Annotated in this window: 56 protein-coding genes, 1 tRNA gene, 1 pseudogene and 1 riboswitch (1 of these 59 running past the window's edge); of the genes and pseudogenes, 19 read left to right on the top strand and 39 right to left on the bottom strand. The window is 40.7% G+C overall.

Annotated features, from left to right (window positions below):
* Positions 1-570 precede the first annotated feature (570 nt).
* Positions 571-1,509 (bottom strand): porin, encoded by a 939-nt coding sequence (locus tag CWB72_RS00005; protein ID WP_138628327.1) that lies wholly within the window; start codon positions 1,507-1,509, stop codon positions 571-573.
* 293 nt (positions 1,510-1,802) lie between these two features.
* Here CWB72_RS00005 and CWB72_RS00010 point away from each other — a divergent pair, with 293 nt between their 5' ends.
* Positions 1,803-3,041 (top strand): response regulator, encoded by a 1,239-nt coding sequence (locus tag CWB72_RS00010; RefSeq protein WP_138628329.1) that lies wholly within the window; start codon positions 1,803-1,805, stop codon positions 3,039-3,041.
* 48 nt (positions 3,042-3,089) lie between these two features.
* On the opposite strand, the gene rarD is transcribed toward CWB72_RS00010, so the two are convergent.
* Positions 3,090-3,974 carry an EamA family transporter RarD gene (gene rarD, locus CWB72_RS00015; protein ID WP_138628331.1) on the bottom strand — a complete coding sequence of 295 codons (885 nt, stop codon included), beginning with the start codon at positions 3,972-3,974 and terminating at the stop codon, positions 3,090-3,092.
* 168 nt (positions 3,975-4,142) lie between these two features.
* Here rarD and recQ point away from each other — a divergent pair, with 168 nt between their 5' ends.
* The 3 genes from recQ (at position 4,143) to CWB72_RS00030 (ending at position 8,037) form a co-directional block, all read left to right on the top strand.
* Positions 4,143-5,960, top strand: coding sequence for a DNA helicase RecQ (recQ, locus tag CWB72_RS00020; RefSeq protein ID WP_138628559.1), 1,818 nt, complete (start codon positions 4,143-4,145; stop codon positions 5,958-5,960).
* 1 nt (position 5,961) lies between these two features.
* Positions 5,962-6,258 carry a DUF3630 family protein gene (locus tag CWB72_RS00025; RefSeq protein WP_130254062.1) on the top strand — a complete coding sequence of 99 codons (297 nt, stop codon included), beginning with the start codon at positions 5,962-5,964 and terminating at the stop codon, positions 6,256-6,258.
* A gap of 105 nt (positions 6,259-6,363) precedes the next feature.
* The gene (locus CWB72_RS00030) at positions 6,364-8,037 is read left to right on the top strand and encodes a hypothetical protein (RefSeq protein WP_436409837.1); all 1,674 of its coding nucleotides are present in this window, start codon (positions 6,364-6,366) and stop codon (positions 8,035-8,037) included.
* Between the two features lie 22 nt (positions 8,038-8,059).
* On the opposite strand, the gene CWB72_RS00035 is transcribed toward CWB72_RS00030, so the two are convergent.
* Positions 8,060-8,134 (bottom strand) — tRNA-Arg (locus tag CWB72_RS00035).
* A 246-nt stretch (positions 8,135-8,380) separates the two neighbouring features.
* On the opposite strand from CWB72_RS00035, the gene CWB72_RS00040 reads away from it, so the two are divergent.
* A complete protein-coding gene (locus tag CWB72_RS00040; protein WP_058031038.1) occupies positions 8,381-8,563 on the top strand; it encodes a hypothetical protein in 183 nt (60 codons plus the stop codon).
* On the opposite strand, the gene CWB72_RS00045 is transcribed toward CWB72_RS00040, so the two are convergent.
* From CWB72_RS00045 to trmJ, 16 genes are all read right to left on the bottom strand, one after another.
* Positions 8,560-9,384, bottom strand: a complete 825-nt coding sequence (locus CWB72_RS00045; protein WP_138628333.1) for a phosphotransferase — start codon at positions 9,382-9,384, stop codon at positions 8,560-8,562. The two genes, CWB72_RS00040 and CWB72_RS00045, sit on opposite strands and share 4 nt — an antisense overlap.
* Positions 9,371-9,994, bottom strand: a complete 624-nt coding sequence (pnuC, locus tag CWB72_RS00050; RefSeq protein WP_138628563.1) for a nicotinamide riboside transporter PnuC — start codon at positions 9,992-9,994, stop codon at positions 9,371-9,373. The genes CWB72_RS00045 and pnuC overlap by 14 nt, the downstream gene beginning before the upstream one ends.
* Positions 9,994-10,245: a YkoF family thiamine/hydroxymethylpyrimidine-binding protein gene (locus CWB72_RS00055; protein ID WP_138628335.1), complete on the bottom strand. Its 252-nt coding sequence runs from the start codon at positions 10,243-10,245 to the stop codon at positions 9,994-9,996. Before CWB72_RS00055 ends, pnuC begins: the two co-directional genes overlap by 1 nt.
* A 50-nt stretch (positions 10,246-10,295) precedes the next feature.
* The gene (locus tag CWB72_RS00060; RefSeq protein WP_138628337.1) at positions 10,296-10,796 is read right to left on the bottom strand and encodes a nuclear transport factor 2 family protein; all 501 of its coding nucleotides are present in this window, start codon (positions 10,794-10,796) and stop codon (positions 10,296-10,298) included.
* A gap of 52 nt (positions 10,797-10,848) precedes the next feature.
* Positions 10,849-12,228: a Gfo/Idh/MocA family protein gene (locus CWB72_RS00065; RefSeq protein WP_138628339.1), complete on the bottom strand. Its 1,380-nt coding sequence runs from the start codon at positions 12,226-12,228 to the stop codon at positions 10,849-10,851.
* A gap of 150 nt (positions 12,229-12,378) precedes the next feature.
* Positions 12,379-13,449, bottom strand: coding sequence for a phosphotransferase enzyme family protein (locus CWB72_RS00070; RefSeq protein ID WP_138628565.1), 1,071 nt, complete (start codon positions 13,447-13,449; stop codon positions 12,379-12,381).
* Positions 13,450-13,489: 40 nt separating this feature from the next.
* Entirely contained in the window at positions 13,490-14,377 is an 888-nt protein-coding gene (locus CWB72_RS00075) for a sugar phosphate nucleotidyltransferase (RefSeq protein WP_138628341.1), read from the bottom strand.
* A 132-nt stretch (positions 14,378-14,509) separates the two neighbouring features.
* Positions 14,510-15,940: an NAD-dependent succinate-semialdehyde dehydrogenase gene (locus tag CWB72_RS00080; RefSeq protein ID WP_138628342.1), complete on the bottom strand. Its 1,431-nt coding sequence runs from the start codon at positions 15,938-15,940 to the stop codon at positions 14,510-14,512.
* 63 nt (positions 15,941-16,003) lie between these two features.
* Complete coding sequence (gene fdx / locus CWB72_RS00085; protein ID WP_058031045.1) at positions 16,004-16,342, bottom strand: ISC system 2Fe-2S type ferredoxin; 339 nt, start codon at positions 16,340-16,342, stop codon at positions 16,004-16,006.
* A gap of 3 nt (positions 16,343-16,345) precedes the next feature.
* Complete coding sequence (gene hscA, locus CWB72_RS00090; RefSeq protein ID WP_138628344.1) at positions 16,346-18,208, bottom strand: Fe-S protein assembly chaperone HscA; 1,863 nt, start codon at positions 18,206-18,208, stop codon at positions 16,346-16,348.
* 165 nt (positions 18,209-18,373) lie between these two features.
* Positions 18,374-18,898, bottom strand: coding sequence for a co-chaperone HscB (gene hscB, locus CWB72_RS00095; protein WP_138628346.1), 525 nt, complete (start codon positions 18,896-18,898; stop codon positions 18,374-18,376).
* Positions 18,899-18,997: 99 nt separating this feature from the next.
* Positions 18,998-19,321: an iron-sulfur cluster assembly protein IscA gene (iscA, locus tag CWB72_RS00100; protein WP_058031048.1), complete on the bottom strand. Its 324-nt coding sequence runs from the start codon at positions 19,319-19,321 to the stop codon at positions 18,998-19,000.
* Positions 19,322-19,332: 11 nt separating this feature from the next.
* Complete coding sequence (gene iscU, locus CWB72_RS00105; RefSeq protein WP_138628348.1) at positions 19,333-19,716, bottom strand: Fe-S cluster assembly scaffold IscU; 384 nt, start codon at positions 19,714-19,716, stop codon at positions 19,333-19,335.
* Positions 19,717-19,759: 43 nt separating this feature from the next.
* Positions 19,760-20,974: an IscS subfamily cysteine desulfurase gene (locus tag CWB72_RS00110; protein WP_058031050.1), complete on the bottom strand. Its 1,215-nt coding sequence runs from the start codon at positions 20,972-20,974 to the stop codon at positions 19,760-19,762.
* Positions 20,975-20,997: 23 nt separating this feature from the next.
* Entirely contained in the window at positions 20,998-21,489 is a 492-nt protein-coding gene (gene iscR / locus CWB72_RS00115) for a Fe-S cluster assembly transcriptional regulator IscR (RefSeq protein ID WP_058031051.1), read from the bottom strand.
* Between the two features lie 182 nt (positions 21,490-21,671).
* Positions 21,672-22,400, bottom strand: coding sequence for a tRNA (cytosine(32)/uridine(32)-2'-O)-methyltransferase TrmJ (gene trmJ / locus CWB72_RS00120; protein WP_138560529.1), 729 nt, complete (start codon positions 22,398-22,400; stop codon positions 21,672-21,674).
* Between the two features lie 244 nt (positions 22,401-22,644).
* Between trmJ and suhB the strand changes: the two genes are divergently transcribed.
* The gene (gene suhB / locus CWB72_RS00125) at positions 22,645-23,448 is read left to right on the top strand and encodes an inositol-1-monophosphatase (protein ID WP_138628350.1); all 804 of its coding nucleotides are present in this window, start codon (positions 22,645-22,647) and stop codon (positions 23,446-23,448) included.
* 97 nt (positions 23,449-23,545) lie between these two features.
* Here the strand turns inward: suhB and thiI are convergent, their stop codons facing one another.
* Positions 23,546-25,003 (bottom strand): tRNA uracil 4-sulfurtransferase ThiI, encoded by a 1,458-nt coding sequence (thiI, locus tag CWB72_RS00130; RefSeq protein ID WP_138628352.1) that lies wholly within the window; start codon positions 25,001-25,003, stop codon positions 23,546-23,548.
* Positions 25,004-25,101: 98 nt separating this feature from the next.
* Complete coding sequence (locus CWB72_RS00135) at positions 25,102-25,758, bottom strand: TetR/AcrR family transcriptional regulator (RefSeq protein WP_138628353.1); 657 nt, start codon at positions 25,756-25,758, stop codon at positions 25,102-25,104.
* A 252-nt stretch (positions 25,759-26,010) separates the two neighbouring features.
* On the opposite strand from CWB72_RS00135, the gene coaD reads away from it, so the two are divergent.
* Complete coding sequence (gene coaD / locus CWB72_RS00140) at positions 26,011-26,493, top strand: pantetheine-phosphate adenylyltransferase (RefSeq protein WP_138628355.1); 483 nt, start codon at positions 26,011-26,013, stop codon at positions 26,491-26,493.
* Positions 26,490-27,854, top strand: a complete 1,365-nt coding sequence (locus CWB72_RS00145) for a capsule assembly Wzi family protein (protein ID WP_138628357.1) — start codon at positions 26,490-26,492, stop codon at positions 27,852-27,854. Before coaD ends, CWB72_RS00145 begins: the two co-directional genes overlap by 4 nt.
* Here CWB72_RS00145 and CWB72_RS00150 read toward each other — a convergent pair whose 3' ends face one another.
* From CWB72_RS00150 to argC, 9 genes and pseudogenes are all read right to left on the bottom strand, one after another.
* Positions 27,855-28,304: a hypothetical protein gene (locus tag CWB72_RS00150; protein WP_138628359.1), complete on the bottom strand. Its 450-nt coding sequence runs from the start codon at positions 28,302-28,304 to the stop codon at positions 27,855-27,857.
* A 236-nt stretch (positions 28,305-28,540) separates the two neighbouring features.
* Complete coding sequence (locus CWB72_RS00155; protein ID WP_138628361.1) at positions 28,541-29,032, bottom strand: hypothetical protein; 492 nt, start codon at positions 29,030-29,032, stop codon at positions 28,541-28,543.
* Between the two features lie 270 nt (positions 29,033-29,302).
* On the bottom strand, positions 29,303-29,776 hold the full coding sequence (locus CWB72_RS00160) for a hypothetical protein (protein WP_138628363.1): 474 nt from the start codon (positions 29,774-29,776) through the stop codon (positions 29,303-29,305).
* 89 nt (positions 29,777-29,865) lie between these two features.
* The gene (locus tag CWB72_RS00165; protein WP_138628365.1) at positions 29,866-30,045 is read right to left on the bottom strand and encodes a hypothetical protein; all 180 of its coding nucleotides are present in this window, start codon (positions 30,043-30,045) and stop codon (positions 29,866-29,868) included.
* A gap of 295 nt (positions 30,046-30,340) precedes the next feature.
* Positions 30,341-31,711, bottom strand: a pseudogene (gene argH, locus CWB72_RS00170) (argininosuccinate lyase); the annotation flags it as partial.
* Positions 31,712-31,734: 23 nt separating this feature from the next.
* Positions 31,735-32,943 carry an argininosuccinate synthase gene (locus CWB72_RS00175; RefSeq protein WP_130254085.1) on the bottom strand — a complete coding sequence of 403 codons (1,209 nt, stop codon included), beginning with the start codon at positions 32,941-32,943 and terminating at the stop codon, positions 31,735-31,737.
* A 10-nt stretch (positions 32,944-32,953) separates the two neighbouring features.
* A complete protein-coding gene (locus CWB72_RS00180; RefSeq protein ID WP_138628369.1) occupies positions 32,954-33,874 on the bottom strand; it encodes an ornithine carbamoyltransferase in 921 nt (306 codons plus the stop codon).
* Between the two features lie 9 nt (positions 33,875-33,883).
* Positions 33,884-34,663, bottom strand: a complete 780-nt coding sequence (gene argB / locus CWB72_RS00185) for an acetylglutamate kinase (RefSeq protein ID WP_138628371.1) — start codon at positions 34,661-34,663, stop codon at positions 33,884-33,886.
* Complete coding sequence (gene argC, locus CWB72_RS00190) at positions 34,660-35,673, bottom strand: N-acetyl-gamma-glutamyl-phosphate reductase (protein WP_171037190.1); 1,014 nt, start codon at positions 35,671-35,673, stop codon at positions 34,660-34,662. Before argC ends, argB begins: the two co-directional genes overlap by 4 nt.
* A gap of 188 nt (positions 35,674-35,861) precedes the next feature.
* On the opposite strand from argC, the gene argE reads away from it, so the two are divergent.
* On the top strand, positions 35,862-37,022 hold the full coding sequence (argE, locus tag CWB72_RS00195) for an acetylornithine deacetylase (protein WP_138628375.1): 1,161 nt from the start codon (positions 35,862-35,864) through the stop codon (positions 37,020-37,022).
* A 59-nt stretch (positions 37,023-37,081) separates the two neighbouring features.
* Here argE and CWB72_RS00200 read toward each other — a convergent pair whose 3' ends face one another.
* Complete coding sequence (locus CWB72_RS00200; protein WP_138628377.1) at positions 37,082-37,897, bottom strand: substrate-binding periplasmic protein; 816 nt, start codon at positions 37,895-37,897, stop codon at positions 37,082-37,084.
* Between the two features lie 66 nt (positions 37,898-37,963).
* Entirely contained in the window at positions 37,964-39,751 is a 1,788-nt protein-coding gene (locus CWB72_RS00205) for a GGDEF domain-containing protein (protein WP_138628379.1), read from the bottom strand.
* A 153-nt stretch (positions 39,752-39,904) separates the two neighbouring features.
* Here CWB72_RS00205 and gmk point away from each other — a divergent pair, with 153 nt between their 5' ends.
* From gmk to CWB72_RS00225, 4 genes are all read left to right on the top strand, one after another.
* Positions 39,905-40,528 carry a guanylate kinase gene (gene gmk / locus CWB72_RS00210; RefSeq protein WP_130254092.1) on the top strand — a complete coding sequence of 208 codons (624 nt, stop codon included), beginning with the start codon at positions 39,905-39,907 and terminating at the stop codon, positions 40,526-40,528.
* Between the two features lie 102 nt (positions 40,529-40,630).
* A complete protein-coding gene (rpoZ, locus tag CWB72_RS00215; RefSeq protein ID WP_058031056.1) occupies positions 40,631-40,906 on the top strand; it encodes a DNA-directed RNA polymerase subunit omega in 276 nt (91 codons plus the stop codon).
* Positions 40,907-41,083: 177 nt separating this feature from the next.
* Positions 41,084-43,204, top strand: a complete 2,121-nt coding sequence (gene spoT / locus CWB72_RS00220) for a bifunctional GTP diphosphokinase/guanosine-3',5'-bis pyrophosphate 3'-pyrophosphohydrolase (RefSeq protein ID WP_138568313.1) — start codon at positions 41,084-41,086, stop codon at positions 43,202-43,204.
* A gap of 7 nt (positions 43,205-43,211) precedes the next feature.
* A complete protein-coding gene (locus CWB72_RS00225) occupies positions 43,212-43,604 on the top strand; it encodes a RidA family protein (protein WP_138568312.1) in 393 nt (130 codons plus the stop codon).
* A 73-nt stretch (positions 43,605-43,677) separates the two neighbouring features.
* On the opposite strand, the gene CWB72_RS00230 is transcribed toward CWB72_RS00225, so the two are convergent.
* Positions 43,678-45,531, bottom strand: coding sequence for a TonB-dependent receptor domain-containing protein (locus CWB72_RS00230; RefSeq protein WP_138628381.1), 1,854 nt, complete (start codon positions 45,529-45,531; stop codon positions 43,678-43,680).
* A gap of 37 nt (positions 45,532-45,568) precedes the next feature.
* A riboswitch (cobalamin riboswitch) is annotated at positions 45,569-45,764 on the bottom strand.
* 82 nt (positions 45,765-45,846) lie between these two features.
* Positions 45,847-46,329 carry a YajQ family cyclic di-GMP-binding protein gene (locus tag CWB72_RS00235; protein WP_130254096.1) on the bottom strand — a complete coding sequence of 161 codons (483 nt, stop codon included), beginning with the start codon at positions 46,327-46,329 and terminating at the stop codon, positions 45,847-45,849.
* A gap of 175 nt (positions 46,330-46,504) precedes the next feature.
* Here CWB72_RS00235 and CWB72_RS00240 point away from each other — a divergent pair, with 175 nt between their 5' ends.
* Together CWB72_RS00240 and CWB72_RS00245 are read left to right on the top strand one after the other, a co-directional pair.
* Positions 46,505-46,855: a VanZ family protein gene (locus CWB72_RS00240; RefSeq protein ID WP_130254097.1), complete on the top strand. Its 351-nt coding sequence runs from the start codon at positions 46,505-46,507 to the stop codon at positions 46,853-46,855.
* Complete coding sequence (locus CWB72_RS00245; protein ID WP_138628383.1) at positions 46,848-47,750, top strand: ketopantoate reductase family protein; 903 nt, start codon at positions 46,848-46,850, stop codon at positions 47,748-47,750. Before CWB72_RS00240 ends, CWB72_RS00245 begins: the two co-directional genes overlap by 8 nt.
* Before the next feature lie 55 nt (positions 47,751-47,805).
* Here CWB72_RS00245 and CWB72_RS00250 read toward each other — a convergent pair whose 3' ends face one another.
* A complete protein-coding gene (locus CWB72_RS00250) occupies positions 47,806-50,232 on the bottom strand; it encodes a zinc-dependent metalloprotease (RefSeq protein ID WP_138628385.1) in 2,427 nt (808 codons plus the stop codon).
* Positions 50,233-50,392: 160 nt separating this feature from the next.
* On the opposite strand from CWB72_RS00250, the gene CWB72_RS00255 reads away from it, so the two are divergent.
* The gene (locus CWB72_RS00255; protein WP_138628387.1) at positions 50,393-51,361 is read left to right on the top strand and encodes a class 1 fructose-bisphosphatase; all 969 of its coding nucleotides are present in this window, start codon (positions 50,393-50,395) and stop codon (positions 51,359-51,361) included.
* Positions 51,362-51,421: 60 nt separating this feature from the next.
* On the opposite strand, the gene CWB72_RS00260 is transcribed toward CWB72_RS00255, so the two are convergent.
* Positions 51,422-51,760, bottom strand: coding sequence for a hypothetical protein (locus CWB72_RS00260; protein WP_138628389.1), 339 nt, complete (start codon positions 51,758-51,760; stop codon positions 51,422-51,424).
* Positions 51,761-51,787: 27 nt separating this feature from the next.
* Between CWB72_RS00260 and CWB72_RS00265 the strand changes: the two genes are divergently transcribed.
* The gene (locus CWB72_RS00265; protein WP_138628390.1) at positions 51,788-52,120 is read left to right on the top strand and encodes a DUF5522 domain-containing protein; all 333 of its coding nucleotides are present in this window, start codon (positions 51,788-51,790) and stop codon (positions 52,118-52,120) included.
* Positions 52,121-52,145: 25 nt separating this feature from the next.
* Here the strand turns inward: CWB72_RS00265 and CWB72_RS00270 are convergent, their stop codons facing one another.
* The gene (locus tag CWB72_RS00270; protein WP_138628392.1) at positions 52,146-52,979 is read right to left on the bottom strand and encodes a sulfurtransferase; all 834 of its coding nucleotides are present in this window, start codon (positions 52,977-52,979) and stop codon (positions 52,146-52,148) included.
* Between the two features lie 72 nt (positions 52,980-53,051).
* Between CWB72_RS00270 and CWB72_RS00275 the strand changes: the two genes are divergently transcribed.
* Together CWB72_RS00275 and CWB72_RS00280 are read left to right on the top strand one after the other, a co-directional pair.
* Positions 53,052-54,131 carry a glycosyltransferase family 9 protein gene (locus CWB72_RS00275; RefSeq protein WP_130254104.1) on the top strand — a complete coding sequence of 360 codons (1,080 nt, stop codon included), beginning with the start codon at positions 53,052-53,054 and terminating at the stop codon, positions 54,129-54,131.
* A 10-nt stretch (positions 54,132-54,141) separates the two neighbouring features.
* Positions 54,142-54,885 (top strand): glycosyltransferase family 25 protein, encoded by a 744-nt coding sequence (locus CWB72_RS00280; protein ID WP_138628394.1) that lies wholly within the window; start codon positions 54,142-54,144, stop codon positions 54,883-54,885.
* A 50-nt stretch (positions 54,886-54,935) separates the two neighbouring features.
* Here CWB72_RS00280 and CWB72_RS00285 read toward each other — a convergent pair whose 3' ends face one another.
* Both CWB72_RS00285 and CWB72_RS00290 read right to left on the bottom strand, forming a co-directional pair.
* Positions 54,936-57,251, bottom strand: coding sequence for a bifunctional diguanylate cyclase/phosphodiesterase (locus CWB72_RS00285; RefSeq protein ID WP_138628396.1), 2,316 nt, complete (start codon positions 57,249-57,251; stop codon positions 54,936-54,938).
* 258 nt (positions 57,252-57,509) lie between these two features.
* Positions 57,510-57,671, bottom strand: the 3' portion of a protein-coding gene (locus tag CWB72_RS00290; RefSeq protein WP_138628398.1) for a phosphoribosylaminoimidazolesuccinocarboxamide synthase. It continues 939 nt past the right edge of the window; the window shows 162 of its 1,101 coding nt (coding positions 940-1,101); the start codon falls outside the window, past its right edge — the gene reads right to left on this strand; it ends in the stop codon at positions 57,510-57,512.

The following is a 57,671-nucleotide window of genomic DNA, read 5'->3' on the forward strand; positions in this document are numbered from 1 at the left end:
ATTAAAAGTTTTTTGAATCCGGAGATTCGTGCTCAATGAATTCTGTATAAATTGACTATATAGTCACTCATAAGAAATTGAGACTCTAAATTTATTGCTCCTGAATCAAGAGCTGTTAGAACTCAATCTGTACGAGTGCCCACACAGATGATTGCTTCATATTTTTAAAGAACATTCCGGTTACCCGGGTGTAACTCTATGAGTTACTGCAGCGTTGCTGCGAAGTGGAGCGAAATAATAACGACTTCACTTTTTGTGTCAACACTTAATTTTAATGTTTTTCTTAAGAGAAAGTTTAAAGCTAAGTTTTATTTGACTCGACATCGTTTTGATTTGCTTTTCAGCGCCTCGCTCCGTGTCAGTGGATGCGCATTATAGGGAGAATTTAAAAGTGCGCAACCTCTTTTTTCAATTAATTTTAAGAAACATGCTCAAATGCTCAAAAAGAAAACAAAAAACACTAGAGACACCGCTTTTTGTTTAAATTTCATACAGAAATTTCTATTTTAGCCCCCAAAAACAAAAAAAGCAGGCCTGGGCCTGCTTTATAAAATATCTAAAGCATGAATATTAGAATTTATATTCAATACCAAGACCTAAGTAATCTTCTTCTGTACCCTTGTCTTCATCAACTGTTGAGTAGAAGCCATATAGTTTGGTTGATTTATTCAGTTTGTGATCAATACCAACACTAAAGCCGTCTACATCTTTTGAACCTACTGCATCAAAGTCGATTGTTTGATATTGCACTTTAAAGGTGTTTTTACCAAAGCCATATGCAGCATTTAATAGGAAGCCCTCAGCAGTGCCTGTACCTTCTACCTTTTCTTGTTTCTGATACATAGCACCTAATTTAAGTGCGTCAGTTGCTTTAAATTGACCTGTTACACGTAAAGCGTCATAACCTTTTACTTCACTATCACCCGCTACAGCAACATAATACTTAGACTTTTTCAGCTTTGAATCACCATACGTGATTGCCCCAGAGTAGCCATTTTCGCCATCTGTTGAGTCTTCAGCAATGAAAGTTGCTAATACTTTGAAGCCATTAAAGCTTGCTGACTTATAAGAAATCGTATCGCCAAGGCGGTTTTCACCTTTAAACAGGTTTTTAACATCAGCTTCTAAATCATTAAACTGGTCTACTTTACCTTGTGAAAGTTTAAAAGCAGTATCGTTACGGCCAATCACTACTTCACCGAAACTGCCTTTTAATCCAACATACTGACTTCTTGCTGTGATATTGTCTTTATCACTTTTTGAATCAGCATCTGACACATCAACTTGGAACTCAAGCTTGTAAACAACTTCTAAACCACCGTCTAGTTTTTCTGACCCTTTAAAACCAAAGCGTGACGCATTGCTTTTGATCTCTGTCGCACTTCCTGCGCCTTCATCACTTGATTGCACTGACACGTTAGCTTTACCGTATACTTTAACATCTGCATGAGCATTTGCAGAAAGCGCACCTAGAACCGCTAAAAGAAGTGTTGATTTAACTAGTTTCATGTAATTTTCCTCAATATCGCAACACATGATAATTCAAAACGACGCTATTTTCTCAGCACTTAATGACAGAAATATTACACACAAAATATTAATATCAAATAACTGAAAAAAAACTGCAGCAAAAAAGTCATAAAGTTATGTTTCGTTGGATAATTATAGAAGAGTAAATGCGTAAATACGTAATTCTATTTAGATATTCTAAGCAATTTTTTAATGTATGTTTCATTGAATTGCTTTTTATTTGAGTTAAGGTTAAATGTTAAAGTAAGAAAAAATTTCTGAGCGAGTATTGAGTGACACGTCGTATCCTTATAGTTGAAGACACCCCCACTATAGCTAGGGTTCAAAAACATATTGCAATATCTGCAGGTTATGAAGCAGATTTAGCTACCTCGTTAGCTGAAACCAAAGCCTTTCTCGCAAATAATACTTACTTTTGTGCAATCGTTGACTTTATATTACCTGATGCGCCAAATGGCGAAGCTATTCATTTTACTGTTAACTCTGATATTCCAACTATCGTAATGACAGGCAACCTCGATAATCAAACCAAAGAAACTGTCGAAAAGTATCCCATTATTGATTATGTCACCAAAGAGAACAAACAAGCTTATCAATACTTGAAAAAACAACTGATTAGACTGCCTAGAAACGAATTTGTTAAAGTATTGGTTGTTGATGATTCAAAGCAAACTCGCAACTACGTTAGCTCACTTTTAGCTAGACACAAATATAACGTTTTAGAAGCATCTGATGGATTAGAAGCATTAGAGGTTTTAAAAGAAAACCCTGATATTTCAGTGATCATTACTGACAACGAAATGCCTAATATGAATGGTGAAGACTTATGTAGTGAAATAAGATTGCAATATTCAAATGATGAAAAAGCCATCATTGGGATTTCTAGCTCAAATGCATTACACCTATCAGCTCGCTTTATTAAAAGAGGTGCAAACGATTACCTCAGAAAGCCCTTCAACGCTGAAGAGTTTTACTGCCGATTAAGTCAAAACGTCGATATGTTAGAGTATATCGCCACAATTAAGCGCCAAGCAAACTCTGACTATCTTACAGGTCTTCCCAATAGGCGTTATTTTTTCGAGTTTACCAATAAATCTTTAATGCGCAAAGCTGCAAGAGAAGCTAAAGCTGGTTTAGCAATGATTGATGTTGATCACTTCAAGTCAATTAATGACAATTATGGACACGATGCTGGAGATGATGTTTTAAAAGCTCTGGCACAAGCGTTTGAGGCTCATTTTGTCGGGCAACTTACAGCAAGACTTGGTGGAGAAGAGTTTGCGATATATTTTGAAAATGAGACTCCTGAAGAGAGCTTAAAACTGTTAGAAAAATTTAGACGCTATCTTGACGAACATAGTGCTGGTTTAACTGAGCACAATATTCACTTCACCGTGTCTATTGGTTTTTGTTTTACCTGTAGTTCAAACGTCGATAGCTTAATAAAAGAAGCAGACATTAAACTCTATGATGCAAAACAATCAGGTAGAAATAAAATAGTCTGCCGTTGATATTTAAATGGCATGCTCCAAGCTCATTGAGCATGCCATTTGGATAAGTTAATTTTTCCTCGCTACTCTCAAGCTATCCCAACTGTATAAAGCAAGCGCACCCCAAATACAGGCAAACGTGATCGCTCTTTCAATTGTAAACCCTTCATCATATAAAGTGACCGCTAAAGTAAACATAATGCTTGGACCTAAATACTGAAATAATCCCAACGTAGAGTAAGGTAAACGCTTCGCTGCGCCAATAAAGCACAGCAAAGGGAGCGTAGTAACAACACCTGCACTGACCAATAAGAGATTCAAAGCTGTTTCATTATTGAACATATCGGTACTGGCTGTTGCAGGTGTGACATACCAATACAAAATCGCAAATGGCATTAAAATCAGAGCTTCAATTAGTAAACCGGGTAATGACTCAACGGGCATTTTCTTACGTAAAAGACCGTAAATAGCAAAAGAGCCAGCCAAAGCGAAGGCTACAACAGGAAAAGAGCCATACGCGGCCACTTGCATTAAAACCCCTAAAGAAGCAATTCCAACTGCAATGATCTGCCATTTTCGTAATCGCTCAGACAGAAAAATAACGCCTAACAAAACATTGAGCAATGGATTGATGTAATAACCTAAACTCGCATCAAGCATATGATCATTATTTACAGCCCAAATAAATAACCCCCAGTTAAAGCCCAATAAAGTAGAGCTCACGCAAAGTAAGCCAAGTAGTTTAGGTTTTTTAACTATGTGCTGTATGTGATGCCATTGTTTTGCTGCAACTAAAATAAGCACTAAAAATAGTACAGACCAAATTATCCGGTGCGTCAGAATTTCTAACGCAGAAATAGTTTCAATTTGCTTAAAATAGATAGGCGCCATGCCCCACATTAAAAATGCTAAGACAGCATACAGATAACCCTGTTGGGTTTGATTTTTTAGCATTAGCACAACTCTGTAAGTAAAAAGACATTATACCTTGCGAAGTTCGATGCAAATAGCTAGAAGAGAGGTACTTAGCAAGATAACTGTTACAACGCTTGTAAACTCCCTGCCACATCAGCGCAAATAAATTTACAGACAAGCAGCTCAAAAGCCACTAAAATGCCGGCCATGAAACCTGACGATACATCTGAATACGCAACACTGGCAAAGCAAGCATTAGCTGACACTTTCGGCTATAGCGAATTTAGGGTTGGCCAAGAAGCAGTGATTAATGCGGCGTTAAATGGCCAAGACACTTTGGTACTTCTACCAACTGGTGGGGGTAAGTCATTATGCTATCAAATTCCTGCTTTGTTATTCTCAGGTGTGACGATTGTCATTTCTCCACTTATTTCATTAATGGAAGATCAAGTTTCACAATTGCGAGCCATCGGTGTTAGTGCTGCATACATTAATAATACCGTAGCTTTTGAGCAGCAAAATGAGATTTTTACTCAGCTTGCACAAGGGCAACTCAAACTCTTATATGTTGCTCCCGAAAAAGCCTTGCAATATGACTTTATCCAAAGGATGAAAAGCTTACACATTAGCTTTTTTGCCATCGACGAAGCCCATTGCGTATCACATTGGGGTCATGACTTTAGACCACATTACCGACGCTTAAGTGAGTTAAAGCAACACTTTCCCCACAGCCCTATAATGGCACTGACCGCCACCGCTGATATCGCGACACGCCATGATATTGCTCACCAGCTTGGATTAAATACACCTTATATCCACACTGGCAGCTTTGACAGGCCAAATATTCGCTACACCATTGAAGAAAAATTCAAACCTCTTTCTCAGTTAATGCGTTATTTGCGAGAACAGAAAGGTCAAAGTGGCATTATTTATTGCACCAGTCGTAAGCGTGTTGACGATATATCTGAAAAACTCGCTGAAGCAGGCTTTAATGTTGCCGCTTATCATGCTGGCATGAGTAATGAACAACGTCAATTTGTGCAAAAAGCATTCGCAAGAGATGACATTAATATTGTTGTCGCGACTGTGGCATTTGGCATGGGGATCAATAAATTAAACGTACGATTTGTTCTGCATTATGACATTCCCAAAAGCATAGAGGCTTACTACCAAGAAACAGGCCGAGCAGGACGGGATGGGCTTGCCGCAGAAGCCATCATGTATTTTGATCCTGCTGACATTGGCCGAGTAAAGCGTTTTTTTGAAGATATTGCTGATGAATCAAGGCGTAAAGTAGAAGAGCAACGCTTTCAGGCCATGGCCAACTTTGCAGAAGCACAAACTTGTCGCCGTCAAATTTTACTTAATTACTTTAGTGAGTATCAGAGAGAGCCTTGTGGTAACTGTGATATTTGCCTTAATCCACCTAAACGCTTTGATGGTACTTTAGTCGCTCAACAAGCTCTTTCATGTGTGTATCGAGCTCAACAGCGCTTTGGTTTAGGGTATATCGTAGATTTACTCAGAGGTGCAAACACCAGCCGGATACGTGATAACGGACACCATGAGTTAAGCACCTATGGAATTGGCAAAAACCACAGTGTTGAATATTGGCTCAGTATATTGCGCCAACTTGTCCACCATGGACTACTTGCACAAGATATAACCCAAGGAGCAAGCCTGAAATTAACCGAGGCTGCCAGAGCGGTTTTACGAAGAGAGTATGAATTGCAACTTGCAGAGCCTAGGTTGCAAGCTAAGCATGTATATCAAGATAAGCTGGCACAATTTAATTACGATAAAAAGCTATTTGCTAAACTGCGAAGTTTGCGCAAAGAATTAGCCGATGCCGATGATGTACCACCTTATGTAGTATTCAATGATAAGACTTTAGCTGAAATGGCGCAAAAGATGCCAACTGATGATGCAGAGTTTTTAAATATCTCAGGGGTAGGCTTTAGCAAACTTACTAAATATGGCGCACCATTTATGCAACTCATCCGAAATTATCTAGCAGCGAGCTAACATGACAAAAATAACTCTCAATGCAGAATTTAACTTTTTACAGATCATTCCTGTGTGCTTTCCTGACGCAGACGAATTTACCTTCTGGGGTGAAATTTTTTTGTCGCAGGAAACAATTTCAATATTAGAAACGTCAGAGGGCGCAGATCGCCATCAAATCCGCTTTTGTTGGAAAAATTTTAATTTTAATCTCAACTTTGAGCATTATAGTGAGAGCCTTTGGATTAATGCTGAAGGAATTGAAGCTGAATCACAGCTTGAGCAATTGCAAAAAACACTCCAATCTTCTTTATCATAATAATTAGACAGCCCTTAACTTTTCTGCTTAATATAATGATATAAAAGAGGATTAAAAGTAGGAGTAAAGGACGTGGTAGCAAGATATTCTCAGGCAATTTTATTCTTGTTTCCGGTACTTTGCTATAGCCCTGAGCTATTGGCAACTAGCGCTCCGTTTGATTCTCAAGCAAATAGCTGTAGTAACCAGCGCCAAGCCAGTCAAGACGACCTAAACTTAAAACGTAAACTGGATACCCAACAAACATACCCGAAAGAAAGCAATAATAAACGCATTACCAAAATATCTTTAAAGCAGTTGAATGTGTTTGATACAAGCTTGCCTGAAGAAAATAATTTCTTATTTCGCTTTGCTAATCGCGCACACATTACCACCGAGCCCGATGTTATTTTAAGTACTTTATTATTCAGTCAAGGCTCTCAATATAATATAAAAGATCTAGAAGAGTCAGAGCGTTTACTGAGACAACAAAACTATTTATATGATGCCCGTATTTATGCTGAAGAAAACTGTCACGACGAAGTGCATGTCACGGTTGTAACGAGAGATCTCTGGACACTATTGCCTGATATAAGTTTTAGTCGAAGCGGTGGCGAAAACACCTCTCGGATCGGGTTTAGAGAAAGTAACCTGCTTGGTTATGGAAAGCGATTATCTTTTACAGCCACAGAAGATAAAGACAGAAATGGCTACCTATTTGTTTATGATGACCCTGCTATCTTATCAAGTCGCTATCGAGGAAGAATTGAATATGCTGACAACTCTGATGGTGAAAGGCATTATTTAGGGGCTTATTTACCCTTCTACTCAATAAAGACCAAATATAGCTATGGGTTTTATAATTATGCGAATAAACGGGTAGAGTCGATTTATTCCCGTAATGAAGTAATCTCTGAGTTTATTCAAGATTCTGAGATAAGAGATCTCTATTACGGTTTTGCCGTGCAAGCTCCAAAGCAATGGATTAATCGATTCAGTGTCGGGTTACATCAAGAAATTCATTCTTTTGCCCCAACGGTTTATTCAAATCTACCTATCGCTGATGACCGTGATACAAGCTATCCATATATTAAAGGACAATGGCTGCAGTCAGATTATATAAAAGTACGAAACTTTGACTCCATTTACAGAACAGAAGATTTAAACTTAGGTTGGAATATTCAAGCGAAACTGGGATATTCATCAAAAAACTGGGCCGATGATGACAGTCATCTAATTTATCAGTTTTCAGCCAGCAGAGCACTCTTCACAACTGAAAATAGCCTATGGCGCTTTAGCTCAAATATACAAGGTGAATGGAATACAGAGCAAAACCAAGCTAGAAATTTTGTCAGTGCAGTCAATATTCAATATTACTTAAATACCAGTATCCAGCAGTCATGGTTTGCCAACCTTTCACTTACTTATGCCAAAGGGTTAACTGCTGACAATCAGTTAGTATTAGGTGGTGAAACAGGATTACGTGGTTACCCCCTCAACTACCAGCAAGGAAGTCGAAGCGCGTTAATAAACATAGAAAAGCGTTATTACTGGGAGTATGACCTACTGCAATTATTCAAGGTCGGTGGCGCACTGTTTTTTGATATGGGAAAAGTTACAGGAAAAACTCAAATAGAGACAGACAACTCGTTATTAAAAAATGTAGGCTTTGGGCTAAGGTTTGCACCAAGTAGGGCCAATGCAGGGACAGTTTTACATTTAGATGTCGCGGCGCCGATTAATAGAGAAGATAATATAGACAGTATACAGTGGTTATTTACAGTGAAAAACCGCTTCTAGCATTAGGTTTGATAAAAGCTCATGGCGCTCTCGGCAGGGATCGAACCTGCAACTCAGCTTCCGGAGAGCTACGTGATATCCATTTCACCACGAGAGCACACGAACGACATGTATATTAATGTCATTCCCCATTAAATACTAGCATTTCACTTTCAGCTGCTTAAATAACAAACTAAAAACGAAAATATTCATGCTTTTTAGCGAATTTATACATTTTTGACTATGCTTAGGTTTTGATTTACCAGTATCATAGACAGAAATTACTACGTTTTATTAACAATTTATGCCGTATAGTGCGGTTAAAACAATAATAAAAATTTACACACATCGAGAGGAATTTACTATGAGTCAAATGACCACACAGCAAGTTGCTGAGTTTTTAGAGGTAAAAGTGGAAAGAGTAAAAAGACTTGCTCGAGAAAACTTATTAATTGCCAAAGGTGAAGATGCACAAGGTGATCCGGTTTTTGATCAAACTGATGTTGAAAAGTACAAAGAGTTAGCTAAACGATTAGGCGGTATCTAAGTCGCATTTAGCTCATCTAATAGCGATAAGAGTGAGGCAGCTTTTTCTGCTTCACCACGCTCTTCATACCAAGAGATACACAACAATAGATAAGCAACTCTAAAACCTCTTAACTTCTCCACTGCATAATCAGGTACTTTTAAGCCCATTTGGTCATAGTAAATTGCCAGCATCCGAACTATGTCTTCATCATTCATCCAAAAGCTCGTTGCAACTGCCGCTAAGTCAAAATATACATCTCCAATAGCTGCATATTCAAAATCGATAACAATTACTCCATCTTCTGTCGGGATCAGATTCTCTCTGACCAAGTCATTATGGCAACAGCCAAGTTCCTTTGGGTAACTCTCAAGTAAGTGTAGGCAGTACCTTAGCTCTGAATGAGTACGTTGTTTAAAAGTAAGGCTTAAATCAGACAGTGCTTGTTTTAAATCAAGCGAGACAGATAAATTAACCGATGGCTGTTTATGTACTAAAGCGATTGTCTCCACCAAATTACATAGGCGTTTTTTATCTATGCCTGCTACCGCTTCATCAACATAAGTAAATAACGCGACTTTAAGGGCCGCATCCCAGCGAATAACATCTTGAATATTGGGCATTGTTGCCGCCAAAAAGCCTTGAAAAGTAAGACTGGGTATCGGCATGTCTTTTTGATAGAGCTTAAGCAAATATTTACTCTGTTCCACAACTAGTAAATAGTTATGATTACTCAACCCTGCTGTGATTTGATAACACGCTTTGACTTGACTGCAAGGGAAAGACTCAGCTACGAAGCCTTTTACTGCTCCATGCAAGTTCTGAAAATTAAAGGCTCGCAAGTGGTAAGCCGTTTCTTTGTTCGTGTTCTTCGTACCAACGCTTGTAGCCCCAACAGGCTATCACCGTGTAAAACACATAAAGTACAAATGTCGGGTAATACCCTTTCACAAAGAACAGGTACATAGATGCGGCATTAATGATGATCCAATAAAGCCAGTTCTCTAATACCTTTTTAGCCACTAAATACGTTGTCATCACAGCAAAACAGGTTGTAAAACTATCAAGATACGCAAAATCAGCATGGGTATAATTGTCCATCACAAAGCCGATACCTGTTGCCGTTAAAGCGGTGACAATGATGATGTAAATATGTCTTAACAATGGCCAAGAAATAATAGGGGCGACTGAATCAGGCTGCTTGCCTTGTTGCCACATATACCAACCCACTACCGCCATTACCATGTAATACACATTTAATGCGGATTCCATCAACAACGCACCATTCCAATACATAATGGTATAAATAAACGTACTAAGAAAAGCCGCAGGCCAGCACCATTGATTCTCTTTCACAGCCAAAAAGACATAAGCCAGAGAAAGTATGACTGCGATGTACTCCCAGCCAGACATAGCAGTAAAACCGGAAAATGTGGCGCTTAGAAATTCAATCATTGCGGCGATAAATCTCCAGAAATGAACTTACACACAAAGACTATCTTCCCAAACTCTTCAAACGAGTGTTTCATTTCTTGTTGTAGTACCGACATAACGAGGTCATATTCACCAAATACTTGCGTCGACATAGTATTGGTTAACACTTTAAGCTCTGGATGTGTATTTAAGCGCTCAATAAAGGCTTTGATAAAAGGGATATAGTCTGAGTGAAGTGGGTATTTGCTAATTTCTACAGATAGCTGCATTTTGAAATCCATAATAGAAGTGTTTTACCTATTTTAGCCTCTGAGATTTTTTAAGGAATAGTTTTATTGAGGTTTTTACCCATCATAAAATCCGCTTTAGGCGTGTAATTGATCCAGTCTTGCTGGTGCGTAATGAGCCCTTTCTCATTAAATTGAAGCGTCATAACAAATCGCCAAGGTCCCATTTGTTGTTCATGGTAAATAAATTCATTGAAGTGCCCTGTTATAACGGCTTGCCGCTGTTGTTCATCAATAATCAAGTGTTCTACTTTGAAGGTCTTTAAATCATCTATTACTTTAAAATTACCATCATTCCAATTATAAAATGCAGCGATTTCTGATTTTCCTTGTGCATGATGACCATATACTAAATCTTCTAATTGTGCAGAATCTGCATATAACTTTAAAAATGCATCAAAATCAACTCTGGCCTGATAGATTGATATAAATTGTTCAACTTGAGGTTTTATAGTGAGCGCATTATTTTGTTCAAGTGGGCTTTTACAACCAACTAAAAGCAAACCAATGAAAATAGCAAAGCACCTTGTCATATATTTTCACCTCAACAATCAAAAAAGCGCGCTCATCGCGCGCTTAAAGTCATTAACTACCCACAATACCTAATGGCGTGGCATTTTTCCATGCACCTCGGGTAAAGTCTGGAATACTAATAGATTCACTGCGGTTCGCGACTGACTGAGCTGAAAGTGGTGAGATCACCGACCAAGCTGCACCATCATAGACATCTTGATCTAGCGCTTCACCGTTGCGTAAACAATAAATCATGCGCCAGAACATTAAGAAGTCCATACCACCATGGCCGCCATTGCGCTCTGCCTCTGCACCCATTTTCATCCAAAGTGGATGATCATATTTATCATACCAAGGGGTCATGTCATGCTCCCACTCGTGGTAGTTACCTATGTTGCCACCTTTTTCGAGTGCGATACGATTTGGGAAGCCAGCAAATACCCCATTTGTGCCTTGGATCAGGTTATGACGAGAATAAGGTCTTGGCGTCGTTGTATCGTGTTGTACCATGATGGAACGACCTTTAACGGTTTTGATCATAGTTGTATTCATATCACCGGCAATATAATTCAATTGATTACGCTGATGATCGGCTGGAAATTCACGCTGAGCGTAAGCGGCTCGACCCAATGCCGGAGAGCTCATTGACGTTAAATAATCAAAACGGTCTCCACGGTTGATATTCATGTACTGAGAAACCGGACCTAGCCCATGTGTTGGATACAAGTTACCATCACGCTTTGCATGCCAACCCGTTCGCCAAGAACCCGTTTTATGCTCGATTTCTTTCATTTGCCAACGTAGTTCATGAATATAAGCAGCTTCACCGTGCAGTAATTCACCGAATAGCCCCTGACGAACCATATTAAGCACCATCAACTCATCACGACCATAGTTGACGTTTTCCATCATCATACAGTTTTTCTGAGTGCGCTCTGCGGTATCGACAATATCCCACATCTCTTCGACTGTGAGGGCCAAAGGCACTTCAACAAATGCATGCTTGCCACTGTTCATGGTGTCAATGGCCATTGGCGCATGCCACTTCCAAGGCGTTGAGATGATCACAATATCAATATCATCACGGGCTAGCATATCTTGATAGGCTAAATCCGCACCTCGGTACAATGCTGGTTTTTTTAAGCCTCGCTCAGCAAGGTAATTGGCAGAACGTTCCAAAACCTCATCATGAGTATCACAAATTGCGACAATTTCAGCACCTTCAATATGGCTCATGCGGCGAACATGACCATAACCTCGCTGACCAACACCGATAAACCCGACTCTGACTACGTCCATTTTTGGTGCGATAAGACCAATAACCGATTTACCTTTCTGAGTCGGTACAAATGCTGTGCTTGAATTTGATGTTTGCGCACACCCCGCAGCGACACTAGCAGCAGCGGCAACACCAGCCGCTTTAAGAAAGTCGCGTCTATTTAATTGTTTCATTATTATTTTTCCTCTTTGTAACAATCTCACCCTAACCAATAAGTAAAGCGCTGTCATTCAGTTGCGACCAATATATTTTCCTATTTTGTTTTGGCACAAAAAAAGCGCCTATGGCGCTTTTTATATGTCTATATGTTTTAACTAATCAATTTAGCTGTGTATTAATTTTTCAAGCAAGGCTTCTTTTGCAACTACATCTTGATATAACTTGAACTGATTTTTCGCTCTTTGGAGATTATGCTCACTGTGCTTAGTCGCAAAGTAATTATCACCATCTAAGTAATCGGTTAAGAAACGAAGACCAATCATAAATGGCATTACTTTCGCTCCCAGTAAAAAGCTTTGCTTTTCTTCTGGTGTAAGCTCATTTTCTAATGGTGCAACATAACCTTTAACTAAAGCAGCAAAAATCTCTTCTCGTACTCGCACATTATCAAGGTTTGTTGAATCTTCTTCTTCAGGTGAGCAGAAGGTACGCACCATATCACCAAAATCAAACAGCCAATAACCTGGCATACATGTATCAAGATCAATCACTGAACGTGCGCCATCGGTTTCTTTACAGAACAGCATGTTATTGATTTTAGTGTCATTGTGACACGGTCTAAGTGGAATGCTGCCATAGATAGATTCTAGCTCATCTGCAAGACCAAATTGCGCTTGGCAAAACGCAATTTCCTCTTGGCATTTTTCAGCTCTATTTTGGCTATCTGCTTCAAGTTTGTCATTAAACGCAGCAATTCGCATCGCTAGGTTATGAAAGTCAGGAATAACATGATGCAGTACTTGTGCATCAAAGTCTGACAACGCTTGTGCAAATTGTCCGAATGCATTGGCAGCTGTTTGCGCCTTTTCAGGACAACTCACCACGTCTTCGCTGTAACTCTTACCAATAAACTCTAGAGCACGCCATACTTCACCGTTTATTTTGACTAAAAAACTACCTGATGTAGTTGGTAAATGTTTAATAATCTTTAAGTCGTAAGCATTACTTTCAGCTTTTTTCGTTAAATGCTGTTCAATGGCTCTGGCATTTGCTACCAAATGCTCTGGATTCGGAAAAACATCAGTGTTCAGCTTTTGTACTACCACTGAGTGCTGCTCATTTGTTAACAACATTGTGGTATTAATATGACCACTACCAATGGGTTTCATTGTGGCTGTTTCTTGATCTAAACCGAATTGTTGCGACAAATACTCAGCTATCGCAGTGTTAGTCATAGTAACCTCAGGTGCTGGTGAAAAAGGCGTGGTAATTTGCTCATCCTTGACGATGTTCATAAATTTTTCCTGCTACGCTTTCTAATTCTTTTTTAAATGTGACACCAAACCAAAAATCAACTGCTGAATAAACACTCACCGAAACAAGATCGTTTTCTATACAGGTTTGGATGCAATTAGGTAAATAGTACTCTTTCTTGACATCGCTGTCATAAGCTTCTAGGAATTTTTTAAAATCATTTTCAAGTTTAGCCATCAAGATGGGTGTAATACCCCAAAAAGTCATAGAAGCTAGGCTATGGCTGTCTAGTGATTGTAATTTGCCCTCAATTTCTCCCACCAAACCATATTCTGTTTGATGAATATTTAAGGTTTCAGTCACGCGCTTAAGTGATTGTTGCTCGACTTCACAAATACCTCGGTTTACTCCCCCTTGCTCAGAGAGCGTTTTTTCAATAGGGAAGGCAACCATAGCCATACTGCTAGCATCTTGCGATTGACTGAAGTGCTCTACCATTTGTTTATAGGCATTTGGTCCATAATAGTCGTCAGCAGTAATAATAACAGCAGGGCCAGCCACATAAGGCTTTGCACATAATAATGCGTGCCCTGTGCCCCAAGGCTTAGTGCGATGCTCGGCTAAATGCTTAAACTCAGAGGGCAGCATATCAATACTTTGCTCAACCAAAATAACTTTCATCGCATTCGGTAGTCGCGGTAGGATTACTTGCTCTAATTCTGCACGAACGGCTTTATTAATGATTAATACCGCTTGCTTGATACCAGCATTGAATGCATCTTCAATGCTCAGTTCCATAATAGTGCGCTCAAGTTTGGGCAGAGGGGTAATTTGTTTGTTACCACCAAATCGACTACCAAGCCCACCGGCTAGCACCACAAGCGTTAAATTATTTTGCTCTGTTGCCATTTAAAATTGTTGACCAAAAATTAACAGGCGCAAGAGTGTACCAGCTTTAAGTTAGATAATCAGCGAAAAATTGTATACACATTAGTGGTACAAGTGAGAACACCAACACATTCTCACCAGAATTATTTTGGTTCAATAGCTTTGGCAGAGATATTTAACTTCTTGGTATTCCTCAAGCCCTTGCTTTGCCCCTTCTCGACCAAGACCTGATGCTTTCATCCCGCCAAATGGCGCGACTGGGTTTGAGATGAGTGCTTCGTTAATACCCACCATGCCATATTCTAGATTTCTCGCTACACGCTGAACTTGTCCCATGTCTTGCGAATAAAAATACGCAGCTAAGCCTTCATCAACCGAGTTAGCCATAGTAAGTGCCTGAGCTTCATCTTCAAAAGTTTGAATAGCGACCACAGGCGCGAAGATTTCACTGCGGCTTATCTCCATACTTTGCTTTACCTCGGTCAGAATAATAGGCGCCATAAACTGCCTCGCTTTTTCTTCACCTTGGTAGACAATCTTGGCACCTTTCAAGGTGGCATCTTCAACTAGGTTTTGTGCTTTTTGTTTCGCTTGTGCGTTAATCAATGGGCCTAAATCGGCGTCTTCAGTAAAGCCATCAGCCACTTTTAAACTAGCAGTTTGCAGCTTTAATTCTGCTAAGAATTCACCTAAACGCGTGTTTTGTACTAAGACTCGATTGGCTGCCACGCAAGTTTGACCCGCATTTCTAAATTTGGCCACCATCAACCCTTGCACTGCTTTTTTAATATCAGCACTTTCAAATACCATAAAAGGCGCATTACCACCGAGCTCAAGAGAAGCTCGCTTAATTGACTGGGCGCTTTGTGATAACAAAATTTGCCCGACTCGTGTTGAACCGGTAAACGTAATTTTTCTAACTTGCTTGTGTTCGCAGAAAAACGCACCAACCTGTGCAGCATCTTCTGTGACTAAGGTTTGAAAAGCACCCACTTCCATACCCGCTTGCAATCCAAGCTGGCACAGCGCCAATGCACTTAATGGTGTATATTCAGATGGCTTGAGGATAAAACTACAACCCGCAGCATAAGCCGGCGCGACTTTTCGGGTGATCATGGCAAGAGGGAAATTCCACGGTGTAATGCCAAATACCACGCCTATCCCCTGCTTAATGACAGTCAGCTGTTGAGTTGGACTATTAGCCGGAATAACTTCGCCATAACTTCGTAGTGCTTCATCAGCAAACCATTTAACAAAACCCGCAGCGTAATCAACTTCTGCCAAAGATTCTTTTAAAACCTTGCCTTGTTCAAGGGTGACAATTTCAGCCAATGCCTGCTTATGCTCTAAGATCAAACTATGCCATTTTAATAACACATCGCTACGCTGTTTAGCAGTTGTTGTTTTTAGCGCTTCAAAACATGTAATGGCAGCATCTAATGCCTGCTTACAGCCTGCCATATCAACCGATGAAAGTGTTTCAATTAACTGCTCGTTAGCTGGGTTATTTACGGTGAAAGTATCGCTACCTTGATACAACTTGCCATTAATAAGTGAGCTATTTAACGCCTTATGCCAATACATGTTTTATCTCCTTAAACAAAAAACCCGTAGTAAAGACTACGGGTTTTTCATAATCAAAATCGATTAGTGGTCTTCATTCACAATGTTCAGGTTGTATTTTGGAATTTCTACAACCAAATCTTCATCGTTAATAATTGCCTGACAACCTAGACGAGATTCTGGCTCTAAACCCCATGCTTTATCTAGCATATCATCTTCTAACTCGTCACTTTCTTCTAACGAGTCAAAACCTTCACGGATCACCACGTGACAGGTTGTACACGCACATGACTTTTCACAGGCATGAGGAATTGAAATACCATTCTTTAAAGCGACATCCAGTACAGTTTGACCTGTTTTTGCTTCAATTGCCGCGCCTTCTGGGCAAAGCTCTTCATGGGGTAAGAAAATAATCTGTGGCATTACTTATACCTCGTCTACAGATTGCCCTGTAAGGGCTTGTTTAATTGACATATCCATACGGCGCGAAGCAAATTCACTACTTGCCGCATCTACAGCTTCAATGGCTGTTTTAATTTCATCTGGTGAAGTCGCAGTTTCACGTAAATCAGACAACTTTTGCATTTCACTGCGAAGCGCAGCTAATTCGTTATCATTTAATAATTGGCTATCTGTTGATAAAGAAGCTTCTAATGCTTCTAATACGCGAAGCGCTTCAACTTGTTGCTCTTTCAACATACGCGCTTGCATATCTTCTTTGGCATTGCTCATTGAATCTTTAAGCATTTGCGCAACTTGATCATCAGACAAACCAAATGAAGGCTTAACTTGGATCTCTGCTTGCACGCCCGTTGATTTCTCCATCGCAGAAACGCTTAACAAGCCATCTGCATCCACTTTAAAGGTGACGCGAATATGCGCTGCACCAGCTGCCATTGCAGGAATACCTTTTAAGCTAAATTTAGCCAGTGAACGACAATCATCTACTAGTTCACGTTCGCCTTGCAATACATGTAATGACATGGCCGTTTGACCATCTTTGAACGTGGTAAACTCTTGCGCACGTGCGACTGGAATCGTGGTGTTGCGCGGGATGATTTTCTCAACCAGCCCGCCCATTGTTTCCAGGCCTAGAGATAGTGGCAATACATCTAACAGTAACATGTCTGAATCTGGCTTGTTACCTACGAGAATATCTGCCTGGATCGCAGCACCGATGGCGACCACGCGATCTGGGTCGATAGAAGTCAGTGGCTTTTTATCAAAGAACACTTCAACTTGCTCGCGAATAACAGGCATACGGGTTGAACCACCGACCATAACAACTTGCAAGATTTCTTCATGCGATACATCAGCATCTTTTACTGCACGGCGACAAGCACGTAATGTCTTTTTCACTAACGGCATCACCATTTCAGCAAACTGAGCACGTGTTACTGTCACTGTGTGAGCTGTATCACGTAGCTCTAAACCAACATTAACGGTTTCGTAGCTCGATAGCGCTTCTTTGCAGGCTTTGGCTTTATTGATGAATAAACGCAACTCTGAATTATTTAAATCATTTATTTGCGTTTGTTCTTTAAAATGCGCAACAAGTGCAGAGTCAAAGTCGTCACCGCCAAGGCTTGAGTCACCGCCCGTTGCTAATACTTCGAATACACCTTGGTTTAAACGTAAGATAGAGATATCAAATGTACCGCCACCTAAATCGTAAACGGCGATCACGCCTTCTTGACCTGAATCTAGGCCATAAGCAACGGCAGCAGCTGTTGGTTCATTCAATAAACGCAGAACATTTAGACCAGCAAGTTCTGCAGCATCTTTGGTGCTTTGACGCTGTGCATCATCAAAATAGGCAGGTACAGTGATCACAGCCCCTTTAATGTCTTCACCAGCAAAACTGGCTGTTGCACGATCTTTAAGTGACTTTAAAATCTCTGCTGATGCTTGTACTGGGTTGATTGCACCCACTAGGGTATTAATGGCTAAGCTGCCATTATTTTCCACGAACTCATAAGGCAGTTGCCCATAACTTTGTTCAATCTCAGCTTGAGACTTTCCTAAGAAGCGCTTTACTGAAATTAACGTATTAGTCGGGTCTTCTGCTGATGCCGCAGCGGCAGCTTGGCCCACCGTGATCTTATCAGCTTCGTAACGAACCACAGATGGCAACATCGCTGAGCCATCAAAATCTGTTAGGGTTTTGGCTTCACCACTTTGTACCGTCGCAACCAAAGAGTTTGTGGTACCAAGGTCAATGCCAATAGCTAGCTTATGTTCATGAGGTGCCGCGCTCTGCCCCGGCTCAGCAATTTGCAATAGTGCCATAATGCTCTACGTTCTTAGGTTCGTGTCTATACCCTTCCTACTTAAAGCTGCAGCGGTGTTGACTGCTCTCGCCCCCCGATTACATAGAAAATCTATGCTCATGGGCTTTCTCTCGATTGCGCCTACCTGCAACTAATTGTAGTTTGAGTATTAAACCAATTTGGTTTAGTCGAATAAACTGTCTTCTATGCGTGCTAATTCATCACGCAATTTGTATACAAATTTTAGCTTTCGAATGTTATCAGCTGCAGCGTCTAACTGTGCATCGTCATCACTGCTTAATTGTGATGAGAGTTGTGCTGAATATTGTTTATCAAGTAGCTTAATTTCTTGTTCAAAATCCTCGATAGCTGCTTCAGGATCGTTACTCTGCGGAAGATCTTCTAGCGCTTCTCGCAGTTCCATTTGCTGCATTAAAAACATCGGATCTTGTAAAGTCTGCTGCTCAGCGCGAATGTCTTTGCCTTTTTCGCTCAACATATACTCAGCGCGTTTCACTGGGTGTTTTAACACCGCTAATGCATCGTTGATCTCTGCAGCTTTTTGTACAGCCAGCAGTTTTTCGCGTTCACTTTTACCAGCATATCGGTCTGGGTGAACAATACGTTGTAACTCTAAATAGCGGGTATTAATGGCATTTAGATCAACATCATATGAAACGGGAATATCAAACAATTCAAAGTAATGCATTAAGTTAACTCATTCAAAAGCGCTAAAATTATTATGCTAAATGATATTATACAACAAAGCCCTACCAAGGCAGGGCTTTGTTAACAACAGCAAGGTCAGTTACACTGTAAAACTTTCGCCGCAGCCACATTCGTCTTTTTGATTCGGGTTAGTAAATTTAAACCCTTCGTTTAGACCTTCTTTCGTGTAATCAAGCTCTGTACCGTCAAGGTAAACCATGCTTTTCGCATCAATGATGACTTTAACACCATTATGCTCATACACTTCATCACCTTCGTCTAACTCGTCTACGAACTCTAATACGTAAGCTAAGCCTGAGCAGCCTGTTGTTTTAATACCTAAACGAAGACCGATGCCTTTGCCACGATTAGCTAAGAATGTCTGAACGCGATTAGCCGCCGCGTCAGTTAATGTTACTGCCATGCCGCTCTCTCTTATTTAGCTTGTTTGCTTTTGTAATCTGCAATTGCAGCTTGAATCGCATCTTCAGCTAGAATTGAGCAGTGAATTTTTACCGGTGGTAATTCTAGCTCAGCAGAAATATCTGTATTTTTGATTTCAGAAGCTTCGTCTAGTGTTTTGCCTTTCACCCACTCTGTTACCAGTGAAGATGATGCAATCGCACTACCACAACCATAAGTTTTGAACTTAGCATCTTCAATAACGCCTTGCTCAGACACTTTGATCTGCAGCTTCATAACGTCACCACATGCAGGTGCACCCACCATGCCTGTTGCAACGCTTGGATCGTTTTTATCTAGAGCACCTACGTTTCTTGGGTTCTCTACGTGATCAATTACTTTATCACTGTACGCCATAATTCTTTCCTCGCTACCCGCTATAAACTTGCTACACGTTAAATTAGTGGTGAGTCCACTCAACGCTATCTAAATCAATACCTTCTTGGTGCATCTCCCAAAGTGGAGACATTTCACGAAGACGGCCAATTGAGTTTTTAAGTAACTCAACAGTGTAATCAATCTCTTCTTCAGTCGTGAATCGACCGATGCTGAAACGAATTGAGCTGTGTGCTAGCTCGTCATTACGACCTAGCGCACGTAATACATACGATGGCTCAAGACTTGCTGAAGTACATGCAGAACCAGAAGATACCGCGATGTCTTTTACAGCCATTAGTAATGACTCACCTTCAACAAAGTTGAAGCTGATGTTTGAAATGCCTGGTACTGATTGCTCAATCGCACCGTTGAAATACACTTCATCCATGCTCATCAAGCCATCAATTAAACGCTTACGAAGCGTGCTGATGTGCGCATGGTCTTTTTCGAAATCTTGCTTAGCAACACGGAAAGCAGTACCCATACCAACAATTTGGTGAGTCGCTAACGTACCAGAGCGCATACCACGCTCATGACCACCACCGTGCATTTGTGCTTCTAGACGAGCACGTGGTTTACGACGAACATAAAGTGCACCAATGCCTTTAGGACCATAGATTTTATGCGCAGAGAAAGACATGAAATCAACTTTTAGTTCTTGTAAGTCGATTTTTACTTTACCTGCACTTTGTGCTGCATCTACGTGGAACATGATCTTGCGCTCACGACACATCTCACCGATGGTCGTAATATCTTGAATAACACCTAGCTCATTGTTCACGTGCATCACGCTCACAAGCACTGTGTCATCACGCATTGCTGCTTCTAACTTTTTAAGGTCAAGTAAACCGTTTTCTTCAACTTCTAAGTAAGTTGCTTCAAAACCTTGACGCTCTAGCTCACGGAATGTATCTAAAACGGCTTTGTGCTCAGTTTTAACCGTGATGATGTGCTTGCCTTTCTTCTTGTTGAAGTTAGCTGCGCCTTTGATTGCTAGGTTATTTGATTCTGTCGCGCCTGAAGTGAAAACAATTTCACGCGGATCTGCATTAATTAAATCAGCGATATCGTTACGCGCTTGGTCCACTAGCTCTTCGGCCTGCCAACCAAAACGGTGTGAACGTGATGCTGGGTTACCAAAATTGCCATCCATAGTCAGACATTGCATCATTTCATCTGCAACGCGCTGATCAACCGGAGTGGTTGCTGCATAATCTAGGTATATCGGTAATTTCATTGGTTTCTCCGCTTGACGCCAACTTAAAGTTGACAGCTCACTTGAATGTTATCTAGTTGCTTTATGGCAGTTTTAACAGCGCTATCTTGACGAGAAGCAACTGACTGCACATCAGATTTGGCGACTAACTCAGCTAGGGAAATATTATTTAAAAACTCAGCAATACGCTCACTTAGATCAGACCATAGTGTGTGAGTTAAACAACGCATGCCGTTCTGACAACCGCCGCCTTCACCGTGACAACGGGTTGCATCAACTGACTCGTCGACTGCATTAATCACATCACCTACAGAGATAGTTTGCGAATCTCGGCCAAGTAAATAGCCGCCGCCCGGTCCACGCACAGAGCTCACTAAGCCATGTTTACGTAAACGAGCAAATAATTGTTCTAGGTAAGATAATGATATTTCTTGTCTTTCAGAAATATCAGCTAAAGGAACTGGGCCAACATCGGCGTGCAAAGCAACATCGAGCATCGCTGTGACTGCGTATCTGCCTTTAGATGTTAGTTTCATTGTTGCCCCCTCAGCGTTTTATCAGGTGGTGAATTTTAATTACCTGACTAGGATAGTCAAGTATTACTCACTACACTTACCACTAAAGTAACAAGTGCAATACCCGAGTAATTTACTCAAGTATTGCTCATTGTAATTACCCGACTAAATTAGTCAAGTATTAAACAAAAAATAATCAGGGGTTATTTATTGCCTGTAGACTTGTTAATTGAAGTCAAAATACCGCGTAAAATATTAAGCTCTTGATCTTCTGGACGGGCGCGATTGAACAGACGTTTAAGCTTGGTCATTACCATGCCCGGATGCTGCTTGATGATGAAACCGGTTTCTTTCAATGTGCTTTCTAAATGCTCGTAGAACAGCTCCATTTGCTGAGAGCTTGGGTAAACTGTGTCGTCTTCTTCTACTGGCTTGTCTTGCTTGTCTAAAAACGCCATACGCGTTTCGTAGGTAAGGGTTTGGACAGCCATCGCAAGGTTTAATGAACTATATTCAGGATTTGCAGGAATACATACGTGGTAGTTACAAAGTTGCAGTTCTTCATTAGTCAAGCCACTGTTTTCACGACCGAAAACTAAAGCTACAGGGCCGCTTTCAGATCCATCAACCAATTTTTGAGCACACTCTCTTGGCTCTACCATTGGCCAAGATAAGGTACGTGAACGCGCACTTGTACCAATGGTTAGTGAACAGTCAGCAATGGCTTCTTCTAACTTGCTCACCGTCACGCTATTACCTAGTACATCAGTTGCGCCAGCTGCGAGCGCACTGGCATGGCTATCCACCTCACAAGCCGGGTCAACTAAATATAGTTTTGATAACCCCATGGTTTTCATTGCACGTGCAACTGAACCAATATTGCCAGAATGAGAGGTGTTAACTAACACAATACGAATATCTTCTAATGCCATTTCACTATGCCTTTACGACGAAAATTGATAATTGGCTAAGTTTACCACAGCCTTTTTCTGCCACTCAAAATCTTCGTTTATATTTTTTAATAGCAATTTCAACGCGGTCAAAAAAACAACAATTTTATTTTGTTTTTTGGGTTTACTTTAAGGTAAAAATCGCTAGAATACGCCGTCCTGTGCTTACTGCATTGTCAGTGGGCAACGAATTTATACTGTTCTTTTACAACCCAAAGGTAATGCTATGCATCCAATGTTAAACATTGCGGTACGCGCTGCGCGTAATGCAGCTAAAGTGATCTTACGTGCAAGTGAAGATTTATCACGTGTTGAAGCCCAACAAAAAGGCAGCAACGATATTGTTACTAACGTAGATAAAGAAGCGGAAGCTATTATCCGTGAAACGATTTTAAAAGCGTATCCAGAGCACTCAATCGTGGGTGAAGAACTAGGTGTTACCGAGGGTAAAGATGCTGACTATCAGTGGATCATCGATCCATTAGACGGCACAACAAACTTCATCAAAGGCATTCCTCATTATGCCATCTCAATCGCACTTAAAGTAAAAGGTCGTTTAGACCAAGCGGTTATCTACGACCCTGTACGTAGTGAGCTATTCACAGCTTCTCGTGGCCAAGGCGCACAGCTAAACAGCACGCGTCTTCGTGTTGCTAAAAACAACGAAATCGCAGGTACTGTGCTAGCTACTGGTTTCCCATTCAAGCAAAAACACCACATTGATGCATATACTGACGCATTCAAAGCATTATTTGTTCACACAGCTGATATTCGTCGTGCAGGTTCTGCGGCATTAGATATGGCTTATGTTGCAGCAGGTCGTATTGATGGTTTCTTCGAAATCGGTCTTAAGCCATGGGATACAGCAGCTGGTGAATTATTAGTTAAAGAAGCTGGCGGCATGATCACTGATTTTGCAGGCGGTACTAACTACACGAAAAGCGGTAACATCGTGTGTGGTTCACCTAAGCTTTGCCAACAGATCGTAAAAGAAATTCGTCCTACATTAACTGAGTCATTACTTAAGTAATGGGCAGTAATACTGACACCTACTAATTAGTGGTCAGTTTGAGACAAAAAAGCCGGGGTTACCCGGCTTTTTTATTTTACTGTCTTTTAGGATTTACCTAAGGGCGATAAACCTTCACATTTGTATACCCATTTTCGTGCAAGATCAGCGCTTGTAACTGGCTCATCACACCACGAGCACAATACAAGTAGTACTCTTTATCTTGAGGTAAGTCACCAAATTTAGTCGCGAGTCTGAAGAATGGAATATGCTCCACTTCAACGCCTTCTAGTTCAAGTGGGTTCGCATCTTCTTCTTCCGGTGAGCGAATATCAACTACAACTGCATTCTCAGGCAGCTCACTCACTGTTTCTGCTTCTTTAACTTCTTCTTTCGCTTCTGCTTCAATATCGCGAATGTCTTTTACTGTGGCATTTTTCACTACAGTGTCTAAAACATCAAAGTCAAACTTGGCCTCTTCTTCCAAGATCTTTGAAATTTTTGCTTTAACAGTCGGCTTTTGCGAAATCACACCACAGTATTCTGGCATAGCTTCTGCCATTTCTACCGTACCAATTTCACGTGCGATCTTAATAATATCAGCTTTGTCGTGTTGAATAAGCGGACGCAAAATCAAGGTTTCTGTTACACGATCAATCACACTTAAATTTGCCAGTGTTTGGCTTGAAACCTGCCCTACACTTTCACCAGTAATAAGCGCCTGTGCATTAACTTTATCTGCCACCGCTGCCCCTGCTCGCATCATCATACGCTTAAGCACTACGCCCATTTGACCATTTTCGACATTTTCTAGGATCTCAGCCACCACAGGCTCAAAATCAACGGTTATAAACTTAACTTTGTGTGTCGAGCTAAATTGCTTCCATAAATAATGGCTGACTTGCTTCACGCCAATTTCGTGTGCAGCACCGCCAAGATTAAAGAATAAGAAGTGAGTACGCGCACCTTTACGCATCATTTGGTATGTTGCAACGCCAGAGTCAAAGCCACCCGAAATAAGTGAGAGCACATCCTCTTGAGTTGGTAGAGGAAAGCCACCAATACCATAGTGTGTATGGGTAACGATGTAAGCTAAATCTTTTTTGATTTCAATCTTAACCGTGACTTCTGGCTTACTTAGCTTAACCTTCGCCCCTTCTACATTTTGGTTAAGACCACCACCAACATAACGTTCAACATCGCTGGAGGTGAAGTCATGATTACCATTACGCTTCACTCGTACGCAAAAGGTTTTACCTTCAATGGTATGACTCGCAAGCTCTAATGTGCGCTGGTAAATATCATCTAAAGTTTCAAAAGGTGTTTCTTGCACTTCAATAAATTGCACTATACCTGGCACACGCTTTAGATTATCAATAAACCAATCGCGCGTTTGTGCATCAATGATATCTGTTTCAACTGCAATATTATCCCAGTTATTTTTTACGCGAACTTTTTCATCTCGACGAATTAGAATCATCTTGATGTTTTTCTCAAGTAATTTAGTAAAGCGTTTACGAACAGATTTACTCTTGATCGCGATCTCAGGGTGCAGTTTTACGATAAATTTAAGCATAGAAACACTCTTTAGGTGGGCGAATGCGCGCCGCATAAGTCGGGCGCGCGATTATAACAAATTTCTATGCGATGAGGAAATAAACAATATTGACGCGATTAGGCAATACTTGGCAGTGCTTCATCAGCAAGCTGCTGATATTGCTTTTGCAGATCACTAATTTTTTTGAAACTCAAAGTTGTGCAGTATGGTTTAACTAAAACCAGCACTTTAACAATACCGTTGTATATATCTTGTTGCTCTAACACCCCAGTCATACGACGCGCTTTAACATAAGGCGTCCAAAAACTGACGGTCATTTTTAACATGTGCGCAAACTCGGACGCATCTTCGTCAGTGATTTCTATTACGCCTGCCGTACGTAAACCGATCACCACCGAGCGAACTTGGTTAAATAAGTCTGCTTGAAACGCGATATATTCTTTTTTTAGCTCACTGTCTTTCGCCAAAATATCAGTCAAATTGTCATAGAAGAAATGATAACGCCACATCAATTCAAATAGAGAATCCAAATATTGAGTTAGTTGCTCTAGTGGTTCATGACTAGTATCAAGCGGTTTAAAGTGAGTACTTAAGTGCTCTCGGTATAAGTTGAAGATATTGCGGATAATATCTTCTTTATTTTTAAAGTGATAATACAAATTGCCAGGGCTTATTCCTAAATTTGAAGCGATGTGATTAGTCGTAATCGCTCGCTCCCCATGAAGGTTAAATAAGGCAATACTGGTACGAATAATTTTTTCCTTGGTATTCATATCCTGCTCTCAGACACGCTATTAATGACGGTTATAATAACTAAAATCAGCCATGATTACTTATTGGATTCTGTCATATCACATAATTTATGTGCAATTCACTATAAATAAGACCACGGATAGTATAGTTATCACAACATTGAAAATACCACTAAAACGCTGCGGTTATAAGCAACAACTAGCAAAGCAGACCAGTGTAATTCAGCGCAAAGCTTGATAATATTAGGCAAATTTTATTCTGACTACATTGTTATGAAAGTAACTGCACTTTACCCTGGCACATTTGATCCACTAACAAACGGTCACGCTGACTTAATTAAGCGTGCTGCAAAAATGTTTGATGTCGTATTACTCGCCATTGCCAACAACCCTAGTAAAAAGCCTTGCTTTAACTTAGATGAGCGCGTTGCACTCGCTGAACAAGTGTTGAGTGAATTCAAAAATGTTAAAGTTATAGGCTTTTCTGGACTATTAGTCGATTTAGCTAAGCAACAAAATGCCCAGGTATTAATTCGCGGCATTCGCGCGGTCTCGGATTTTGACTATGAGTTCCAGCTAGCGAATATGAACCGGCGACTCAATCCCGATCTTGAAAGCGTATTTTTAACACCTTCAGAAAGAAACTCATTCATCTCCTCAACACTCGTCAAAGAGGTTGCTTTACATCATGGAGATGTAACCGAGTTTGTAGACCCGATTGTTGCCACGGCCTTATTGGAAAAGTTACACGGATGAAATTAAAAATATTAGCCTTAGCAATCAGCCTTAGCAGCTTCTCTGCTTTCTCTAGCCCATGGATAGAAGCTGAACAAGCGCAGCTTAAGCACTCTATAGACTTACTTGTTAGCTACAACCTAATTCAACGACCTGTCAATCAATACCCATTATTATGGCGAGGTATAGTGCAAGACTTGGCTGCGGTTGATATGAATGAAGTACCTGAGCCGGCAAAATTTGCACTTGCGCATGTCAAGCATGCTTTATCAAATGCAAAACAACAACGCCGTTCAAGTATTCGCGCCTTCTACAATCAGGACCCAGAATTAAGGGAGGGGTTTGGTGAGCGTCAAGGTGCTAAATCTGGCGTGAAAACCTTTGGCCAGATCACCAATAAAAATGTCAGTGCGAAAGTACAGGTAAATTACACTGACGATGCGCTAGATAAGAAATACATTAACCACTACGGTAGCCATGTTGCGGTATTACTCGACAACTGGTCTGCCAGTCTTGAGCAGTTAAATTATTGGTGGGGCCCTGGCAACGAGCAAGCTTTATTACTAAGCAATCATGCCGCGCCTATGAAAGCGGTGCGTTTAAGCAGAGCTAATACCGATTATCAAGGTCCATCATTTCTTTCTTTTATCGGCCCCTGGCAAATCACAGCGATTGCCGCAAAACAGAAACCGAATTTAACCAGTAAGAAAAAGGGTGACTTTTGGGGTATACGCTTATCAAGTATGCCTTTAGCTGGTTTAGAAGTTGCTTTTAGTTCAACTGCAAGCGATTTTATTTTCCACTCAGATGAACAGCAACCTGAATTACATACAAAACAACGCTTAACTAGCCTAGATGCAAAATACTCTTCAGTAATACAAGGCGTACCTTTCGCAGTTTATGCTGAGCTCGCTGGTGAGAATGATAAAGGACTACTCGCCGACAACACCAACTACACAATCGGTGTTGAAAGCTATATGTCTGATGCACAATATCGTGCCAAAGGTTTTATTGAAATCAGCGATACACTCGTTGAGTGTCAGGCAGAGCAAGCCAGCTTTCAATGCAATTTTACCACTCCGGAAACGGGCGGTGATTATACAAATAGAAACCAGTGGCTGGGTGCCGCAATGGGTCCGCAAGCTAAGAGTATCACGTTAGGAGTTGATTATTATCGTCTTGCAGGCTTCGGTGGCTACGCAAAACTTAAGCAAATCGATTTTGATACATTAGAGCTTGATAGAACACTACTTGAAGTCGGTTATCAACAGGGCTTCTTTAAAGGCCTAGGCAAATTAGGATTGAGTATTTGGCAGGATAAACTACCCAAAGAGTCTGAAACCCACACCGCTGTCTCAGCAAGCTGGGAAATTCAATTTTAATTAAGGGCGCGACTCAGCGCCCTTAATTTTTTCGCTCAGTTTATACCAACCTAAGAAGTCTTTTTGTATCACCAAAACTAAGACCATGATGAGATCTGAACCGTTTATTCCATAGCTGAATAAAGTCCAAAACCACCAAAAGTCACTCTTTTTCAAGCCCTCGTATATAAGCAAAAGATCAAGCTGTAGTAAGAAAAACAACAAGGCGTTCACTCCAAGTGCAACCGTTAAATAAAAACGACACAATTTGCCCAAATTGGTTCCTATTTTGACAAAGCTGTAAATAAACAGAATCGTAAGAATATCCAGCACCATATATGGTGTATTAGGTATGTAAACAGAGCGCTTCTCTGAAAGCCAATATATATAATCGAATGGCATTGGAATCGCGTATGAAACAAACATAACAAGTGACAAAATCAAAATTTCGTGCGCTTGCTCTTTTTTCATAGAGCTCTTACTATCTCTAGATGTTCTGACAAAGTTCACCAGAAGCACCATAAAAAAGATAAACGTAGTAGTATGGCCGTATAGAAACTGTACTACTGGCTCGAAGTACAGTATTTCACCAAAAAGATACAAAGTTTCTATCATTTAAATCACTAATTTGAGTTTAGTATTTGTAATTGATAAGTAATATAATCAAGCTTATACAAAAATAATAAGTCTCAAGAGTATTGATACCATCAAAAACATTCTCTTATCTTACGGCTCAGAAGGTAAAGTCTGAAAAAGTCCTTTTGAAGTATTAGTACTAAAACCATCATGGCGTCGGAAGAATTAATACCAATAGAAAACATATACCAAAGCCACCAATGTTCATAAGGCTTAAAGCCCTCGTATATAAGGAAAATTTCTATTTGGATTATTAAGAAGAGAGATGCGTTAAACAGCAACCCACATAATAAATAAAATTTGCATACTTGCCCCTGCTTTGAGCGCACTTTAACTACTATAGAAATAAGCAATGCAGTTAAGATATCGAGGAAAAAATAATAGCTATTTGGGTGATAATAAGAAATTAATTCTTTCAGATTTACAAAGTAATCAATGACACTGCCAAAGAAATAAGAAAGAAACATTATGGTAGCAAGCTGCATAGGCTCTTTAAATCTTGCTTTGTCAGCACTTTGAAATTGCCAACCAGACATTCTCACAAAATTTAATAAGGTAGCCATTAAAAAGCACCAAATTATAAAATTTGATAAAAAACTAGTAAAAGCCGCCGAGGAGAAGAAGAGACCCACAGTAGTACATAACCTGAAGCAATTAATCTTTATATAAAAGTCTTAGAGAACCACTAAGTTCTTCTAAAACAGTGTGACAAGGTAAACGCTATTACTCAGAGACACAAGCTTTGCGGCGAAATGAACCTATTTATTGAGGGTAATATCGGTTTCAGGGCTAACAACAAGAGGAGCCTCTTGTCATATTTGCCCCATAAATTGTTAAGCAGAGATAGTCTTTTGTTTTTTTGAAAAATACTTTTTAACTTTATGATTGATAAATTTCATACCTAAAAAATCCCGATCAAGTATCAAAGCTGCAACCATAACTACGTCTATTGTATTAATCGCTAAAGTATAAAAATACCAGAACCACCAAGGTTCAGAATTCCAAAGTACCCTAAGATCTATATGTATAATCAGACATAATAAAGCATTTAATGAAAGGCCAAGAATTACATATTTAACAGCAATACAAAGTTTTTGTTTCCAAACTTTATGCGCTAATAAAATCATGCCTATAGTGACTATGTCATATACTATCCACGAGATATACATATACATTCTATCTGCAGATAAATTTATAAAATGATTACTTGTAAAGTATGATGCAGCCATTAAAAAGGAAGCTAAAAGGAGGGATATATTTTTACTAATTCCAGACACAAAAAAGAATAGATTCAGCAAAAAAGCCAAAACCATACCTATTAAAATTATTGTATCAAAGTGTAAGCCTAAGCTGATTGAGTTAAAAATATATCCACCATAAGAGTTAGCAGGAGCAATTATTCGGCTGTTTGGTCTTTTGGACGGTAACCACTGTCAACAAGACCACCACCGCGAGCGCCAGTAATTTGCTCTAAAAACTTTTCAGATTTAATTACCTTACCAGAAAGAGAATTGATTTGGCTAGCGCTTTGAGCTGAACGTTGTTTTGATACTAAAGTTTTAATTACCTTTAACATAATGTTTCCTTATTTACGCTGTGAAACAGAGAGTCACAAAAGTGACGTTTATTTATTGTTAAAAGTTATTTAGCAATGATCGATCCAATATTACACCACATTACACTTAACTTGCTTAAATGCTGGTTTTATGTTCACAAGAAACAAAAAAGCACCAGTTTGATATAAAAATGGTGCTTTTTTAATAATTTAAAGCTTTACTCAAATAAATGAGTAGTGGCTTGATTCAAAAGTATTGGTTTAACATGCCAAGAAATAAACTCTAAAAACTACTTATCCTTTATCACTATTTAGATTCCGCTTGCTGTTTAGCAAACTTTATTGCTTGTTCCACTTGTGGCAAGGATGTTCCACCTAGCGCCTGCCGTGCGGCAATACAGGCATCTATCTCTAGTACAGGGTAAACATCTTCTGCAATTACAGGGCAAACAGTTTGAAACTCATCAAGCGATAAATTTTCTAGATTCTGACCTTTACCTATTGCGTGCTGAACAAGCTGTCCAACGATATGGTGACCTTCTCTAAATGGAATACCTTTAGCAACTAGGTAGTCAGCAAGCTCAGTTGCATTAGCATGGCCGCCTTTCGCTGCCTTTAACGTTGCTTCACCATTTACCTTGATACCCTTAATGCAGGCTTGTGCCATATGAATACAGGCAAGCCAAGTTGGCATGGCATCAAACAATCCTTCTTTGTCTTCTTGCATGTCTTTATTATAAGCAAGCGGCAATGCTTTTAGTGTCATCATCATGGCGCTGAAGGCACCGAATACACGACCGGTCTTACCACGGATCAACTCCAAAGCATCTGGGTTTTTCTTTTGTGGCATTAACGATGAACCCGAAGTCACATTATCAGCCAACTCAATAAACCCAGCCTCGCCAGTATTATAAAAAATCAGATCTTCTGCGAAACGAGATAAATGCATCATTGAAATGCTGGCGCAACTTAAAAGTTCAACCACAAAATCGCGGTCAGACACTGCATCTAGACTATTACGGCTAGCATGGCTAAAACCTAGGTTATGCGCTAAAGCTTCTCTATCAATCGGGTAAGCTGTGCCTGCTAACGCGCCACTTCCCAGCGGGCTGACATTTAATCGAGTAATAGCATCGCTTAAACGAGATTCATCTCGTTCAAGCATTTCAACATAGGCCATACACCAGTGGCTGAATAGAACCGGCTGCGCACGCTGTAAGTGCGTATAGCCAGGTAAAATTGTACCAAGTTCACGTTCAGCAAGGGCGACGAATTCAGCTTTTAAAGCCTGAATGGCTTCAACAATTTGTTCGGCTGTACTTCGACTCCAAAGACGAAAATCAGTCGCAACCTGATCGTTGCGACTGCGTCCCGTGTGTAACTTTTTCGCCAAATCACCCACTTTTTCTATCAGCTTAGCTTCAACATACGAATGGATGTCCTCATACCCAGCACTCGCAACAGCTGATAAATCTTGTTGTACTTCGCTTAATAGCTCATTCAAAGCTGCAACCAGCTCAGTATGCTCTTGTGCACTTAACACCTTTACTTGTTGAAGTGCACCGGCCCAAGCGATTGAGCCGATAATGTCTTGCTCCGCCATTTGGTAATCAAACGGCAAAGAATCATTAAATTGTTTAAAAGCCTCATCAGGTCCTGATGAAAAACGGCCGCCCCATAGTGCCATGCTGAAATCTCCAAACTTAACTCTTATTTAGCCTTTGCGTTTAATGCGGCAATTCTGCTCGATAATGAGAACAGGCGAATAAACCCTTCAGCATGCGACTGGTCATACACATCATCTTCACCAAATGTGGCAAAATCTTCACTGTATAAGCTATTTACCGATTGCTTTTGTACTGCAGCAACTTGGCCCTTATACATTTTTAAGATCACCTCACCTGTTGCAACTTCACTCAGCGCTTCAGCACCAGCTAATACTGAATCTTTTAACGGCGTGAACCAACGACCGTCATAGACTAAATGAGAAAACTCAGAAGAAAGCGCCTCTTTCCATTTGCGACTTGCTTTATCTAGCACTAACTCATCGATTGCTTGCAGTGCGGCCATCATGACTGTGCCACCTGGCGTTTCATAACAACCACGAGACTTCATGCCCACTAAACGGTTTTCAAGAATATCAACACGACCTACACCATGCGGTGCGGCTAGTTTATTCAACTCCATTAAACATTTATAAGGGCTATAACGCTCACCATTCACTGCAACGATTTCACCTTTCTCAACAGACACAGCGACAAACTCAGGTTTATCTGGTGCTTGCTCTGGTGCAGTTGTCCAAGTCCATACTTGGTCGCTTGGCTGGTTCCATGGATCTTCCAGTTCTCCACCTTCGTGTGAAATATGCCAAGCATTGGCATCGCGGCTGTAAATCTTTGTCGCAGAAGCAGCACATGGGATATTTCGCTCTGCAAGGTAATCAAGTAATGACTCACGGCTTGATAGATCCCACTCACGCCAAGGCGCGATCACTTTTAGATCTGGTGCTAATGCCGAGAAACAAGATTCAAAACGTACTTGGTCGTTACCTTTACCTGTACAACCATGTGATAGCGCATCGGCACCCACTTTGCGTGCAACTTCAACTTGTGCTTTAGCAATAATAGGACGTGCCATAGACGTACCTAATAGATAAGTGCCTTCGTAAATCGCACCCGTTTTTAATGTTGGGTATATATAGTCGCTGACCATTTCTTCTTTTAAGTCAACAATGTGGCACTCTGAAGCACCTGACGCTAAAGCTTTTTCTTCAACACCTACTAGCTCTTCTTCACCTTGGCCCACATCAGCAACAAAGGCTACCACTTCACAACCATAGTTTTCCTTTAACCAAGGCACGATTGCCGATGTATCTAGTCCGCCAGAATAAGCCAGTACAACTTTTTTAATTTCGCTCATTACTTTACCTTTACGCATAATTTGGATTTAACAGTGATACCAGCAATGCATTTTGGGCATGCATGCGGTTTTCAGCTTGTTGAATAATTTTTGAATTTGCCCCGTCCATCACCTCTGAAGTGATTTCATACTCACGGTGCGCTGGCTGACAATGCAATATCGTACTTGCACCTGATTGCGCGACCAGTTGTTGATTAATTTGATACGGCATATACTTGGCTTTGACTTGTTCAAGCGGGGTCGTATCTCCCATCGACACCCAGGTATCTGCATAAAGTGCATCTGCACCTGCTGTAGCTTCAATATCGTCACTAACAGAAATAGAAGCACCTGTATCTTGTGCTATCAACTCTGCCTGCTTCAACATTTGCGCATCCGGTGAAGCACCTTTAGGACAAACAGCAACAAAATTAGTACCTAGCGTTGCAGCTAATAACATCAGAGAATGAGTGACGTTATTCCCTTCACCTAGATACGCGAGTTTAATTTTACTGACGTCACCATAAACTTCTTGCAGTGTTAAAAAGTCAGCCAATGCCTGACATGGGTGGTATAGGTCACATAAGCTGTTCACTACAGGGACACTCGAAAACTCAGCCAATGTTTGCAATGAACTATGTGCATTAACACGTGCCACGATGCCATCCGCCCAAGTCGCAATATTAAGGGCAAAATCTTTCACCGACTCACGGCCGCCCATCGCACCGTTTTGTTGGTCTAGATAAACCGCATGACCACCTAGACGATTAATACCAATATCAAAAGACACACGAGTACGTAAGCTCGGCTTTTCAAACAAGGTAACGATAGATTGACCAGCGAGCGCTTGATTAAATTCTTTTGGCTGCTGCTTGATTGTTTGTGCAAGCGACAATAGTTTTAGCGCTTGTGCTTTATTTAGTTCTAATCCAGTTAAAAAATGAGATGTCATTGCTATTTCCTAAGGTGTAATTTTTGTACCGACATGGATGCCTTGAACTAAGGCAATAAGATTTTCTGGCTTCTGCCAGCTCGATATATACACCCCGCGTCGTAAGTGTTGTGCAGCGTGCAGGCTGGTCTTCACTTTGACCTCCATGCCGCCAACAATGACTCCTTCTTCGATAAGAATAGCAATGTGTTGTTCAGATAATTGATGTAAAGGCTGCTTATTCGCATCAAGCACCGCTTCTACATCTGTCATATAAATAAGCTCAGCATCTAGTTGCTCAGCAATCGCCGCCGCCGCTTCATCGGCATTGACGTTATAAAGTTGGCCATCAGCGCCAATTCCAATTGAGCTCACCATAGGTGTTCTACCCAGCTCTAACAGCGTAGGTAAAATACTTGCTCCACCTTGTTGGCACTCGCCCACTTGACCCAATGCTTTGAGTTTTTGCGAAGCAATTAAACCCGCTTCATATAGACAAGTACCCACAGGCTTTAAACCCGCTTTAATCGCTTGACCACTCAGTTGTTTGTTTGCAGTACCTGCCAATGCGCCCACAATATATGGCATCTGTTCTTTTGGACTGATACGAAGACCTTGATGCTTAGCCGTTGCAAAACCCGCATCCGACAACCACTTATCAACTAACGCGCCGCCGCCATGTACCACAACAAACTGTTTGTCGACTTGTACTTTTGTCAGCTCAGCAATTGCAGAAAATAGTCCCATCGCTGCATCTTCCGTGTTTAACACCGCTCCACCGACTTTAATGACCCATGTTTGCATCTTCATGACACTCCTTTTAAGCCAAGTTCAGCAGGTAGTAATGCTGCAATATTCATACACTGTAGCGCTTGGCCAGCAGCCCCTTTTAACAGGTTATCGATGGCAACCACCACAATCAGTTGCTCACCTTGTACTTGCCAGCCAATATCAACATACGGCTGTTTAGCCACACCTTTAATTGAAGGCATTTGCTTAGTGCCTTTTAAACGAATTAGCGGCTCGTCGGCCAATACCTGAAATGCTTCATTAACCTGGTGCTCACTTACACCCGGCTTCAGCTTCACATAAATGGTTTCAAGAATACCGCGAGCAAAATTGCCTAAGTGCGGGGTGAATAACACAGAGTGATCAAGATACTGTGAAATTTCAGGCGTATGCCTGTGATTAAATAAACCATAAGGTGCGAGAGACACTTCGCAAAACTGTGTGCCAATATTGGCTTTGCGACCCGCCCCCGTTACGCCCGATACAGCATTAACAATGATGGTTTCATCGGCGAGTAAATTTGCTTCCTTAAGAGGCTTCAAGCCATTTAACGCAGCGGTAGGATAACAACCTGCAACAGCAACCAGTTGTGCCTGTGAAATGCCCTTTGCATTCCACTCTGCTAAACCATATTCAGCTTGTGCAAGCCAAGTAGGTGATTGGTGGGTAAAACCATAAAAGCTGTCGTAGTCTTGAGGATTTTTAAGCCTAAAACCACCAGATAAATCGAACACCTTTTTACCCATGGCTAAAAACTTAGGCGCGAGCTCTACACTGACTTTATGATCTGTACACAGACAAACGAAGTCTGCATTGGCTTCGATATCCGCAAAGGCTTGTTCATCAAGAGGTAAAAGAAGCGTGTCGAGCAAAGAGGCATGTTCTGGATATAAGTCACTCAGGAGCTTTCCTTTGTCTAAACTTTGCTCTGACACAAAACATCCAGCAAGGGAGAAGTTGGGATGTTTGGCAATTAAACTGGCTAATTCAGCGCCGCTATAGCCGCTAGCGCCAATAATGGTTACATTCAACATAGTAAAAAAATCTCTAAAAATTTGGTTCTGTTTCGTGCCCTCAGGGCATTATTTAAAAAGTGTTGAATGTATATCGTCGCATCTTAGCCTCAAATTATATTTATGCTCAAAAAGTGAATTGATATTCATACTAAACACATATAAATTATTATGCAAACATTTTGAATAAATATTTTCGGATAAATATGACTACTCCAGCATTTATAAATATGTATCAGGCGCTTATTGCAGAACCTTCAATCAGCGCGCTTGATCCACAGCTCAATATGAGTAACTACTCAACCATAGAACTGCTTGCTGCTTGGTGCGAAAATCTTGGATTTAGCGTTGAAATAACCGAGTTGACGACTGCGCCAGGTAAATTTAATTTGCTGGCTAAACGTGGTAAAGGTGAAGGCGGATTAATGTTAGCAGGGCATACTGATACCGTACCTTTTGATGATAGCCGTTGGAGTTACGATCCTTTTAAACTCAGCGAATCTGATAATAAACTATTTGGGCTGGGTAGTATTGATATGAAGGGCTTTTTTGCTTTTGTCATTGAAGCAATAAAACAACTAGATGCCCAAGATGTAAAACAATCTAAACCCATTATGATCCTCGCAACCGCAGATGAAGAAACCACCATGGCGGGCGCACAAGAGGTGGCGAAACATCAAAGCTTAAAACCTGAGTTTTGTGTCATTGGTGAACCGACTGATATGGTGCCTGTATTCACCCATAAAGGGCACATGAGTAGTGCCATTCGAGTAACAGGCAGGTCGGGGCATAGCTCTGATCCCGCACGTGGTTTAAATGCCATTGAAGTGATGCATAAAATCATTGCAAAGCTGTTGCAGCTCAAAGACACTTTAAAGAATAAATATTCAATTGAGCATTTTGCAATACCCTACCCGACTTTAAACCTAGGGCATATACATGGGGGTGATAATGCCAATCGTATCTGTGGCTGTTGTGAGCTGCATTTAGACATTCGCCCACTGCCTGGGCTGAGTATTCAAGAGCTGCAATTATTATTGCTAGAAGCAGTAAAAACAATTAATGATGAATACCCAAATAGCGTTGATGTGATTGACTTACATGATCCTATTCCGGCCTTTACTGGCACAACCGACAGTGCCTTAGTAAAACTCGCCGAAGCGGTTTCTGGAGAGCAAGCCATTGCAGTAAACTACTGCACCGAAGCGCCTTTTTTACAACAACTAGGCTGCGAAACCATTGTTATGGGCCCTGGCTCTATCGAGCAAGCTCACCAGCCTGATGAATATTTAGCAATGGAGAAGATCAAACCTTCGCAGGAGAAGATTACTAAGTTGATAAATCAAATTTGTTTCAAAGCATGCTAAAAAAGGAGCCATTAGCTCCTTTTTACATTTAAACCCCTATCTAATCAGTCCTGAATAATTTACTTTGCAGTGTAATATGGATTTTTTAACTTTATGGCATTGTCAGGCTGATACATAGATAACCGCGCTAAATCGTCTTTAAAATAACTAGCAAACAGTGCATCAAACTCTCCGTTACTTTGCAATTTGTTCAGTCCTCGCTTTAAATCCGCTGCCAATTTAGGCTTTGCATTATTAACAAAAAAATAAAACGCCGTTGGATATTCCAAATAGATATTAGGCAATAAAGTGAATTGTTCTGGATTTTCTTCAAGCTCAGAATTTACTTCAATGAAAGATCTAGGAAAGTAATCAACTCTGCCTACTGACAATAGTTTAAACATAGCCTGATAGTTCGAGAGTGGTTTTATTGGAAGGTTGTTAAACGCTAAGATCTTTGTATCTGGCCAATCATGTCCTTGCACTGCAGTAAACGCGCTCAACTGCTCTAAGTTTTGCAGCGTTGAGAATTGTGCAACTCGCTCTTTCTTCACCATGATCGCACGCTTACCTATGTAACCTTTAAATAAAGGTATAGGAATCGTAATTGCTATTTGCTCTCGATCTGGGCTGGTCATACTCCAATGCAAGTCTACCTTACCTTTAGAGAGAGCCATCAAAGTGCGCTGTTGATGAGGGTGAACAGTGACATGCTCATAGTCGTAAGTGGCTCCTGCGGCTATTAACGCTTTATCGAGCAACTCATAAAGGTAATGATCTCGCTCATAAAGCTTTCTTGGCTCTTTCGCGACTTTTATGGTTTCAGTTTCTTTTGCCTGAAGCTGAAAAGCACCACAAACACTTATAATAATGAAAAAATTGATGAGTCTCTGCATATAGTGGGCTCCCACTCATTTTACTCTAAGCTACCCAAAATAGAGCCATGACTCAAGTATTTCTGATTAAGAAACAATCGCCACCGTTGGTCGACACTTATTAGCCACAAATAAATAGCTGTTACGATAACGCTTGGCTTCTTTCTTGGCATCTGTTGCAAGCGCCGCTACCTGATGACTGTTATGGCAGCTATCAACATGCGGTGACACCAAGCCAATAGAAAGTGTGAGCAAAGGTACAAACTGCTGCTGCCCTTCTCTATTTGTCGCCCAATACCCACCTGCTTTCACATGCTCAGCGGTAAAATAGCCTTTAGATTTCAATTCAAACTCATTAATAATGTCTCGGCAAAGCGGTTCGGCATCATCACCATCAAATACCACCATGAAATCATCACCACCAATATGGCCCACAAACCCAGAAAAACCTGCGCAACAGTTACTGATAACATCGGCTAGTAGCTTAATTACCTCATCACCACTAGCATAACCATACAAATCATTGAATTGCTTAAAGTGATTTAAATCAACATACGCCAAGGTGAAGTTTTGTTTATTCAACAGTCGCTGTTCTATGGCTTCGTTAATTGCGACATTACCGGGTAACATAGTGAGTGGGTTTGAATGCTGCGCATTGCGAATTTTTTCTTCGGTGATGTGTTTTAAAATTGCTCTAAGTGGTACCAAACCTAAATATTTTCCGCCTTGCGTCACCACAATGTGGCGGCGAATATCAAAGTCTTGCTCCGTAATTAACTGACTTACTTCGTCTAACTGAGTTTTCTCATCAACAATTAATGGTTGCTTATCCATTAAAGAAGCCAATGGCTTTTTAGCATACAAAGCATGACCATAAGGCGCTGCAAAAACTTCTGTTAATTGATCACGGTGAAGCAAGCCCATAGGGGTTTGATGCTCATCAACAACAGCGAGACTCATCAACTGCTTATCTTTTTCAAACACCCGATGTACGTCTTGGCACAACACTCCATTTAATACCGCTGGGGTGACATGCGTTAACTCCCCAATTATTTTAGCTAAACCTCGATGCATCACATTTCCTTGTGTTTGACTCGATTCTTTTAAAATATTTGGGTAGGCATTTACTGGCACATTAGCGGGTCTTGCAATTAAAAAGCCTTGCGCATTTGTAATTCCTAGCTGAGTGATAAGGGCTAATTCTTCAGCACGTTCAATTCCCTCAGCAATAACAGCTGTACGTGTTGCTTTAGCAAGCTCTATGATTGACTTTAAAAACTCGCGTTTAACCAAGCTCTGATCGCAATGATCGATAAAATAGCGATCAATCTTGACAAAATCAGGCTGCAATTCAGACCACTGTTTCAATCCTGAATAACCCGCACCTAAGTCATCAATGGCAATGTTAAAGCCTAATTTACGATAATGGCCGATGGTTTTCAGCAATAAAAAGCCGTCATCTACTTTATCTTGCTCGGTAACTTCAATCACGACTTGGCTGGCCTGTAAGCCATACTGCTGAATAAGTTGCAGAGTTTCACCTCTAGGGTGATTTGGGTCTAGCAGTGTATTTGGACTGACATTTAGAAACAATTTGCCCGATAGGTTCAATTCAGCAAAACGCTCAATCGCTTTTTCACGGCATAACAGTTCTAATTCAGAAAGTTTATTAAAACGCTGTGCAGCAGCAAATAAAGCATTTGGTGATTCTAATTCAGATCTTTCAGGGCCTCGGCTTAATGCCTCAAAACCCAGAATAGTTTGCCGCGCAACATCGCAAATCGGTTGAAATAAAGTTTCAACCAAGCGTTCGTCTAAAATTGTTTGTAAACTCTGTGCGTCAATTTTAAACGCCTCTATGCGACTACTCTCCACTGCAGATCACCAAAACAGAAACAGCATCTGATTAGTTTACAACCGCTGTATGACAATTTTATTGCGCTCGAAATCTGTTCTAGCCAATTAAACTTGCAGGGTTTAAAATATGCTTTTAGAAACCAAATCACGTTTCAAGCCACAGATTTAATTATGACATCACAAACTCGCGGTAATTTATTTATTCTTTCAGCGCCTTCTGGGGCTGGTAAATCAAGCCTGATCAAAGCATTGTTAGAGAAACATGCTGATATTAAAGTGTCAGTTTCTCACACTACTCGCGGCCCTCGCCCAGGTGAAAACAATGGTGAGCACTACCACTTTGTCAGCGTAGATGAATTCAAAGCCTTGATTGATCAGGGCGACTTTTTTGAATGGGCGCAAGTGTTCGAAAACTACTATGGCACTTCAAAAGCAGCGATAGAATCTCAACTTGAGCAAGGTATTGATGTGTTTTTAGATATTGATTGGCAAGGTGCGCGTCAAGTTCGTGAATTAATGCCATCAGTGAAAACGGTCTTTATTTTACCACCATCGCAAGCCGAACTTGAAAATCGCTTAAATAACCGCGGACAAGATTCTCAAGAAGTCATTGCAGGCCGCATGGCGGAAGCAAAATCAGAAAGCTCCCACTATGATGAGTTCGATTATGTACTAGTTAATGACGATTTCGATCTTGCACTTACACAACTTGAACATATCGTAATAGCTGCTCGTCTTGAACAAGATGCACAAAAACACCGTCATCAAAGTTTAATTGCTGAGTTATTGGCTTAATCTCTCTTATTTAAACAAGATAAATTTTTAACCACCTATTGGAGAATTGGTTTGCATCAAGTAAACTTACCAATTCGACATGAATAACTTTGGAGTGCTTCGATGGCTCGCGTAACTGTAGAAGATGCAGTAGATAAAATTGGTAACCGTTTTGACTTAATCCTAGTAGCGGCGCGTCGCGCTCGTCAGATCTCTGTAGGTGGTAAAGATCCTATGGTTGATGCTGAAAACGATAAGCCAACTGTAATCGCTCTACGTGAGATCGAACAAGGACTTGTGAACAACTCGTCTCTTGATATGATCGATCGTGAAGAGCAACAAAACCAAGAAGCTGCAGAGCTTGCTGCGGTTGCTGCAATTGTTGGCGGTAACAGCTAAAACCCCCTGCACTTCATACTCAAGGCCAGCTTTAACGCTGGCTTTGTTGTTTTTAAGCCTATACAACAAAATAATTACCTTCCGTAGACATAAAAGTCACAGCTAGCCATTGGTTTCTCTGATAATTCATCGTATATTCATAGCATCATATTACTTCACTGGAACATTGGAGTGTGAATGTATCTTTTTGAAGGCCTGAAACAAAAGATCTCAGAATACCTTTCCCCCGCTGACGTAGAACTGGTACAAAAAGCCTACGTGGTGGCGCGTGAAGCCCATGAAGGGCAAACTCGCTCAAGTGGCGAGCCTTATATCACTCACCCAGTTGAAGTGACACAAATTCTTGCAAGTATGCGTTTAGACCATGAAACCTTAATGGCTGCGCTGATGCATGACGTCATCGAAGACACTGACTTCAGTCAACAGGACCTTGCCGAAATATTTGGCAATACAGTTGCTGAACTTGTAGAAGGTGTGAGCAAGCTAGATAAACTCAGCTTTAAAGATAAAAAAGAATTCCAAGCTGAAAACTATCGCAAAATGATCATGGCAATGACGCAAGATATTCGCGTTATTCTCATTAAGCTTGCGGACAGAACTCATAATATGCGTACTTTAGGTGCACTTCGCCCTGATAAACGCCGTCGAATTGCCCGTGAAACCCTAGAAATTTATGCACCGATCGCAAATCGCCTTGGTATTCACGACATTAAGAATGAATTAGAAGACTTAGGCTTCCAAGCTCTCTACCCTATGCGTCATCGCGCTTTAAAATCAGAAGTAGCGAAAGCACGCGGCAATAGAAAAGAAGTGATCACTAATATTCAAGGTGAAATCGAATCGCGCCTTGAAGAAGCAGGCATTCAAGCCAGTGTCAGTGGCCGGGAAAAGCATCTATACAGCATTTACAAAAAAATGCTCAACAAAGAGCTTATGTTCAACGAAGTCATGGACATTTATGCCTTCCGTATTGCCGTTGATAACCTAGATACCTGTTACCGTATACTCGGTGTAGCCCACAATTTATATAAACCAATCGAAACACGTTTTAAAGACTATATTGCCGTACCAAAAACCAACGGCTATCAGTCTTTACATACCTCACTTGTTGGGCCGCATGGTATTCCAGTCGAGATCCAAATTCGCACCCACGATATGGATCAAATGGCTGACAAAGGGGTTGCTGCGCATTGGATGTATAAAAAGTCCGGTGACAGTGCGGGTCATACTGCACAGCAACGCGCTCGTCAGTGGATGCAGAGCCTACTTGAATTACAACAAAGTGCTGGTTCATCGTTTGAATTCGTCGAAAACGTTAAGACTGAACTATTCCCAGAAGAGATTTATGTCTTCACGCCTGATGGCCGCATTGTAGAACTGCCTATGGGTGCCACAGCCGTCGACTTCGCTTATGCGGTACATACAGATGTCGGTAATACCTGTGTAGGCGCGCGTGTAAATCGTAAACCTTATCCGCTCAGTAAAGCGCTCGATACAGGTCAAACCGTAGAGGTCATCACTAGCTCTGGTGCGCATCCAAATGCTACTTGGTTAAATTTCATTGTTACAGGTAAAGCGCGCTTAGGGGTTCGTAACTACCTTAAGAGCCAGCGTGAAGAAGAAGCGCTTGAATTAGGTCGTCGTTTACTCGATTCTGCTCTTGGGGAGTATCAATTAAGTGATATCTCGCAAGAACAAATAGACCGTGTATTAGCAGAGCACAAACTTTCAACCATGCTCGAACTACTGGTTGAGATTGGCTGTGGCAATATCATGAGTGTCCTCATTGCTAAGCGTTTATTACAAAATGATGATCTTGACGAAGATGATGGCAGTATTGAAACGCTAGCAAATAAAGCGAAAGCTGCGATCATCGGTACTGAAGGCATGCTAGTAAATTACATGAAATGCTGTCGTCCTGTGCCTGGTGACGCCATTACTGCTTATGTCAGTCAAGGTAAGGGCTTAAATGTTCACCGCCAAGAATGTAAAAACATTAAAGGTTGGGAAAGCGAGCGTTCGAAATATTTCGTCGTAAAATGGGATGACAACCCAGAGAAAGAGTATATTGCAGGTCTTAGAGTTGAAATCATCAACCACCAAGGTACGCTTGCAAAATTAACTAGCGTAGTGGCAAGCACCAACGCAAATATCGTCGAAATTGCCACTGACGAAAAAGAAAGTAACTTATATATCATTGATTTAGGTATCACGGTTAAAGACCGTGTTCACGTCGCAGATGTGATGCGTAAGATCAGGGTAATGCCTGACGTTCAACGTGTATACCGTAAAAAGTAGGATTATTATGAACAAAGCAATTATTTCAACAGACAGCGCACCTGCAGCCATCGGCACATACAGCCAAGCGGTTAAAGTGGGTACTGCTGTATACCTGTCTGGCCAGATCCCATTAGTACCAGAAACCATGGAAGTCATCTCTGAAGACTTCGCAGAGCAAACACACCAAGTATTTAAAAATTTAATCGCGGTGTGTGAAGCTGCTGGCGGACGTTTACAAGACATGGTTAAGGTAAATATCTTCTTAACTGACTTAAGCAACTTTGCAACAGTGAATGAAATCATGAGCCAGTACTTCTCAACACCTTACCCAGCCCGTGCTGCAATTGGTGTTAGAGAACTACCAAAAGGTGTGCAAATCGAGATTGACGGCATCATGGAACTGCCTTCAACAAACTAATTTAGCACTTAACACGCATTAAAAAGCCAGTCAGATGACTGGCTTTTTTATAATGACTCTTTTTAGTTATTTATTAAAACTGAATAGAAGCACCAACATATAACTGACGACCTAAAGGTACATAACCTAATAAATCACCATTTTGAGCAAAGCCTGAGCCTGCTGTCGTATATGACTTATCAGTTAGGTTTTCCACACGTGCATTTAACTCAAGTAAATCAAATAGTGTATAGTTAGCTGATAAATTAAAGACAGTGTATGACGCTAAAGTCGTGTCATAGAAAGAGATCGACGGTCTTTCAGAGCGATACTGCATGTTCAAGCTTACATCTAGCTTATCCCATGTTTTAGATACCGTGTAATTAAATGCTTTGTCTGAACGACGAGGTAAATCTGCCCCTGTTGTATCATCCTTTGCATCTAAGAAAGTTAAATTAGCGTCATGTTCAAAGCCAAACGCTGATAATGCTAAACTTAACTCAACCCCTTTCATAGTTGCGCTATCAACATTGTAAGGAATGTACTTACCTGTATCTGCGTCATACTGATTAGAGATCAGGTTATCAATTTGATTACTAAAAATAGCAAAATCATAACGAACAGCACCTGTAGTAACACTTAAACCGAATTCATTATTCGTCGCTTCTTCAGGTTTGATATCTACATTAGGTAAATACCAAGGGCTATCTTTTACAAAAGCATTCGTTAAAGATGGCGCTCTAAAGGCTGTACCATGGTTTAAACGAAGGGTAACGTATTTATTCGCTTTAATACCAAAAGCACTGCTATAGGTATTTGCACGACCATGGAAATCATAGTCATCTGTACGTGTTACTAAGTTTGCTAACCATTTACCATCATTATAAAAGCCACCAACAAATACCGCTTTGTTATCGCGAGAACTCTCGCTGAATGACGCGCTTGATTCACCTAAGTCTTCAGTCAGTAAGTTTGCACCTGCAGTTAACTGAATATCTTGGTTTAGGGTATATAAAGTGCGGTATTCAAACTCTGAACGCTCAGTGCTATAGCTATCTTTTACTTCAGTGCCTGTTTGTATATTTTCTTCTTGAGACAGACTTAACGCGGCATTATGAACAAACTGCGCAGTTTTCTTTTCCCAAGCTAACTTAGCGCTATAGTTTTCAAATTCGTATTCATCGTTGCCCCAAGCATTATCATAATCAGCGTGGCCATTGCTGTATTGCCCTAGTAAACTCAATACACCATATTGCTCTGCATCATAGCTGATATTTACACCTAGATTACGATTGATGTATCCGTCACGATCATGATCTTTACCAATTGGCGCTTCAGGATCTTTTTCAATAACATCATAGCCATCTGTGCGTTCAAGGCCAAAATTGAAGCCCACAGTTAAGTTGTCTTGTGATACTTTACTCGCACCTTGTAAGTTAAAGTAATTGTGCGCACCTGTCGTTACATTAACCTGATGCTGCTGTGCATCGCGCGTAATAATATTGATCACCCCCGCGATCGCATCTGAACCATAAATTGCAGCACGCGCACCTTTTACGACTTCAATACGTTCAATACTATTTACAGGAATATTAGTAAAAGACACATCACCTGAGTTGGCATCGCTAATGCGAACACCATCAACTAAAACTAGGGTATGCTTAGTCGAAGCACCACGAACAAATACGCTCACCTTTTGACCAAAACCACCATTGCGAACAATATCAACACCTGAGATATTATTTAATAGTGATGGTAAATCCCTTATATTTGATTGTTCAATTTGCGCTCGATCAATCACATTTACAGTGGCTAACGCGGTATCAATTGATTGAGAAAATTTATTAGCAGTTACTGTGATACGCTCGATAGGCTGATCTTGCTCAGCAGCAACAGAAAATGACAGTGCAGCTGTAATTGCGGCACCTAACAAAGATTTTTTAAGCATAGTATTTCCAAACTTGCGCCCACCGCACAAGTAACAACAAGTAAGTTAGTTCAAGGCCGGTCTCCGGACTTTGTGTTAATCATGAAAGATTAAAACATCACCGTTGCGGGGGCAGTGTTGGACTACATACTTTCCCGTGTATATTCACCAACTTCCCGATTATCTCGATTTCATTCAATTAGGTATCTGGTGTTTCTCACCATAAATCGAGCACCTTGAAAAGAGGCGCTATTGTGCACAAATAATGAAAAAAAGGCAATGGACGTCTAGAAATCTAAAGGGCGTAATTCGCCCTTTAATACTAACTGAATTGAATTAGTCGCGGAAATTTTTAAATTGGAAAGGTTGACCTAATTCACCGGTGCGAACAAGCTGCATAACTTCTTGCAAGTCATCGCGTTTTTTACCAGTTACACGTACTTCTTCACCCTGGATAGAAGCTTGCACTTTGATTTTAGAGTCTTTGATAAGTTTAACGATTTTCTTCGCCATGTCTTTATCGATACCCTGTTTAAGTGCAACCTTACGAGACACATATTTACCTGAACGCTCAATGTCTTTTAGCTCAAGGCTTGAAACATCTAGACCACGCTTAGACGCTTTAGCAGCAATAATGTCGAACAACTGCATTACTTGCTGGTCAGCTTCTGCTTTTAGGTTGATAGTTTCATTCACTAACTCGATTGATGCGTCAACACCGCGGAAATCGTAACGAGTTTCTAATTCACGGTTTGCATTATCTACCGCATTTTTCGCTTCTGTCATTTCAATTTCAGAAACAATATCAAATGAAGGCATTATTTATCTCCTGATCTTAGTATGGGCTGATTATAACAAGCAAAAACCAACACGGTATAAAAATTTATCTTCCCAATCACATACATTTACAAGTCACTTTGGGATATTCACCCACCATCCATTTTTCGGTGATATACTGCTTTCACTTTGCCAGCATAGAGATATAGGAAGTTTTGTGACAAGGCGTATATACCAAGCTTTATTAATACTCACTTTAAGTGTTTGCACTTTTTTATTTGCCAAAGAGATCCAGCATTCAGGTATTCGTTTTGAACACGCAGATAAAATCGCGCATTTTGGTATTTTCTTTGTACTGGCTTTTATTACTCACCACGCCACACGTTTTCCTATCTGGTTGCAACTTTGTCTATTAACAGGTTACGGCATAGGTATTGAGTATATGCAAGATAGCTTACCTTATCGTCAAGCTTCTATTGGTGACTTTATTGCCGATGTCGCTGGTGCAGCAAGTTATTATGTGAGTTATTTCGCTTGGCGTGAGTGGCAAAATAAACGTCATGGCTAACATTCATATTCTAGGGGCGGGTGCAGTTGGTCTTAGCTTTGCTTTTCATTTAAGTGGTAAACATCAAATCACGATCCTAACTCGCAAAAGCAAAAAACAACCTTTTTATTATCAAGAGAACGCCTTAAAAGAAAAAATTGATGCAAAAGTTATCGAAGTTAGTAGCCTAAGACCACAAACAAAAATCGATACTTGTATGATTTTTGTTAAGTCATATCAGCTCAATGATGCTTTCAAAACTATTCAGCCGTTCTTGAGCCAACACGCCAACCTTATTATTAGCCACAATGGCATAACTGATCTATCCACTATTTCAAAAGTGCTCACAAGCACACAAAGTTTATTTTTTATCAGCACTTCGAGAGGGGCGCTAAAGCCAACCTATAATGAAGTAAAACAAACAGGCATAGGCGACACTTTTTTTGGTGCTTGCAATGACGCAGCTAAAAATAAAGTAAGTGATGTTTTTGACTCACTTATAGCTGAGAGTATTCTACCCAGTGCCATTCATCACAATATAAATTTGCTACGATGGCAAAAGCTCATGGTGAATATTGCCATCAACCCACTCACAGCATTAGAACAAATACCAAACGGGCAATTACTTAAGCCTCAATATGCAATCAAAGTTATGAATTTATTAAATGAGGCATGCTTAATAGCTAATCATCTTGGTATCAACATTACCCTCAAACAAGCACTCAACAATGCTTATACTGTGATGCGACAAACTCGTTTAAACAACTCCTCGATGGCGCAAGATATCAAGCAAGGTAGGCAAACTGAAATAGGCGCAATTTGCGGGTATATTGTCAATGAAGCAGAAAAGTTGGGAGTGAACGTCCCCCATAATAAAGCCTTGCTAAAAGCCATTAAACAAATTGAATTAGTATAAAAAAGGGCGCTGTCATTGCGCCCTCGTTATTCAAACCAACAAACTAATTCACACGTTAAATTGGCGAACCCGGCGGCATTTTTAATGCTGTAAAACCTTCAGGCCACTTTCCTGATTCTAAAAACGCTTTCACTTGACGTGCAAGATCATGCCTAAATGCCGTGTCTTCACTCACGTTGCTAAATAGCGATCTTTGATCAAACTGTTTAGCTACACGCATTAACTGAAAACGTAACTGCGCTTGTACTTCTGGTTCAACTTTATTTGAGCTGGCTAACTGGGCTAGTCGTGCTGCTGTTAAAAATTGCACGCGTTGGGTTAGTTTTTGTGCCATGCCAGCTGCGCTATTTGCTTCAAAGATCTTGCTGTATAGTGTATTCATCAAGTCACTCAAACCAAAGTTCTTGCTGTCTCTGGCAGCATGCTGCGATAAACGATTTAAGCGTTCAGCGTTTAATAGCAGTTTTAAGCTATGATTTGCTGCCACTTCCGGTAGCGCCATGGCATCAAGGGCTAAGCCTGTACGGCCATAAACACTTTCACGGGTTTTACGCTCACCATATGCTTTAGGCGGGATCAACGCTAAGATACTCTCTGGTATCATCAACTGCTCTGCTTCAAGGGTTTTCAGCATCGCCGATAGAGCTTGTTGCTGCGTCGCTTTATCTACAATTTTCGCACCTTTAACAGCACGCTCGCTACGTACTTCATAATCGTAATCAATACCCGCGATAAGCTTCACAGCCGACTCAACTTGGTAGCGATGGAATAAAAACAGGGGTACTAATTTCTCTTCTAATTGAGATAGTGCAACACCAGTTTTAATGTTATTAATACCGAATGTGTTTAACGCTTGCTGACGAATATCGAGTACTCGCAGTAATTCTGCTGCAGGGTTTTCACCATTATCCCATAAATGTGCGGTCGGGTGACCACCACCTTGCGGGCGCGCATCAGGGTCAGAAATAAACTCTAAACCTTTGTTGTGATTTTCAGTGATGATATTAGCAAGCTCAGCTGCTTCATCTTTTCCAATGAAATCACTATAACCATATTTCACCGCTTGAATATCCCAATCGCCCATACCTTTGGCATAGCCTTTAGAAATATCTAGCTGACCTTGTGCATCAAAACCAACCAACGGGTGCGGATAATCCATTACTGACGCTCTGTTTTTAATAGACGCCGAGAAGTTATGTGCAATACCCAGCGTATGACCAATTTCATGGGCACTCAACTGACGAATACGATCAAGGGCCATATTCTGTAAATGTGTGTTTACTTCATCGCCTTTCACAAAAGGCTCTGCCAGTGCTTCTGCAATTAAAATATCTTGGCGCACACGTAATGAGCCTAATGTGACGTGACCTTTGATGATCTCACCCGTACGCGGATCAATAATTGACGAGCCATAGGACCAACCACGTGTAGCTCTGTGCACCCACTGGATCACGTTGTAGCGAACATCCATAGGATCGGCATGCTCTGGTAAAATTTTCACTTGGAAGCCATTGCTATAGCCCGCCGCTTCAAAAGCTTGCTCCCACCAACGTGCGCCATCTAATAATGCAGTTCTAACGGGCTCTGGAACACCTGGGTCAAGGTAATACACAATCGGCTCAACCGCTTCGCTTTGCGCTGCCGTTGGATCTTTTTTCGCTAAACGGTGACGAGGAATATAACGCACCAACATAGACTCACTCAGTGGTGCCGAATAGTCCTTGTGTTCAATACTCCAATATCCTGATTGCGCATGGAATTGGCGAGGCTGATACTCGTCATCAGGTAGCTTAATTAACGAGTGATGCTGGTGAATTGTCACAGCATATGGGTCTGCACTGACTTGACGAACATACTTGCCCGGCTTGCTGCCTTTAAACGTTAAGACGGCTTCAAGTTCCGTGTTATCTACAAATGCTTTAGAGCGTGGCATAAATACCGCACTGCGCGAGCCATCTAGGCTAAAGCTACCTTGTTTACGATTTGCCAGTGTACGACTCACACCATGCACATCTGATAACAAATAAGGCGTGTAATCAATCAAGACGCTGTCATTGTCTTCAGCAACAACTTTAAAGCCTTGCAGAATACTAGAAGCAAAGGCTTCGTTGATACTTTGCTTTTCAGCAGCGTTACTTGAGCTCGCACGATAGTAAGTATTTAATGCGCGAAGCATGATTTTATCGCCAAAGCGTTCAAATTGCGCGATATGCGTACCGCCTAGTTGGCCTCTATCTAGGCCGATATCATTTGAACCCACCCCGTACGGCAAACTAAATTGCAGTAAAAATGGCTGCTTGAACTTATCAACATCAAGGTAAATTTTGCCGCTTTGCGTGTCGGCATAAAAGGAGTAATGACCCGGAAAATGATTAAACTTTTCAGTAAACTCATCAATAGACTTAATTGCGGCGTGCGCTTGGGTTATCATAGTGCCCAGCAAAGCTGAGAATATGACAGGTAAAAATCCAATTTTTCGCATAATCTTATCTTTGTTATTAGAGGTTTTAAGTGGTTATCATTGTTACAGTATAATTTATCCAATCTGTTTAACAGCTATTTAAGACAAAATTCAGCGCGGCACGCAGCCCTCTCTCACACTATACTTGGCTGCGACCATAACGTTATCAGGACTATTTACTATGCGTAGACTTCCTCCAGTGTTAATTGAAGACGGTTGTTCTAGAGAGTTAGTTTCATTGATCCGCACTATCCTTGCGGCTTGTAAAGAGATTTCATTCCGTGTTGGCCAAGGCGCACTTTCTGGTGTATTAGGTTCAACATTAGACGAAAACATTCAAGGTGAAACGCAGAAGAAGCTTGATGTGCTGTCTAACCAGCTATTAAAAGACATCTTATTAGAGTCTGGCTATGTAAAAGCAATTGCCTCTGAAGAAGAAGACTACACGGTGGCGGGTAACTCAGACGCTAATTTTATTGTCGCATTTGACCCACTTGATGGTTCTTCAAACACCGACATCAACTCACTGGTTGGTACGATTTTCTCAATCATGGAAGCGCCTAAAGATTCAGATCCTGCGGATCCTGCTATCTTCATGCAACCAGGTCACAAGCAAGTTGCAGCAGGTTATGTACTATATGGCCCATCAACAACGCTTGCGCTTTCTACTGGTAAAGGCACACGTATTTTCACCCTTGATAAAACGCATGGCAGCTTCTTATTAACTGAAGACTTTGCGAAAATTCCAGAAGATACCAAAGAGTTCGCAATTAACGCCTCTAACCAGCGTCACTGGCAACCAGCAATGAAAAACTACATTCAAGATTTGTTAGCTGGAGATACTGGCCCTCGCGGTAAAAACTTTAACATGCGCTGGATTGCAGCCATGGTTGGTGATGTACACCGTGTATTATGCCGCGGTGGTTTATTCACTTACCCTGCAGACACCAAAAATCCAGAAAAACCATACAAACTTCGTTTGATGTACGAAGCAAATCCAATGGCAATGCTAGTAGAGCAAGCGGGCGGTTTAGCGCACACAGGTGAAGAGCGTATTATGGATATTCAACCAAATGACATCCACCAGCGTGTTGCGGTAATTCTTGGTTCTAAGAACGAAGTTGAGGCGTGTTTGGCTTATCACAAATAATCAGGTTTCAAGTTTAACCTAGTAAAAAAGCAGCTTCGGCTGCTTTTTTCTTATTAGCTTTTAACTTTCAGCTTTCAATAACATGCTTAATTGCTGAATTTTTCTCATTGTAATTTGTCCCATCTGTTCGGGGTTACTCAATGCATACAACACGCCTTCGACTTTTTGTGTATCGATGTCTTCTCGCATATCGAGTAACTGTGCCCACATTTCTAATTCATCAATATCTAACTGCTTACTCAGCACTTTATCTAATACAGCTAAAACATCTTGGTTACTAACGAAGTAGACAACCTCTGACTGCGAGGCAGCAAGTAAGACTGAAAAGGCCTCTGAACGCTTTTCACTAAAGTGCACGATGGCTTTAACGGCCTCAAGGTGAGTCATGTTATTATTCATGTAAATTTCTCTTATTCGAATGTATTCATGAACTGCGAGCAATGCCAGCAAACTCTAAAATGTAGTGCCGATACTGATTGCTGGTGTATGACACTGCCAAATATTCTACCTATTTCCGATTCATCTGGCTGCGTATGTCGCGCTTGTTTAATAAAAAATATTAGGATCTACATCGAAGATATAAAACACAAGCCTATAAAGGATCAGCTTGCGCTCGCACGACCTTATCAAAACAACACTAATTTTATTGAAGGCATTGATTATGATATGGAAAATGGCTTGCTCGTGATGAGTCGTTGGGCACACTTAAAACGAGGTAAGTGCTGTGGCAACGGCTGTCGCCATTGCCCTTATAAATAGACCTGAGCTCAGGTTAAGTAGTCACTTATACTTCGCCGGTTTCTATGGGTAGGCTATTTTCGGCATTGCCCCACTCTGACCATGAGCCATCGTACACAGCTAAATCTTGATAACCACATTCCTCTGCTATCATGGCCAAAATACAAGCTGTTATGCCCGAGCCGCAGCTAAACTGCAGAGACTTACCTTCGACGCCCAAAGTTTTCAACCTTTCATGTAATTCAGAGATTGGTTTCAGGCATTTGCTTTCATCGAGCACACTCGCATAGTGCATACTTTTGCTGTTTGGAATATGCCCAGAAATCATACCCGCTCTTGGCTCTGGCTCGTCGCCTGTAAAACGCTTGTAACTGCGTGCATCAAGCAATAAGCTATTAGGATCGTCTATGGCATTGAGAACCACTTGCTTATCGATAAAGTAACCCGATCTTGGATGAGCGACAAAATCACCTATGGTTTTAGCTTGACTGTACTCAGCCTGAGTAGGTAAACCCAATTCAAGCCAACGTACTAAGCCACCATCGATTACATACACCTCTTCAAAGCCCATGCTTTTGAACATCCACCAAGCACGTGCAGCACTGAAAAGGCCTTTGTCATCATAAACAATCACAGTGTCAGTGTTATTTACACCTAGCTGGCGCATTTCTGCCTGAAATTGCTGCGCACCACACATGGTGCTTGAAAGCTTTGCTTCTGGTTCACATAGTGCACCTTTGATATCAAATCGTTTGGCACCCTGAATGATTGCTTGAGGGCAATATGCCCCTTTCACGCCTGCACTCACTATGCCCGCATCGAAGACATGAACGCGTTCAAGGTTTTCTTGTAGCCACTCACACGACTTGATGTTTTTCATCCTTACTCTCCCAAAGCAACTATCAATCAGGCTATACTAGACGGCAATTTTCACAAGTACAATATAATCGCCATGGTGAACGCTATAAAAAAAGAAGCTATTAAAAAAGAAGCTATTTCAGGCCCTATTTTAGCCGTACTACCTAAGTTTATTGGCGATGCAATCAATACTCTATCTGCTATCGAGCTAATCAGAAAACTCTACCCTGACAATGAAATTTATCTTTTAGCTCGGCCTTACATGGTTGAACTATTTGCGCGCGATAAGTTTTACAATATCAAAGTGATTACCGATGAGCGTTTTGGTGAAGCTAAACTTTCAGTGTTTTCACTTGCCAAGAAGCTAAAACAACATAAATTCTCAATGGCTGTCTTATTTAGAGGCTCACTCTCTGAAGCGCTTCTAGCTAAACTTGCAGGCATTAAAACTGTCATTGGCTACGCACAAAATGGCCGAAAACCACTTCTCAGTCACCCATTAAATTTAAATGTTAATCATCATTATTTACTGAGATATTGCCGTTTAATTAACGAAACACATGGTAACTGTTTTGAGCAGTTTGATACTCCTAAATTAACTTATCAACAGGTTGAAAGTGCAGTCTCTGATAACGATAAAATCAATATTGGTCTGTATTTAGGTGGTAAGAATAAAGGTGCGCGTCACTACCCGTTTAAACAAGCAAAACAAGTGATTGCCTTACTTAATGAAAAGTATCTGCCTAACTTAATTCTGATTGGTGATAGATCGGAACAAGCAGAAAACCAAAAGCTGTTTGAATATGCAAATAGCTTGAATATGACTTGCACAGATTTAACAGGGAAAACGTCGTTGACGGACTTAGTCGATCATATTGCTGCGTTCGATTTACTAATTAGTATAGATTCTGGCCCAATGCATATGGCAGCGGCATTACAAACGCCATGCGTAGCCATTGTTGGGCAAGGCACTAGCCCTTGGTCTTTGGTAGTACCAAAAACGCCTAATGTTATCGCTGCAACGGCTGAACACAGCTTACAACTCAACGACAGTTTTCTAGTTCAAGATATTAACCCAGAAAATATTGTCCAGCGAAGCAATGCTTTACTTCAAACTAGCATAACTTTCATAGATAAAGCAGAATTAACATTACCTCAACCAAATAAGCAATAAGAACATATCTATGCAGATTCCTATTTTTATCATCAACATGGCAAGTAGCATCGAAAGGTGGGAAAGCACCTCACACCAGCTTAAATTACTCGGATTAGAGAGCACAAGGTTTGATGCCACAATTGGAAAGTCATTGACTGAACAAGAAGTTGCTCAGTGGTATGACAAAGAAAAAAACAAACAAAGTCACCATAGAGACTTAACAATTGGTGAAATAGGATGCTATGTCAGTCATAAACGCGTATGGAAGAAAATCGTCAACGAACAAATTCCGTATTGTTTAATCCTTGAAGATGATTTATCTATCAGTGACGAGCTACCCAAAGTGCTCGAACAAATTGAGCATTTACAAGGTTGGGAATTAATTAAACTTTTCGACAATCGAGATATTCCATTTGTCGAAAGCCAAAAGCTCAACAACACCTTCAGCATTGGAAACTTTCGAAAAGTACCTAATGGTTGTTTGGGTTATTTATTAAGCTTAGAAGGAGCACGTAAATTACTTAAAAGAAAACGCTTTTATCGGGCTGTTGACCTTGATATTCAATTCCATAGTGAAGTTGGCTTGAGTATTATCGGTATCAGGCCTTACCCTATCTCTGAGCATAATGATTTTGAAAGTGATATAGAGTCTGTCAATAAAGGAAGGCATTCGAATCATAGTACTTTTCTACGCAATTTAAAATTTCGAATCAAAATGCACTTTGAACGAAAGAAAGTTTCAGCTGACCTATCTAAAATCACCCAAAAATAAAAAACGAGCTTCTGGCTCGTTTTTATTGAGTCTTATTGCAACTTCACAAATTAACCTGCCTTATGATAATCCACCAACCAATTTAAAAACTCAGTCGATGGAAGCGGTTTGCTTAAGTAGTATCCTTGCGCATAATCACACTGCATTTGGTCAAGTAATTTTAGAGACGCTAGGTTTTCTACTCCTTCTGCAACGACTGAAAAACCAAGCTGATGCCCAAGTGTAATCGTTGATTGTACAATGTGTTGATCTTGCTGAGACTCGTCAAGTTTTAGAATAAACACTTTATCTAATTTTAACTCATCAATAGGTAGCATTTTAAGACGCCCAAGTGAGGTTTGTCCTACACCATAGTCATCTAGAGAAATCATCACTCCGAGTTCTTTTAGAGCTTTAAGTGCTGCGATGCCTTTTTCCTCATTTTCTATCATGTCTCGCTCAGTGAGCTCAATGGTGATTAATGCAGGAGTCACTTTAGAAAGCGCTAGTTGAGACTCTAAATGTGGGAAAAAATCATCATGGGCAATATCCTGCGCAGACACATTAATCGCCGCTTTCATTGTGACGCCTTGCTGCTGCCACTCGGCAAGCTGCTTAACAACAGTAGAAACGACCCACTGAGTTAATTCAACAATCAAGCCAGACTGCTCAGCAAGGTCGATAAATAACTCTGGAGAGACCCATTGTCCATCAGGCTTATGCCAACGGATCAGCGCTTCAACTTTATCAATTTGTTGTGTTTTTAAGTTTAACTTAGGTTGATAGGCCATAAATAATTGCCCATCGTCATTACTCAGCGCTTGTTTTAATTCATCTATTAGTTTAAGTCTTGAAAGGTGCTCTTCATCTTCGCCATCACGATAATAATAAATTTCATGACCATCCTGTGCGGCAGTATCAACAGCGATTAGTGCCCTACGTACAAGATCTTCAGGGTTACCTGCTTGCTGAGGATAGATCACCACCCCCATGCTAAAGCGCAGCGCAATGTCTAAGTTTCTGATCATATAACTTTTAACTAGGGCTTTATTAAGCTTGGCGACACATTGCTCAACCGTACTCCCTTCGGTGGGGTTCATCACTACTAAAAACTCATCACCACCAATACGAGCATGCAAACCATTAAAGTCTTCAGTAACTTCTTCAATTCGCTTAGCAACTGCACGAATACAGTCATCCCCTACTCTGGGACCTAATTTGTCATTAATATGCCTTAAACCACGAATATCTATCGCAACAAGGTATAAGATTGGGTTACTAGAAAGCTTTTCAGTTAAACGTTCTAACGCAGCTGTGCGATTGTAAAAGCCTGTTAAGTGATCGTGCTGAGCCTGAAAACGAATTTTCTTTTCACGCTCTTGAATATCTTCACCCATCTCTTGGAAGGCATCAAACAGCTCACAAATTTCTTTACTTGGACTGTTATCTGTTAAATTCGCGCTGTAATCCCCCTTTGAAAATTGCTTGGCCATTTCAGTTAGGTGCTGCAGAGGCGTCGTGAGGTTGTTTGCCAGAAAACCACTAGTTAAAAAACCCAGGACGATGGTGCCACATGACAATAAAATAATGCTCAAAACGAGTTGATCGAATTCATCGTATTGTTCTGTCAGATTGGCACTAAGTATCACACTGATAGGATTACTCGATAATGCTGGCAACGACACTTCTGCACTAATAAAAACAGGGTAGTCAGTAAACCATCGAGTGGTTGTTTGGTCATGGATAAAGGCTAATAAGTCACTTTGTGTTTGAGGTAACTCTATTGAGCTGGCCTTTAGGCCCGTCGCATGAGAGATAAAGCTCATCTCAACGCCCGTTAGCTCTTTCAGCTCTTGCGCAATAATCTCATTAACGGCAAAACCAACCACACTTAAAGCAATGGTTCTAGGGGCTTTAACGGGTAAAATAATGGTCTGATAAAGTTGATTATCTATAACAATGAAAGTCGACTCTTTACCATTAGTAAGCAACTTTTTCATCAATTGCTGACTATTTTTAGGTAGCATCAGTCCTTCTTTATTAGAGGCAATTACATTACCTTTAAGGTCCATCAGTAACATCAAATCTGCATCAATGCGATTACTGTGATTAAACAGCGCACTTTGAATGGTCTCTTGATCTCGACTCGCTACAGCTTGCTTAAAGCCGAAATCTGCGGTCAATACCGTAGATGCAGTGACAAGTAAGCGCTCTTTTGCTTTTAGGTATTGTTGATAAACATTTTGGGCAACTTTAATGCCTTGTTGTACTTGTTTGTCATTATATTGATTAGTTGACCACCAAAAGCTCGCTAAGCTTGTGATCGCCGTAAGTAATACAAGCCCGACACACAGTAAAATAATACGTTGTTTTAAAGTGGTGCTCATGATGTTCCCTTTGCACGCTGAATATTTAAGTGACTCAAAATGGAAAAGTTAGCGAAAATAAAGAGTCAAAATATGTTTATGAATATAGACCAATATTGCCTTAAATTCATTGACCGAGATCTTAGTAAAGATAAAGGGATAACCTTGTTAATTGCAAGGATTTTGAGAATAAAGCCTGATAATACAAGTTTTTAGTATTATCAGGCTAAGGATTTAATAGCTTTAGGTATGACCTATTAAATCACTTTAGCGAAACGCTTAGTCGATCAGACCATATTCACTATCAAGGATAGCAATCACTTCTGCACGAGGGTCGGCAGGGATCGTTAATTCTTTGCCTACAATCTTACTCGCGATACCTACATAAGTGTCAGATACTGACATCATCACATCGACTGGTAGCTTGTAATCTTGTGCCAG

The sequence above is a fragment of the Pseudoalteromonas phenolica genome (genome assembly GCF_005886345.1).
Taxonomy (GTDB): domain Bacteria; phylum Pseudomonadota; class Gammaproteobacteria; order Enterobacterales; family Alteromonadaceae; genus Pseudoalteromonas; species Pseudoalteromonas phenolica_A.

Coding starts and splice junctions, on each gene's coding strand:
- spoT (WP_138568313.1), top strand. CDS start 41,084: ATGTATCTTTTTGAAGGCCTGAAACAAAAGATCTCAGAATACCTTTCC.
- CWB72_RS00150 (WP_138628359.1), bottom strand. CDS start 28,304: ATGAAAAAAGAGCAAGCGCACGAAATTTTGATTTTGTCACTTGTTATG.
- CWB72_RS00075 (WP_138628341.1), bottom strand. CDS start 14,377: ATGGCAACAGAGCAAAATAATTTAACGCTTGTGGTGCTAGCCGGTGGG.
- CWB72_RS00265 (WP_138628390.1), top strand. CDS start 51,788: ATGAACTGCGAGCAATGCCAGCAAACTCTAAAATGTAGTGCCGATACT.
- CWB72_RS00260 (WP_138628389.1), bottom strand. CDS start 51,760: ATGAATAATAACATGACTCACCTTGAGGCCGTTAAAGCCATCGTGCAC.
- argE (WP_138628375.1), top strand. CDS start 35,862: ATGACTACTCCAGCATTTATAAATATGTATCAGGCGCTTATTGCAGAA.
- hscA (WP_138628344.1), bottom strand. CDS start 18,208: ATGGCACTATTGCAAATTGCTGAGCCGGGGCAGAGCGCGGCACCTCAT.
- suhB (WP_138628350.1), top strand. CDS start 22,645: ATGCATCCAATGTTAAACATTGCGGTACGCGCTGCGCGTAATGCAGCT.
- CWB72_RS00200 (WP_138628377.1), bottom strand. CDS start 37,897: ATGCAGAGACTCATCAATTTTTTCATTATTATAAGTGTTTGTGGTGCT.
- coaD (WP_138628355.1), top strand. CDS start 26,011: ATGAAAGTAACTGCACTTTACCCTGGCACATTTGATCCACTAACAAAC.
- CWB72_RS00250 (WP_138628385.1), bottom strand. CDS start 50,232: ATGCGAAAAATTGGATTTTTACCTGTCATATTCTCAGCTTTGCTGGGC.
- CWB72_RS00145 (WP_138628357.1), top strand. CDS start 26,490: ATGAAATTAAAAATATTAGCCTTAGCAATCAGCCTTAGCAGCTTCTCT.
- iscR (WP_058031051.1), bottom strand. CDS start 21,489: ATGAAACTAACATCTAAAGGCAGATACGCAGTCACAGCGATGCTCGAT.
- CWB72_RS00165 (WP_138628365.1), bottom strand. CDS start 30,045: ATGTTAAAGGTAATTAAAACTTTAGTATCAAAACAACGTTCAGCTCAA.
- CWB72_RS00060 (WP_138628337.1), bottom strand. CDS start 10,796: ATGACAAGGTGCTTTGCTATTTTCATTGGTTTGCTTTTAGTTGGTTGT.
- recQ (WP_138628559.1), top strand. CDS start 4,143: ATGAAACCTGACGATACATCTGAATACGCAACACTGGCAAAGCAAGCA.
- CWB72_RS00040 (WP_058031038.1), top strand. CDS start 8,381: ATGAGTCAAATGACCACACAGCAAGTTGCTGAGTTTTTAGAGGTAAAA.
- CWB72_RS00245 (WP_138628383.1), top strand. CDS start 46,848: ATGGCTAACATTCATATTCTAGGGGCGGGTGCAGTTGGTCTTAGCTTT.
- CWB72_RS00230 (WP_138628381.1), bottom strand. CDS start 45,531: ATGCTTAAAAAATCTTTGTTAGGTGCCGCAATTACAGCTGCACTGTCA.
- CWB72_RS00235 (WP_130254096.1), bottom strand. CDS start 46,329: ATGCCTTCATTTGATATTGTTTCTGAAATTGAAATGACAGAAGCGAAA.
- CWB72_RS00285 (WP_138628396.1), bottom strand. CDS start 57,251: ATGAGCACCACTTTAAAACAACGTATTATTTTACTGTGTGTCGGGCTT.
- trmJ (WP_138560529.1), bottom strand. CDS start 22,400: ATGGCATTAGAAGATATTCGTATTGTGTTAGTTAACACCTCTCATTCT.
- CWB72_RS00070 (WP_138628565.1), bottom strand. CDS start 13,449: ATGACTAACACTGCGATAGCTGAGTATTTGTCGCAACAATTCGGTTTA.
- CWB72_RS00270 (WP_138628392.1), bottom strand. CDS start 52,979: ATGAAAAACATCAAGTCGTGTGAGTGGCTACAAGAAAACCTTGAACGC.
- CWB72_RS00025 (WP_130254062.1), top strand. CDS start 5,962: ATGACAAAAATAACTCTCAATGCAGAATTTAACTTTTTACAGATCATT.
- CWB72_RS00280 (WP_138628394.1), top strand. CDS start 54,142: ATGCAGATTCCTATTTTTATCATCAACATGGCAAGTAGCATCGAAAGG.
- CWB72_RS00275 (WP_130254104.1), top strand. CDS start 53,052: ATGGTGAACGCTATAAAAAAAGAAGCTATTAAAAAAGAAGCTATTTCA.
- CWB72_RS00255 (WP_138628387.1), top strand. CDS start 50,393: ATGCGTAGACTTCCTCCAGTGTTAATTGAAGACGGTTGTTCTAGAGAG.
- rpoZ (WP_058031056.1), top strand. CDS start 40,631: ATGGCTCGCGTAACTGTAGAAGATGCAGTAGATAAAATTGGTAACCGT.
- CWB72_RS00175 (WP_130254085.1), bottom strand. CDS start 32,943: ATGAGCGAAATTAAAAAAGTTGTACTGGCTTATTCTGGCGGACTAGAT.
- CWB72_RS00080 (WP_138628342.1), bottom strand. CDS start 15,940: ATGTATTGGCATAAGGCGTTAAATAGCTCACTTATTAATGGCAAGTTG.
- hscB (WP_138628346.1), bottom strand. CDS start 18,898: ATGCATTACTTTGAATTGTTTGATATTCCCGTTTCATATGATGTTGAT.
- thiI (WP_138628352.1), bottom strand. CDS start 25,003: ATGCTTAAATTTATCGTAAAACTGCACCCTGAGATCGCGATCAAGAGT.
- CWB72_RS00055 (WP_138628335.1), bottom strand. CDS start 10,245: ATGCAGCTATCTGTAGAAATTAGCAAATACCCACTTCACTCAGACTAT.
- CWB72_RS00065 (WP_138628339.1), bottom strand. CDS start 12,228: ATGAAACAATTAAATAGACGCGACTTTCTTAAAGCGGCTGGTGTTGCC.
- CWB72_RS00155 (WP_138628361.1), bottom strand. CDS start 29,032: ATGGCTACCTTATTAAATTTTGTGAGAATGTCTGGTTGGCAATTTCAA.
- fdx (WP_058031045.1), bottom strand. CDS start 16,342: ATGCCACAGATTATTTTCTTACCCCATGAAGAGCTTTGCCCAGAAGGC.
- gmk (WP_130254092.1), top strand. CDS start 39,905: ATGACATCACAAACTCGCGGTAATTTATTTATTCTTTCAGCGCCTTCT.
- CWB72_RS00180 (WP_138628369.1), bottom strand. CDS start 33,874: ATGACATCTCATTTTTTAACTGGATTAGAACTAAATAAAGCACAAGCG.
- argB (WP_138628371.1), bottom strand. CDS start 34,663: ATGAAGATGCAAACATGGGTCATTAAAGTCGGTGGAGCGGTGTTAAAC.
- rarD (WP_138628331.1), bottom strand. CDS start 3,974: ATGCTAAAAAATCAAACCCAACAGGGTTATCTGTATGCTGTCTTAGCA.
- CWB72_RS00135 (WP_138628353.1), bottom strand. CDS start 25,758: ATGAATACCAAGGAAAAAATTATTCGTACCAGTATTGCCTTATTTAAC.
- iscU (WP_138628348.1), bottom strand. CDS start 19,716: ATGGCGTACAGTGATAAAGTAATTGATCACGTAGAGAACCCAAGAAAC.
- CWB72_RS00005 (WP_138628327.1), bottom strand. CDS start 1,509: ATGAAACTAGTTAAATCAACACTTCTTTTAGCGGTTCTAGGTGCGCTT.
- CWB72_RS00225 (WP_138568312.1), top strand. CDS start 43,212: ATGAACAAAGCAATTATTTCAACAGACAGCGCACCTGCAGCCATCGGC.
- CWB72_RS00110 (WP_058031050.1), bottom strand. CDS start 20,974: ATGAAATTACCGATATACCTAGATTATGCAGCAACCACTCCGGTTGAT.
- iscA (WP_058031048.1), bottom strand. CDS start 19,321: ATGGCAGTAACATTAACTGACGCGGCGGCTAATCGCGTTCAGACATTC.